The organism is Nocardia tenerifensis NBRC 101015, from assembly GCF_000308715.1.
GTDB lineage: Bacteria > Actinomycetota > Actinomycetes > Mycobacteriales > Mycobacteriaceae > Nocardia > Nocardia tenerifensis.
The window spans coordinates 1-55,586 of record NZ_BAGH01000282.1 but is presented as its reverse complement, the minus strand read 5'-3'; the positions used below and the strand labels follow the sequence as shown (position 1 = coordinate 55,586).

The window sequence follows — 55,586 nt, the reverse complement described above, 5'->3', positions numbered from 1 at the left end:
CTGCGCACCAGCACCCTCGGTGCGGCCGTGGTCGGCTTCCTGCCCGCGATCTGGCTCTCGCTGGCCTTCGACTGGGGCATCGCGGGCATCTGGTCCGGGCTGGTGGCCTTCATGGTGCTGCGTCTGGTCGCCGTGTCCTGGCGCGCCTGGTCCGGGCGCTGGGCTCAGGTCGGCGTCGAGGTCCCGAAACAGCTTGGATAAGCGCCCGAACCTCGAGGTCTGCCGAGGATCCGACGGCGCTTTGGTGCACAGGCGCTGATGTTTGCCCGGTTACCAGCGAAACCCCGGGCAGCGCCCGGGGTTTCGCGCTCACGGTCAGCTGTTGGTCAGAAAACACTGATCGTTCGGCAACGCCTCGACCGTGCCGACGGGCATGGTCACCTTGGCGCAGGCCAGCGTCGGGTACGAGCTCGGCGTGTCGGAGTCGGCCGGGAAGTCGGCGCAGTAGGTCAGGGCCAGGTGCTCGCCCGCGGCCAGCGGGCGGGCCAGGGTGAAGTTCGCGGGCGCGGGTTCCCTCGCGGAGAGCGTGTTCTGCCGTGGGTCGCCGTCGACGAACAGCGTGCACTGCACGGTGCCGCCCGGCAGGTCCGTGCTGATCCCGCTCAGAGTTGCGGTGACGGTATCGCCCACGACCTGCAAGGTCGCGCTGCTGGGTGGCACGATGGTCGCCCCGGCGAGCCCAGGTGCGGCGACGATGGCTGCCGCGGCCGATGATGCCACGGCAAACTTCCGAAATGTGTTGCGTGCGATCATGTCAGCCCAACCTACCGGTTCATCGATTTCGACTTGCCCGCTTCGGCGTCACTGTGGCGACGCCCTCGGCCAAGACCTCCGCCATACGGAGTGGTCGGCCCGCGTGCCGGAGAGCGGTATTCCCACTCGCGGCGAAATCACGCGGCGGGGTGACGGGCGAACACGGGTGCACCTGTGCCAAGGTAGGTGTGGTGATACCCAAGTTGATGGCGGTGAGCGACATTCACGTCGGGCACCAGGGGAATCGTCCGGTGGTCGAGCAGATTCGCGCCGACTCGCCCGAGGACTGGCTGATCGTGGCCGGTGACGTGGGGGAGAAGACCGACGACTTCCGATGGGCGCTCGAGCTGCTACGCGCCCGGTTCGCCAAGGTTATCTGGGTGCCGGGCAACCATGAACTGTGGACGACGGCGAAGGACCCGGTGCAGATGACCGGCGTCGCCCGCTACGACTACCTCGTGTCGATCTGCCGGGATCTGGACGTGCTGACCCCCGAGGATCCGTTCCCGGTGTGGGAGGGCGCGGGCGCGGAGAAGCACGGCGGCTCGGTGACGCTGGCGCCGCTGTTCCTGCTGTACGACTACTCGTTCCTGCCCGAGGGCGCGACCACCAAGGCCGAGGGGCTGGCCATCGCGCGCGACCGCAACGTGGTCGCCACCGACGAGTACCTGCTCTCCTCGGACCCCTACCTCACCAGGGACGCGTGGTGCCACGCCCGCGTGCAGGTGACCAAGCGCAAGCTGGACGCGCTGCCCGAGGGCACGCCGCTGGTCATGATCAACCACTTCCCGATGGTCCGCCAGCCGACGGACGTGATGTTCTACCCCGAGTTCGCACTGTGGTGCGGCACGGTGCTCACCGCCGACTGGCACACCCGCTACAACGTGGTCTGCTCGGTGTACGGCCACCTGCACATCCCGCGCACCTCGTACTACGACGGCGTCCGCTTCGAGGAGGTGTCCCTCGGCTATCCGCGCGAGTGGCAGCGTCGCGGCCTGCCCGACCCGCTGCTGCGCCAGATCCTGCCCGCCCCGGAATACCCGCCGGGCTCGCTGAACTCGTGGGGCGGTCACTTCAAGGTCACCCCGGAGATGGAGGCGGCCGCCGCGGAGATGCGCGCCAAGGCCGAGCGTCGGCGCGGCGTGTGAGCGCGAGCGTCGGCGGGATGGTCGTGCCGGGCCGGCCTCGCCTCGTCTAGGCTCGTCGCTGATGATCGAGACAATATTGCCCGCGGGTGTCGCGTCGGCCGAGCTGCTGGAGTACCCGGAGGACCTGAAGGCGCACCCGGCCGAGGAGCATCTCATCGCGAAGGCGGTGGAGAAGCGGCGCCGGGACTTCATCGGCGCCAGGCACTGCGCTCGGCTGGCGCTGGCCGAGCTCGGCGAGGCGCCGGTGGCGATCGGCAAGGGCGAACGGGGCGCGCCGATCTGGCCGCGCGGGATCGTCGGCAGCATGACGCACTGCGACGGTTATCGCGCCGCCGCGCTGGGGCACAAGCTGCGTTTCCGCTCGATCGGGGTCGACGCCGAGCCGCACGCGGCGCTGCCCGAGGGTGTGCTGGACTCGGTGAGCCTGGCGCCGGAGCGGGAGTGGCTGAACACGACCTACACCGGCCTGCACCTGGATCGGTTGCTGTTCTGCGCCAAGGAGGCGACCTACAAGGCGTGGTTCCCGCTGACCGCGCGCTGGCTCGGCTTCGAGGACGCGCACATCACCTTCGAGATCCAGGACAGCACCGAGGATTCCGGCCGAGGCACCTTCCACAGCGAGCTGCTGATCCCGGGGCAGATTACCGACGGTGGGACGCCGCTGATCTCGTTCGACGGGCGGTGGCTGATCGCCGACGGGTTCATTCTCACCGCGATCGTGCACGCCTGATGGACGGTCTCGGCGGGCTGCTGATCGTCGACAAGGACGGTGGGCTGACCAGTCACGACGTCGTCGCCAAGTGCCGGAAGCTGTTGCGCACCAAGAAGATCGGTCACGCGGGCACGCTCGATCCGATGGCGACCGGCGTGCTCGTGCTCGGCGTGGAGCGGGCCACCAAGCTGCTCGGCCTGCTCACGCTGACCACCAAGGCCTACAACTCGACCATCCGGCTCGGGCAGGCCACCACCACCGACGACGCCGAGGGCGAGGCGCTCTCGACCACCCCGGCCGGGCATCTCGCCGACGACGAGATCGCCGCGCGCACAGCCGCTCTCACGGGCGATATCGAGCAGGTGCCCGCGACCGTGAGCGCGATCAAGGTGAACGGCGAACGCGCCTACGCCCGGCACCGCGCGGGCGAGGAGGTGCGGTTGGCCGCGCGCCCGGTCACGGTGTCGCGCTTCGACATTCGCGCACGCCGCGATGTCGGGGAGTTCGTCGACCTGGACGTGGTCGTCGAATGCTCCTCCGGCACCTACGTGCGCGCGCTGGCCCGCGACCTCGGCGCCGCGCTCGGCGTCGGCGGTCACCTGACGGCGTTGCGCCGCACCAGGGTCGGCCCGTTCACCCTCGAACACGCCCGCACCCTGGACGAATTGGCGTCGGCGGCCGAGGCGGGCGCCGCGCCGCTGAGCCTCGACATGGACGAGGCCGTGCGAACCGCCTTCCCGCACCGCGAGATCGATGAAAGTCAGGTCAACGACCTGCGCAACGGTCGCTGGCTCGAACCCGTCGGCCTGGCCGGCGTGTACGCCGCGCTCGCGCCGGACGGCCGGGCCATCGCGCTGCTGCGGGAGAGCGGCAAGCGCGCGGCGTCGGTGATGGTCGTGCGCCCGTCCAATCTTTAGGTCGTGTGCCCTAGTCCATCCGAAGCGCTTCCGGTGTCCTCGTCTCTGAGTTGCGGAGCGAGGTGGGTCAGCCGGTCGCGCTGCGGCAGGGCCGGGCGGTGGTCGACCGCCGCGGCCAGAGCGATCGTGCTCACCCCTGGTGGCTGGCTGCATCCGGCCGGGCCAGGCCCTACTCGGAATTCGGTGCCGGTGGGATCTCGGATCCGAGGATCGGCTGTAGCGCCCCCATCAGTGCGCCGAGGCTGATGTCGAGCAGCTCCGCGCGCGAATAGTGCTTGTTCTCCAGCCATTCCACCGTCAGCACCCGCACGAAGGTGAGCCAGCCCAGCAGCACCGAGGACACGCGGAGGCGCTGGGTCCCCTCGAGACCGAGGGCGTCGAGGACCCGTCGGCGCAGCTCGCCGAGTTCGCCCTCGATGATCGCCTGGATGGTCGGGTCGCCCGCGAGCACGCGATTGGCCGCCAGCACGCTGTGCGCGTTGGCCTCGAAATAGTCGAAGTGGGTCCGCAGCCCGGCGGCGAGCTGTTCGAGGGGCGGCTTGCCGTCGTCGAAGGGCGTGGCGCCCAGTAATTGATCCGTCGCCTGCTCGTAGACGCCGGCGAAGAGGTCGCGCTTGCTCGGGAAGTGGCGGTAGAGCAGGGCGCGCGAGACGCCAGCGGCCGCGGCGACGTCCTCCATCAGCACGGCGTCGTAGGCGCGCTCGGCGAACAGGCGCGCGCCTGCTTCCAGCAGGACGCGTCGGCGTTCGTCGGGGGAGAGGCGGCGTCGAGGGGTCACCCGCGAAACTCTAGTTGACGTCTGTCTACTAAGCGTCGTAATGTCTCTTAGTAGACAGACGTCAACTTGTGTGCGGGCGGTGGTCCCCGGCTGGGAAAACCGTTGCCCGACGGTGGAATTCGATGAAACCCGCGGAGGAACAGCATGGCAACCGCACTGAAATGGCTCTCCCTGGCGATGGGCGTGGCCTGCGTCGCGATCGGCATCTTCCACATGGCCCTCGGCATCAACAGCGTGCCCGACATGGGCGACTCCGGCGTCACGTCCGACAGTCAGAGCCGCTTCTTCGGCGCGATCTTCCTCGGCTACGGCGTCGCCTGGCTCTGGGCCGCCCGTCAGGCCCCGATCTCGGCCACCGCCGTCCGCTGGCTCGCGGGGATCTTCCTGCTCGGCGCGGTCGGCCGCGTCATCTCCCTCGCCGTCTACGGGTGGCCGCACTGGTTCCAGATCGTCCTCACCGTCATCGAGATCGTCCTGCCCCCGATCTTCTTCTGGCTCGCCAGTGCGGACGAAAAGCGCTCCGCTCCAACGCAGGCCGCTCCCAGCTACGTCTGACGCGCTGCACTGGTCGCGCCCGACCCGAGGTAACCAATGGGTAGGCCACGGCGATAGGCCGAGTATCCGCTCGCTCGATTGGGGAGGTGGGAGCGATGAACGGTCTCGGGGCGCTCCGAGTTGGGATTCTGCTGGCCGCAGTGGTCGTGGCCGGATCCGCATGCGGGGCAGGTGATTCGGGCGCGCCGTCGCGGGAAGGGCCGGCGGCCAGTTCATCGCGGGTGGGGGCGACGGCCAGTTCCTCTGTCCCGTCGACGCAGGCCACAACCGTTGTGCCGCAGGGTAATCCGTCATCAAGTCCCGCGACGGAGGTGCTCGGCACCGCCGTCATCCGCACCCGGACCCTCTCCGGCACGCCGGTGCCGAACGTGCCGGTCCGTCTGTCCCAGGTACAACCGTGTGACGCGGCGTCCCGGGACATCTCGCCCGATGCCAAGGAAGTCCTGCACCGCGAAGCGACCACCGACGGCTCCGGCGTCGCGCGCTTCTCGGTGCCGCTCGGCTGCTACTACTTCGGCCTGGGCACCCCGCCGCCCGGCGCCACACCGGTCCCCGAGGGAATGCACAGCCTGTTCCTGGTCCGCGCGGGCGAGCCGGTCTCGGGCGAACTGCGCTTCCAGGAACCACTCTCGCCGCACTGCGCCGCCGCGACGATCGTGCACGACCTCGACGATATCGGTGAATTGACCAGCTACAACGCCAAGGTCAGCGAGTGCGACGGCGCTTGGGCCGTCATAGTGTGGGACATCCACGGCGACAGCCAACGCATCGTCCGCCACGCCGCGGACGGCTGGGCCACCTACGTCGTCTTCCCGCATGACATCTGCTGGTCGAAGGCCGCCGCCGACGGTGTCCCCGCCCGGCTGCGGCCGTACTTCAGCTGCTGAGAGTCAACCAGATCGCCTCGGCGGCGGGGCTCCCCAGATCGATGGGCGTCTCGGCGGCCCCGATGCGAATCGCGATGGTACCGGCGAAGTCTCGGCGCTCCACCACGGTGATGGCGGTGTCCAGCGCGATGCCGACCGAGTCGAAGTAGCGGAGCATGTCGGGGTCCGAGTCGGAGATGCGGGCCACCCGCCCGGACTCGCCCGCGCCGAAGTCGCTGAGCTGACGGGCGGGCGGGGTCGGCACCGCGCCGTCGACCGAGGGGATGGGGTCGCCGTGCGGATCACGGTCGGGGTAGCCGAGTTTGGCGTCGATGCGCGCCATCAGCAGCTCGGAGACCGCGTGCTCGAGCACCTCGGCCTCGTCGTGCACCTCGTCCCAGCCGTAGCCGAGTTCGTTGACCAGGAACGTCTCGATCAGCCGGTGCCTGCGCACCATCGCGATCGCGGCCCGGCGCCCGCCCTCGGTGAGGGTGATCGAGCCGTAGCGCGCGTGCTCGACGAGCCCTTGGTCGGCGAGCTTGCGCACGGCCTCGGAGACGGTGGACGCGGACACCCCGATGCGCTCGGCGAGCAGCTTGGTCGACACCTTCTCCTGCGACCACTCCTGCGCGGTCCAGATCACCTTGAGGTAGTCCTGGGCGACCGAGGAGAGCACCGGCGCGATCGTCACGGTGCCGCCGTCAGCCCGGGTCGGCGCGGCGGCGTCGGCTAGCTCACGACGGGTGGTGATGTCTCGTTTACCGGGCACATACTCGAGCTTAGGCACATGCCCGGCGAATGACACAGCTCGCCGCACGGTGGGGACGGGGATTCACCGTGCGTACACGACACCGGAAGCGTTGTGTGACATCGCGGACTTCGGTCGAACCCCGTTCAGCCGCGCGATATAAGCTGCCGACTGTGCAGAGATGGCGAGGGCTGGACGACGTTCCCGCGGACTGGGGCCGATGTGTGCTCACGATCGGTGTGTTCGACGGTGTGCACCGCGGTCACGCGCAGCTGATCAGCAGAGCGGTGAAATCGGCCGCCGCGCGCGGTGTTCCCGCGGTGCTCATGACGTTCGATCCGCACCCGATGGAGGTGGTGCGCCCCGGCTCCCACCCGGCCCAGCTGACCACGCTGACCCGCCGGGCGGAGCTGGCCGAGGAGCTGGGCATCGACGTGTTCTGCGTCATGCCGTTCACTCAGGCCTTCATGAAACTGACCCCCGCGCGCTACGTGCACGACCTGCTCGTCGAGCGCCTGCACGTGGTCGAGGTCGTGGTCGGCGACAATTTCACTTTCGGCAAGAAGGCCGCGGGCACCATCGAGACCATGCGCGAGCTCGGCGGGCGCTGGGGCTTCGAGGTCGACGGGGTGAAGCTGCTCGGCGAGCACGCGGTCACCTTCTCCTCCACCTACATTCGCGCCTGCGTCGACGCGGGCGACATGGCGGCCGCCGCCGAGGCGCTCGGCCGGCCGCATCGGGTCGAGGGCGTGGTGGTGCACGGCGACGGCCGCGGCCGTCAGCTCGGCTTCCCGACCGCGAACGTCGCGCCGCCGATGCACGCCGCGATCCCGGCCGACGGCGTGTACGCGGGTTGGTTCACCGTGCTGGGCCCCGGCCCGACCATCGGCACCGTGACGCCGGGGCAGCGGGCGATGGCGGCCATCTCGGTCGGCACCAACCCGACCTTCTCCGGCCGGGCCCGCACCGTCGAGGCCTATGTGCTCGACGGCGAGGCCGACCTCTACGGCCAGCACGTCGCGGTGGACTTCGTCGACCATGTCCGCGGTCAGCGCAAGTTCGACTCCGTCGACGAGCTGATCGAGACGATGGGCCGCGACGTGGAGAACGCCCGCAAGATCCTCGCCGCGATCAACGACAAGTAGTCCGCGACGCCCCTGTTCATCCCTTGATGAACTCCAGCAGATCGGCGTTGAGCTGCGTCGCGTGCGTGATGTAGAGCCCGTGCCCCGCGGTCGGATACTCCTTGAACACATTGTTCGGCACCAGCGCCGCCGTCTCCCTGCTGCTCACGTCGATCGGAATGGACTGATCGGCCAGGCCGTGCACGATCAGCGTCGGCACGGTGATCCCCGCCGTGTCGGCGCGGTGATCGGCGTGGAACGACTGCTCCTGCACCGCGATCGTGGCGAACGGCGCGGCGGAGAGGCAGCGCTGCATCTCGTGGTCGATGATCGCCGGCGACACGTCGTTGCCGAGGTGGGTGGCGAAGTAGCCCTGCGCGCGGTCGGCGAACCATTTGGGCCGATCGGTGCGCAGCTGATGCATCGTCGCGTCCCAGGCTTCCTGCGGAACGCCGATCGGATTGTCGTCGGTGCGGCGCATCATCGGCACCGCGGCCGCGAGCAACGCGAGCCGATCGACCCGCTCCGAGCCGTGCCTGGCCAGGTAGCGGACCACCTCGCCGCCGCCCGCGGAGTGTGCGACCAGGGTGATCCCGGTCAGATCCAGGTGCGTGAGCAAGGCGGCGAGGTCGTCGGCGCGGGTGTCGACGTCGTACCCGGTCGCGGGCCGATCGGAGCGCCCGTGGCCCCGGCGATCGAGCATGACGCAGCGGTAGCCGCGCTCGACGAAGAACGGGACCTGGTACTCCCACATGTCGGCGTGCAGCGACCAGCCCGCCACGAAGACGATCGGCGCGCCGGTCCCGTAGACCTCGTAGGCCAGGGTCGTTCCGTCGGTGGTCTGGAAGTTCGGCATCGGGTTCTCCTCGTATTCGTCGGTGCGCGAACAAGATTCACACGGGTCTCGGCGCGCGTCGATTACCGGAGAGGTAAAGGCGGCGCTTCCCCGCAGGAGGCGATTCGGCCGGCCGGGTCCGGTCCGGTAAGGTGGATCCTCGGGTTTGCTGCGGTCCGCGGTGGCACCCGAACCGGGTAACCGGACATTCGAGCGCGGGACTGAAATAGGGAGTGGATGCCTCATGGCTCTGACCACCGAGCAGAAGTCGGCGATTCTCAAGGAATACGGCCTGCACGAGAAGGACACCGGCTCGCCGGAGGCCCAGATCGCGCTGCTGTCCAAGCGTATCTCCGACCTCACCGAGCACCTGAAGGTGCACAAGCACGACCACCACACCCGGCACGGCCTGCTCGCGCTGATCGGTCGTCGTCGCCGGCTGTCGAAGTACCTGGCCGCCAACGACATCCAGCGCTACCGTTCGCTGATCGAGCGTCTCGGCCTGCGCCGCTGACAGCTCCACACGCCGGCTGCCCGAGGTAGCCGCAGACCCGGCCAACGGGGAGACGTACAATCTCCCCGTTGGCTATTCGTGTATGCGGGCCGCATATAGATTCGGCGGGCCCGGAAACACGACGACATTGCACAGCCGTAAGCACCCGCCGCGTGGCGTCGGTCTTCGGTAGTGGCCTCCCGGCAGGGGATAGACCGCCGGCGGGCTTCGATCGATGACCGCCTCCGCGTCGCTGTGATCCAAGGGGATTCGGCCGGGTGCGCGCGCCGCAGCCAGGAGGGTTGCCGCGCGTCCGTACCAGGTACGGCTGACGAAGAGCCGGATCGCGCCACACGGCGCTCGATCCGGCGAAGACGAGAGGTTGAGAGAAGAGAATGTCCGAAACAACTGAACGCAAGTCCTCGGCCGTGGAGGTCGAGCCCGGTGTGTTCGAGTCCGTCGCCCTGATCGACAACGGCAGCTACGGCACCCGCACCGTCCGCTTCGAGACCGGCAGGCTGGCCCGTCAGGCCGCCGGTTCGGTCGTGGCCTACCTGGACGACGAGACCATGCTGCTGTCGGCCACCAGCGCCGGCAAGCACCCCAAAGACCAGTTCGACTTCTTCCCGCTGACGGTCGACGTCGAGGAGCGCATGTACGCCGCGGGCCGCATCCCCGGCTCGTTCTTCCGTCGCGAGGGCCGCCCGTCCACCGACGCGATCCTCACCTGCCGCCTGATCGACCGCCCGCTGCGCCCGTCGTTCGTCGACGGCCTGCGCAACGAGATCCAGGTCGTCGTCACGGTGATGAGCCTGGACCCCAACGACCTCTACGACGTCGTCGCGATCAACGCCGCGTCCGCGTCCACCCAGATCGCGGGCCTGCCGTTCTCCGGCCCGGTCGGCGGCGTGCGAGTCGCCCTCATCGAGGGTCAGTGGGTCGCGTTCCCGACCGTCGAGCAGCTCGAGGGCGCGGTCTTCGACATGGTCGTCGCGGGTCGCGTGGTCGAGTCCGGTGACGTCGCGATCATGATGGTCGAGGCCGAGGCCACCGACAAGGTCATCGAGCTGGTCGAGGGCGGCGCGCAGGCGCCCACGGAGACCGTCGTGGCCGAGGGCCTCGAGGCCGCCAAGCCGTTCATCGCCCGCCTCTGCCGCGCGCAGGCCGACCTGGCCGAGCTGGCCGCCAAGCCGACCGGCGAGTTCCCGCTGTTCCCGCCCTACGAGGCCGACGTCTACGAGGCCGTGGAGGGCACCGCCAAGCGTGAGCTCGGCGAGGCGCTCTCGATCGCGGACAAGCAGGAGCGCGAGGCGAAGATCGACGAGATCAAGCTCGAGGTCCTGTCCCGTCTGGGCGACGACTACGTCGGCCGCGAGAAGGAGCTGGGCGCCGCGTTCCGCTCGGTCACCAAGAAGCTGGTGCGCCAGCGCATCCTGACCGACGGCTTCCGCATCGACGGCCGCGGTCTCGCCGACATCCGCGCGCTGTCCGCCGAGGTCGCCGTCGTGCCCCGCGCGCACGGCTCGGCGCTGTTCGAGCGTGGCGAGACGCAGATCCTCGGCGTCACCACCCTCGACATGGTGAAGATGGCCCAGCAGGTCGACTCGCTCGGCCCGGAGACCAGCAAGCGCTACATGCACCACTACAACTTCCCGCCGTACTCGACCGGTGAGACCGGCCGCGTCGGCTCGCCCAAGCGCCGCGAGATCGGCCACGGCGCGCTGGCCGAGCGGGCCCTGATGCCCGTGCTGCCCAGTCAGGAAGAGTTCCCGTACGCCATCCGTCAGGTGTCGGAGGCGTTGTCCTCCAACGGTTCCACCTCGATGGGCTCGGTCTGCGCCTCGACCCTGTCGCTGCTGAACGCCGGTGTGCCGCTGAAGGCGCCGGTCGCCGGCATCGCGATGGGCCTGGTGTCCGACACGATCAAGAACGACAAGGGCGAGGACGAGGTGCGCTATGTCGCGCTGACCGACATCCTCGGCGCCGAGGACGCCTTCGGCGACATGGACTTCAAGGTCGCGGGCACCCGTGACTTCGTCACCGCGCTGCAGCTCGACACCAAGCTCGACGGCATCCCCTCGCAGGTGCTGGCCGGCGCGCTGAGCCAGGCGCACGACGCGCGCACCGCCATCCTGGAGGTCATGGCCGAGGCCATCGACACCCCGGACGAGATGAGCCAGTACGCGCCGCGCGTCACCGCGATCAAGATCCCGGTCGACAAGATCGGCGAGGTGATCGGGCCCAAGGGCAAGGTGATCAACCAGATCACCGAGGAGACCGGCGCCAACATCTCCATTGAGGACGACGGCACGGTCTACGTCGGCGCGACCAACGGCCCCGCGGCACAGGCGGCGATCGACCAGATCAACGCCATCGCGAACCCGCAGCTGCCGAAGGTCGGCGAGCGCTTCCTCGGCACGGTCGTCAAGACCACCGCCTTCGGCGCGTTCGTCTCGCTGCTGCCCGGCCGCGACGGTCTGGTGCACATCTCGAAGCTCGGCAACGGCAAGCGCGTCGCCAAGGTCGAGGACGTGGTGAACGTCGGCGACAAGCTGCGCGTCGAGATCGCCGACATCGACAACCGAGGCAAGATCTCGCTGGTCCCGGTCGAGGACGACAACGCCGAAGCGGCGGGTTCGCCCGCCGATGCCGAGACCGTTGATGCGGGCGCGGCGGCAACCGAGTAGTACTTGTCTTTGTGACGACGAAGAAGACGACAACCCCTCTGCTCCGGCGCGAGCAGGGGGGTTCGTCACTGGAGCTGCGAGCCAACATGATCGATCCCGGCGTACAGCGCACCGTCCTACCCGGCGGACTACGCGTGGTGACCGAGCATGTGCCCGGCGTGCGCTCGGCCTCGATCGGCGTCTGGGTGGGCGTCGGCTCGCGCGACGAGGGCCCCACCGTCGCCGGCGCGGCGCACTTCCTGGAACACCTGCTGTTCAAGGCGACGCCGACCCGCACGGCGCTCGACATCGCGCAGGCGATGGACGCCGTCGGCGGCGAGTTGAACGCGTTCACCGCGAAGGAGCAGACCTGCTACTACGCGCACGTGCTCGACGAGGATCTGCCGCTGGCCGTGGACATGGTCTCCGACGTCGTGCTCAACGGCCTGTGCCGGGCCGAGGACGTCGACGTGGAGCGGCAGGTGGTGCTCGAGGAGATCGCCATGCGCGACGACGACCCGGAGGACCTGGTCGGCGACGCGTTCCTGTCCGCCCTCTTCGGCGACCATCCGATCGGGCGGCCGGTGATCGGCTCCATCGAGTCCATCGAGGCGATGCACGCCGGGCAGCTGCGCGGCTTCCATCTGCGCCGCTACCGGCCGGACCGGATGGTCGTGGCGGTCGCGGGCAATGTCGAGCACGATCACACGGTGGAGCTGGTGCACCGCGCGTTCGAGAATCGGCTCGATCCGGCGGCGACGCCCGCCAAGCGCCGCGAGGGCCGGTTCCGGCCCGCCGGCGATCCCGAGCTGCACTGGAGCCACCGCGACAGCGAGCAGGCGCACCTGGCGTTCGGCGTGCGCGCGTTCGGGCGGCACGAGGGGGAGCGGCGCTGGCCGCTGTCGGTGCTCAACACCGTGGTCGGCGGCGGGTTGAGTTCGCGGCTGTTCCAACGGATTCGGGAGGAACGCGGGCTGGCGTACTCGGTGTACTCCAGCGTTGATACCTTCGCCGACACCGGCGCGTTCTCGGTGTACATCGGCTGCCAGCCCGAAAACCTCGGCAAGGTGGCCACTTTGGCGCGCGGAGTGCTCGAAGAGGTCGCGGCCAACGGCATCACCGACGCCGAGTGCGCCCGGGCCAAGGGCTCGCTGCGCGGCGGCCTGGTGCTCGGGCTGGAGGACTCCGCCTCGCGGATGAATCGCATCGGGCGCAGCGAACTGAGCTACGGCAACCATCGCAGTGTGTCGGAGACGCTGGCTCGCATCGACGCGGTCACCACCGAGGAGGTGTCGGCCATCGCGAACACGCTGCTGTCGCGTCCGTTCGCGGCGTCGGTGGCCGGTCCGTACAAGCGGACTCGTGAACTGCCCGCCGCGGTACGCCGTTTGGTCGAGGGCTGATCCAGGACGGTCCTAGCGCTCGACCGTTCGATTGCCGGCACTCGCGCGATTGGCGGCCTCGACGACCGCCGAGACCACGCCGGGTAGGGCTTCCTCGAGGTCTCGCGCGCGCAGGCGCTGCCAGATCTGACCGTCCACGATCACCCGCTCGATGACGCCCGCCTCGCGCAGGATCTTGAAGTGGTGGGTCGCGGTCGACTTGTTGATGACCTCGTAGAGCTCGTTGCAGCGGACCTCGGTCCCGGCGTTGCTCAGGCGGCGCACCATCTCCAGTCGGATGGGGTCCTGGATCGCGCCGAGCACCGTGGACAACGACGCCACCGGCGGGGCGTCCGCCTCCTTAGCTTCGGTCATGATCTACCTCACTCGGGGGTTTGATGATCGTCAAACGGGCGGTACTGTCGTACGCGGTTCGATCATTATCAAACCTACCTGATCGGAGTTTCGATGGCAGCGACGATTGCGACGCCCGCCGCTGACGAGCGGACATCACAACGCTGGGCCTACGGCCTGGTGCTGGCCGCGGGCGGGGTGGCGCTCGGTGTTTCCGGGGTACCCGCCCCGCTGTACGGCATGTACCAGCGCGAGTGGCACTTCTCCCCGCTCACCACGACCTTCGTGTTCGCGGTGTACGCGTTCGCGGCGCTGGGCGCGGTACTGGTGTCGGGCAAGATCTCCGATGTGGTCGGGCGCAAGCCGGTGCTGCTCGGCGCGTTCGTGACGATGATCGCGGGGCTCGCGGTGTTCCTGCTCGCCGACAACGTCGTGATGCTGTTGATCGCGCGCGCGTTGCACGGGTTCGCGGTCGGCGCGACCGTGGTCGCCGGTGCGGCGGCGCTGCTGGATCTGCGGCCCAAGCACGGCGCGCGCTCGGGCCAGCTCACCGGCGTCGCGTTCAATGTCGGTATGGCCGTGGCGATTCTGGGCTCGGCGCTGCTCGCGCAGTATGCGCCGCATCCGCTGCGCACGCCCTACGTCGTCATCACCGTCGTGTGCCTGCTCATCGGCATCGGCGTCATCGCGCTGGAGGAGCCGCACACCGGTCGCATCGCCGGACGCATCCGGATCGCGAAACCCGCTGTGCCGTCGGAGATTCGGGGCGACTTCTGGTTCTCCGCGCTCGGTGTGATGGCGGCCTGGTCGGTGCTCGGCGTGCTGCTGTCGCTGTACCCGTCGCTCGCCGCGGCCGAAACCGGCATCCACAACCTGGTTTTCGGCGGCGCGGTGGTCGCGTCCACCGCGCTGGCCGGCGCGACCTCGCAGCTGTTCGCGACGAAGATCCCGGCGCGTCGCGCGGCCATCGGCGGTGACACGGGCATGGCTATCGCGCTGCTGCTCACCGTGCCCGCGCTGCACACCGGCAACTGGGTCGTCGTGCTGCTCGCCGGCGTGCTGCTCGGCGCCACCTTCGGGCTCGGCTTCGGCGGATCGCTGCGCCACCTGTCCGAGGTTGTGCCGCAACACAAGCGGGGCGAGACCATGTCGGCGTACTACCTGCTCGCCTACACCGCCATGGCGTTGCCGACGATCCTCGCCGGCTGGGCCGCCACCACCTGGAGCCTCAGCGCGGTGTTCCCGTGGTTCGTCGTGGTCGTCGCGCTGGCCTGCCTGAGCGCCGCCGGGCTCGGCCTGCGGCGCACCCGCGCGGCCGCCTGATCGCCGATTGGCATTTTCCGCCGACGATAGGCTAGAGTTTCTACTCGCATCCGGAACACTCCAGATGCGAATGCGGATGTAGCGCAGTGGTAGCGCATCACCTTGCCAAGGTGAGGGTCGCGGGTTCAAATCCCGTCATCCGCTCTTCCGAGTCCCGGCCCGCGATAGGGGCCGGTTGACGAATTCCCTTACGCAGCCAAGCCTTTCAGAGCTTGTGCTCGAAATCGGGGGCAGAGATCCGTTGCGTATTGGCGACGAGGATATCCGTGGTCCGCTGGATCCAGTCATTGATCGCCCGTAGCTCCGCGGGGGAGTATTTCGCGGACAGCTCGGCCATGTCGCTGCCGAACGGGACGAAGACCGCGGCCAAGAGCGCGTCGACCCGGTCGTTCGGGATCAACTCCACCACGACCCTGCGCCTGTCCTTCGGATCACGGGTGCGCTTCGCGTAACCCGCCTTCTCCAAGCGGTCCACCAGACCGGTCACCGCGCCGGTGGTCAGGCCGGTGTGCTCGGCGATGGTGCCCGCCGGCACCGGGCCGAGCGTGCGCAGCGTATCCATGCACTTGCGCTCCACGGCGCTGAGGCCGAGGAGCCTGCCCGTCGCGGTGTGGAAATTCACCATGGCCGTCGCGAACTCGCGACCGAGCAGGGTCGGGTCCGCCGCGGGCACCTCTTGCGTCATGCCCCGAATATACCTTAGCCTCTGGCTATCTTAGTTGCTAAGAGAATTAGCACCTGAAATATTCGGAGAACGGGGTGAGCCGACATGCACGGCACGATCGACAAGCGGAAATGGGTGGCCGTGCTGGTCGCGAACACGGCCATCGACCTGCTGCTTCCGACGGTGGTCTTCGCGCTGCTCGCGCCGACCGGACTGCCCGCGGCGATCCGGTTGTCCCTCGGCGGGACGCTGCTGGCCGCCAAGGCCGTCGCCGGTGGGTTGCACACCAGTGTCTTCCGGTGGCGGCTGGCCGCTCTCATGGCGGTTATGCCGACCGCGGCACTCATCGGGTGCTACCTGAGTGGGCTGGGAGACACGGCGAGCATGGTGGTGGGGGCGGTCGTCGCGGCGCTGATCGTCATCGGGGATCAGTTGCGGGACAGGGCCACCCGCTCGATCGACCGATTCGCGGTGCTGGTACTCGCCGAGGTCGTGGCCGGTGTCGTGCTGACCTCGATCAGCGGCGACGCGCGTTTCGTGCTGGCGCGCAGCTCGTTCTACATCGGCGTCGCCGGTCTCGTCGTGCTCGCCAGTACCTGGACGGAGCATCCGTTCATGCGCGACGCGCTCAAACCCGTTGCGGCGAAAGGCGATCCGTTACGAGCGGAGGGATTCGATCGGGTCTGGCGTGCCTCGGCGCGGTTCCGGGCCGTCTATCGGTTCGTCACCGCGACGCTGGGCGCGGTGCTGCTGGCGGACGCGGTGCTGCGGGTCGTGGTGATCTACAGCTACCCGCCGGAGCGGGCGGGTGAGTCGTCCCTGGTGTCCGGTCTCCCGCTGATCGTGCTGGTCGGCCTGTGGTTGTTCGTCAACCGGACCTTCGTCGTGCCCCGCGCCGAGCGGCTGCTCGACCTGGAAATGGCTCAGCCGCAGTCTGTTTCGAAGGACGATCACACCGTCGGTGCCGGATGACCCGGCACGCTCAGTCGGCGAGCATCCCCGCGACCTCGCGGGCGCTGCCCCACGAGAGGCTGACGCCGAGCCCGTCGTGGCCGTAGTTGTGCACGACCCGGGACTCGCCGATGCGCTCCTCCTCGAGCCGAGCCTCGGTGCGGCCGGGACGCAGCCCGACCTCGTGACCGACCACCTCGGCGTCGGCGAGTTTCGGCTCGACCGCGATGCAGCGACGCAGGATCTGCTCGGCCACCTCGGGGTCGGGGTCCAGGCTCCACTGCCCGTGCTGCCGGACGCCGCCGAGGATGAGGCGGTCGCCGTGCGGGAAGTAGCCCGCCCATTCGTGCTCGCCGCCCAGCTCGACGTAGAAGTCGGAGAGGCCGGGATTGCGGACGATCACGTGCTGCCCGCGCACCGGCCGCACGTCCTCGTCGGCGGCGAGCTTGCCCGCCGCCACGCCGGTGCAGTTCACCACGACGGGCGCGGCGGCCGTGGCCTCGGCCAGGTCGCGCACCGTGCGCTCCTCGATCTCGACGCCGTGCGCGGCCAGGCGGTCGGTCAGATAGCGCAGGTAGCGCGGGAGATCGATGAGCGGGGCCGTGCACCAGAAGCCGATCAGCATGCCCTCGGGCAACTCGTCGGGCGCGCACATCTCCACGTCGACGAAATCGTGCACCCACCACGGCGGTTCGGACCAGACGCGGGAAACCTGAAGTCCGCGTTCGAAATGCAGGCCGGACGCCGGATCGTCGGCGAGCGCGGAGAACTCGCCGAAGGTCACCTTGCTCCACGCCGAATCCCGCGGCGTGGTGCCGGGCCCCCACAACCCGCTCGCCACCGCCGACGTCGTGCGCGCGGGCGGGCGCTCCGCCCACACCCGCACCCGGTGACCCTCCTCGGCCAAACAGACCGCGGTGGTCAAGCCGATCACGCCCGCCCCCAGTACCAACACATCTTTAGCCATAGTCGCGACGGTACTCACGAATCTCGTTCTCCGGCTTGGAAACAACGATTGGCCGGGGGCGGTCGGCTACCCGGTGATCACGAGTCGGCGGGGGCGACCGCCGTCTCGTGCAGGACGCGCCAGCTGTAGCGCAGTGGGTTGCCGCTGGTGGTCAGCACCGCGGTCGTCCAACGGTCGGCGTGCTTGCCGCCGACGTGGTGGCGCTCCATGAAACGCACCACGGTCACGTTGCCCTCGGTGAGCAGCACCTCCGTCTCGGAGATCTCGATATCGAGGCCGGGCTGGGAGTTGCGGGCGCGGCGCAGGCTCGACAGCAGCTCTGAGCGGCTCACCCTGGCGCCGGAGGTGGTCACCATGGAGAACGTGTCGTGCTGCGTCGCGGCGAAACGTTCCAGGACCTCCGGGCCTGCGTCGGTCCCCAACCAGGTGGACAGGAGCGCGTGCACGGCCTCGACCTCGACCGCCGGGTCGAGCGCATCGGAAGCAGACATGTCCGCAGCGTACTCGAGCGCGCGCCCGCCGCGGCCCAGCGACGCGGCCAACACGCCGGTGCTGACAAGAGGACAATCGAAAGAGTTTGGGGCACAGCGATAGCCGATCATGTCCGTAGTCGCCGGGCGGCAATCCGGATACCATGCGCTAATGCGATGGGGGAGGTTGGGCGACCGACTGCACCGCGCGGCGTTGCTGCTCGCGGTCCTGGCGGCGGTCGTGTGCGGCCTCGGCATCGCGGCGCTCACCTGGTGGCTGCTGTGGCTGGCGCTCGGCGCGAAGGCCGAGACGCCGAACCAGCTGGACCTGACCAAGATCGCGCTGGCGGTGGCCGCCGGCGTCGGCGGCGCGGTCGCGCTGGTGGTGGCCTACCGGCGGCAACGGGACCTCGAGCGCGGGCGCTTCGCCGAGTTGTTCGGGGCCGCCTCGCGACAGCTGGGCGACGCCGACGTGGCGGTGCGCATCGCCGGGGTCTACGCGATGACCGGGATCGCCGACGAGTTCCGCTCGCCGAGCCGGCGCCAGCAGTGCGTCGACGTGCTCTGCGCCTACCTGCGCCTGCCCTACGATCCGGTCGCCGGCGCGAACCACCTTGTGTCGCAGGCGGAGACGGTCGACGAGTCCGGCTTGAAGGTCGAGCGCGTCTACCAGTTCCGGCAGAACGATCGGGAGGTGCGCCGCACGATCGTGCAGGTGATCGCCGACCACCTCCAGCCGTCGGCCGACACCTCGTGGTCGGACTGCGAGTTCTCCTTCACCAACGCGGTCATCGAACGCGCCGACTTCGGGCACGCGGTGTTCACCGGGCGCCGGATCTCCTTCGCCCGCGCGCTGTTCATCGGCCGTACCTGCTTCGAGCACGCGGTCTTCGCCGGACCGCACGTCACCTTCCGCGACGCCGTCTTCGAGGACGGCCCCGCGCTGTTCGACCACGCGCGCTTCGGCTCGACCCGGCCCGAGAAGGCCCGGCGCGCCGGTGACGGCACCACCTTCGACGGCGCCGCGTTCGACGGCTCGGTGTCGTTCGAGAACGCGACCTTCGTCGGCCCGCGCACGAGTTTCGCCGGCATCCGGACCGCTGGCCCGCGAACCTCGTTCCAGGACACCAAGTTTCACGCCGAGCTCACCTCGTTCGAGCGCGCGACCCTGGACGGCCAGCATCTAGCGTTCACCGGCGCGGAGGTCTCCAGCCCGCGAATCACCTTCGAGGGCGCGCAGTTCGAGGCGGGCACCGTCGCGTTCGACGACTCCCGCATCGGCGCGCCCGCGCGCATGCGCAACCGCGGCACCCGTGAAACGGATTTCAGCCGAGCCGAATTCCACGGCACGACCACGTTCGCGCGCACCACGTTCGCGGGACGTTTCGTCGATTTCACCGACGGCGACTTCTTCGGCGACATCTCCTTCGTCGATACCCGATTCAACGCGGGCGAGGTGAATTTCGACCGGCCGCGAGCCTGGGTCGGCACCCATTTCGACTGGGACGACATCCCGACGCGCAAGCCGGCCAATATCAAGCCGAATCCGTGGCCGCCGGAGCAATACGACGAATGAAAAGGGGCGGCGATGGACGCCGCCCCGATCTTTCAGCTCGGCCAGCCGCCGTAGGGGACGGTGATCAATTCCATGAAGTGGCCGTTGGGATCCAGGAAATAGACGCCGCGGCCGCCGTCGTTGTGATTGATCTGGTTGACGCCCTGCTGGCGGGGGTCGGCCCAGTGTTCCAGTTTGTAGCGCTGGATCTTGGCGTAGGCCTCGTCGAATTCCTCTTCGGAGATCAGGAAGGCGTAGTGCTGAGGCTGGATCTCGGTGATGTGCGGAGGCACGTTCGCGAAATCGAAGGTTACTTTGTTGTCCAGGGGAAGCGGGATGAACGGCCCCCAGGCCGCTCCGAGTTCCGAACCGAGGATGTCTGCCCAGAATTCTGCGGTCACACGATTATCGTGGCAGCCGACAATGGTGTGATTGAACTGTACTGACAGGGGATTTCTCCTTGTGTCGTGACGGTCCCGACCCTGGGCTCGGTACAAGGCGGCCGACAGGAGCACCGTCACGGTCGACGAGGCTAGCAAACATCTCTCGGGTTTCGCCAGTATCCCGTGACGCACACCATCTTTCGGTCAGCGCGGCAGGCGCAGCGCCACGCGGTAGCCGCCCTCGGCGGTGGGACCGGATTCGAAGGAGCCGCCGAGTAATTCGGCTCGTTCGGCGAGACCGACCAGGCCGTGTCTGGAGCTGGGCAGCGTCATGGCGGGCCGGGTCGGCGCCGTGTTCGTCACGGTGACGCCGAGTTCGTCGCCGTCGTGCCACAGCCGCACGGTGGCGGTCGCGCCGGGCGCGTGTTTGCGGACGTTGGTGAGGGCTTCCTGAACCGTGCGGTATATCGTGCGCTGCCCGGGTGCCGCGAGTTCCTCGGACAGTTCGCCGTGCAACTCGACCTCGATGCCGCTGGAATCGAGCAACTTTCGCAGATCGGCCAGCGTCGGCTGGGGTGTCAGCTCGGTGCCCTGGCCGCCCGCGGCGCGCAGCAGCGTGACCATGTGGCGCAGCTCCTCCAGGGTGTCCACGCTGAGTCTGCGGATGGTGCGCGCGGCCTCGGCCGCCTCGGGGTCGGTGGCCGCGACCTGAAGCGCGCCCGCCCGCACGGCGATCAGGCTCACCTGGTGCGCGACGACGTCGTGCATCTCGCGGCCGATCTGCGCGCGTTCGCGGGCGAGCACGGCTTGGGCGTGCAGTTGGCGTTCGTGGTCGCGCGCCTGCTCGATCTCGACCAGCCGGGCCGACAGGTCACGCCGGGTGCGAACCAGTTGGCCCAGCAGCACCGGTGCGCCCGCCCAGGCCGCCGAGTACGCGAAGGTGACGATGATGCCGCGCTGGTCGATGGGGTGCCCGGGCGGCCAGGGGGTGGCCGCGACGATCGCGGTGGCGAGCACGGAACCCCACAGCACCGCGCGGTTGCTCGTGCGTTCGGCCAGCGAGTACAGGGCGATCGCGGGGGCGGCGAGATTGGCGAGCATCCAGCTCGCGGGCAGCGTCAGCGCGAACGTCACGAGCGGAAAACGGCGGCGCAGCAGCACGGCGGCGCACGCGACGCACGCGGCCGCGAACTCGACGCGGGAGGTGTACTCCTCGTCGAGGAGCACGTCGGCCATCGCCACGGCGACGAGCGCCAGATCGATCAGCCACGGCCGCAGGCGGCTCACGGCAGCAACCCGGCCCGCTGCGCGAGCAACGCCGCCTGCACCCGGCTCGACACCCGCAGTTTGGTGAGAATGGCGCTGACATGGTCCTTGACCGTGCCGACGCTCAGGTGGATCCGCTGGCCGATCTCCGCGTTCGACAGGCCGCCCGCGATCAGCACGAGCACCGCGCGTTCCCGCTCGGTGAGCCGTTCGACGCGCTCGACGTCCGCGTCGAAGGTGGCGGCGGGCTCGGCGTGGCGCAACAGGGCCGCCGAGACCTTCGGCGACAGCACGACACCGCCCGCGGCGAGGGTGCGCGTCAGCTGTGCGAGCTGCTCCGGTTCGGTGTCCTTGAGCACGAAACCCGCTGCGCCCGAACGCAATGCGGACAGGATGTAGTCGTCGGTGTCGAAGGTCGTCAGCATGGCGACCACCGGCGGGTCGGGCAGGGCGCGCAGCTGTCGCAGCACCGCCAGGCCGTCGACGTCGGGCATCCGGATGTCGAGCAGGACGACGTCCGGCCGCGTCTGCTCGATCGCCGCCAGCGCGCCCGCCCCCGTCGCCGTCGCGACCACCTCGATGTCCCTCGCCGCGTTCAATATCAGCTCGAAACCCGATCGCACCAGCGCCTCGTCATCGACGACGACCACCCGAATCACCCGCCACACCTCCTCACGGTCCCCGCCCGTGAGCCTAGATCCGCCCGGACCGCGGGCTGGTCACCGAGCCCGCGCGACGGTCGACCGGCGGGGATATTCCAGCCGATCGGCGGATGGCGGTCGCCGAAGGACGGTGGGTTTTCGGACGTGTGCCGGGTACCGGAAGTGCCAGGCATTGCTGAGGCTGGGACTCGGGTCGGTGCGGACGTGAGATCGGGGAGGACGGAGCGAATGGCGACGTCCGGCGGACCGGCACCGCGAAGGCGGCAGATGATGCGAGATGGATTGGTGACGCGGAGCGGCGGGTTGGCTTGCCCATCGCAAGGCGATGAGGTGTTGACGAGTGAGGTGGTGCGGCCCGATATGGCTGGGCAGCTGAACAATTCGGGGCGAGCAGGCGCCGGCTTTCAGGCAGGCGACGGCGCGCAAGGTGGCGAAGACGCGCAAGGTGGCGAAGACGCGAGTTCGGGTGATGCGAGCCCGGCTGGCGAAACCGTCCGGGTCGGAACTCGGTTGGTGGGTGTGGATTTGGCGCGGGGGCTTGCGGTGCTGGGGATGTATGCCGCGCATGTTGGGCCCGAGCCGGGGGAGGGCGGGTTCCTCGGGTTCGTCATGGAGGTGACGCACGGGCGGTCGTCGGCCTTGTTCGCGTTTCTCGCGGGGTTCTCGATTCTGCTGATCACCGGTCGGCGCGTGCCGAAGACGGGGCGGGCGGGGCGGCAGGCGCGGGTGAAGGTGCTGATTCGGGCGGGCATTCTGCTGGTGATCGGGACCGCGCTGACCGCGTCGGGGACCAAGGTCGAGGTGATCCTGGCCTACTACGGGCTGTACTTCCTGCTGGCGTTGCCGCTGGCTCGGCTGCGGGCGACGACGCTGGCCGTGCTCGCCGCGGTGGGCGCGCTGGTGTCGCCGCCGATCGTGTTCGCGGTGACCAGGGACCTCGACTGGACCGAGAAGGTCAACCGATTCGATCCGATCGCGTGGGCGAGTGGTCGCGGCGATCCGCTCGCGAGCGCGGACGGGATCGCCGGGCTGCTGCTCACCGGCGGCTATCCCGCGCTGACCTGGCTGCCGTTCGTCGTCGCGGGCATGGCGGTCGCTCGACTCGACCTGTCCGCCACCGTGATTCGCGTTCGCCTGGCGGCCGCGGGCGTCGGTCTCGCGGTGCTCGGTTACGGCGGCTCCGCGCTGGCCCTGCGGATCGTTCCCGGCGGGCCGGACCCGGCCGATGTGATGGCCGCGCCGTGGTGGTCCGATCTGGCCGAGGACCCCGCGGGATGGCGGAGTCAGCTGGGCGCGATGCCGCACAGCGAAACCACGCTGTCGATCGTCGGGAACACCGGTGTCGCGCTCACAGTGCTCATCGCCTGCCTCGCCGCGTGCGAGGGGTCTCGGCGGTTCGTGCGGCCGGCCACGCCCTTGATCGCGGTCGGCAGCATGTCGTTGACCGCCTACGTCTTCCACGTGGTCGCCATCGCGGTGCTCGGCTTCGACGTGCTGCCCGCGGGCACGCTGCCGGTGCTGCTCTGGCTCAGCGCGATCATCATGATGTTCGCCTACTGCTGGACCCGGTTCTTCCGGCGCGGGCCACTGGAGTGGTTGCTGCACCGCGCGACCTCGGTGGCCGAGCGTGTGCGTTAGTCCCCCTGTGCCCGCGACGGCGGGGACGGTAGCGTCGGCGGAATGAAGATTCGTGGGGCGGTCCTGGAGCGGATCGCGGCGCCCGTGCCCTTCGCCGAGTCGGCGCCGATCAGCGTCGGTGAGTTGGAGCTCGGCGAACCGGCGGCCGGCGAGCTGCTGGTCCGCATCGAGGCGGCCGGGTTGTGTCATTCGGACCTGTCGGTGGTGGACGGCAATCGGGTGCGGCCGGTGCCGATGCTGCTCGGTCACGAGGCGGCCGGGCGCATCGAGGCGATCGGCCCCGGCGGCAGCGACCTCGCGGTCGGTCAGCGCGTCGTCATGACCTTCCTGCCGCGCTGCGGCGAATGCGCGGGCTGCGCGACCGACGGGCGCACACCGTGCGTGCCCGGCAGCGTCGCCAACAACGCGGGCGAATTGCTCGGCGGCGGAAGGCGTTTGAGCCGCGACGGCGCCGAGGTGCACCACCATCTCGGGGTGTCCGCCTTCGCCACGCACGCGGTGGTGGACCGCCGGTCGGTGGTCCCCGTCGACGACGACGTGCCGCCCGAGGTCGCGGCCGTGCTCGGCTGCGCCGTGCTGACCGGCGGTGGCGCGCTGCTGAATTCGGCGAAGCCGGGGCCCGGTGACCGGATCATGGTGGTCGGCCTCGGTGGTGTCGGCATGGCGGCCGTGCTGGTCGCCGTCTCGCTGGCCGCCGACGGCCACGATGTCATCGCCGTCGACACCGTGCCCGAAAAGCTCGCGCTGGCAAAGGAATTGGGAGCCACTGCGGCCTACACCCCCGCGCAGGTCGCCGAATCCGGTGTGCAGGCGGAGATAGTGGTGGAGGCCGCAGGCAACATCCGCGCCTTCGAAACAGCGGTGGCCGCAACAGCTCCCGGCGGAACAACGGTAACCGTCGGCCTCCCCGCCCCCGACGCCCGCGCCACCATCTCCCCCCTCGCCCTAGTCGCCCAAGGCCGCTCGATCATCGGCAGCTACCTCGGCTCCGCCGTCCCCTCCCGCGACATCCCCACCTACGTCCACATGTGGCGCGAAGGCCGCCTCCCCGTAGAACGCCTCGTCTCCGCCCACATAGGCCTGGACCAAATCAACCAGGCCATGGACCAACTAGCCGCCGGCCACGCCCTACGCCAGGTGATCGTGTTCGACTGAATCGCGCCGGCCTGGCACCGCCCGTGTGTCGATCCACCATCGTCCATGGCCGCCGATCACAGGTGCCGAAACCATAAGGAGCCGTTCGTGTCAGGGCTAGCTCGCCGATGGTCGACACCGCTACTGCTCACCCTCGCCTGTGCCACCCTGGCGGCGGGGTGCACGAGCCCACCGAATCCACCTGCGGACCGGTCGGACGTGGTCAGTCTCGACACCGGTGCCGTGCGCGGGCGCGTCGATCCGGCCGGCTACCGCGAATACGCGGGCATTCCGTATGCCGCCGCGCCGGTGGGTGCGCTGCGCTGGCACGCTCCTACCGCCGCGGCGAGCTGGGATGGAGTGCGCGAGGCCACCACACCGGGTGCGATGTGCCCGCAGGGCGCAAGCCTGGCGGCACCGCAGGCGATGACCGAGGACTGTTTGAACCTCAACGTCTGGACCCCCGCCGGTTCCCACACCGATCTGCCCGTGCTGGTGTGGATCCACGGCGGCTCCCTGATCAGCGGCGCCGGCAGCGACTACGGCCCGCAGAAATTCCTGACCGGCACCGAAGGCCCGATAGTGGTGGTCACGATCAACTACCGCCTGGGCACGCTGGGGTTCCTGGCCGACAAATCCCTGGAAGACACCGATGGCGATGTCGGCAACTACGGCTTCCAGGATCAGCAGTTCGCCCTGAAATGGGTGCAACGCAACATCGCCGCGTTCGGCGGCGACCCCGCCAAGGTCACCATCGCCGGAGAATCCTCGGGCTCGAATTCGGTGTGCACCCACCTGGCCGCACCCGGCTCGGCCGGATTGTTCCGCGCCGCGATCATGCAGTCGGGAGCCTGTCTGCCGTGGCAGACCCGACACGGCGCCGAAACAGCCGCCGCCACCACCGCGACCGGGCTCGGCTGTGCAGATCCGGCCACCACCGCGACCTGCCTGCGTGGGCTGCCCGTCTCGGCCATCCTCGCCGCGCAAGCCCAGCAGACCAACGGCATTACCGGCATCCCCTTCCTCGGCACCGTCGGCACTCCCTTCATGCCACGCAGCCCCGAACAAGGCCTCAAAGACGGTGCGCTGGCCCACGTCCCAGTGATAACCGGGACCAACCACGACGAATCCGCCCTGTTCGCATGGCTGATCTACGGCACTCCCGGCGCACCCACCCTGACCGCCGACCGATACCCGCAGGCACTGACCGAGATATCGCAGGCCCATGACTTCCCCCTGCGCGACAACCACACCGCCGCGGTCACCGCCGAATACCCCCTCGACCGATATCCCCAGCCGGTCATCGCCGCGACCCGCGCCCTCAGCGACCAAGCCACCTGCGCCATCGGCTACCAAGCCCCCCAACTCGCCGCCCACGCCCCCACCTACAGCTACGAATTCGCCGACCCCGCCCCGCCCGCGCCCCCGAGCACGTTCCCGCTGGGCGCCTACCACGCCAGCGAACTGTCCTACCTGTGGCAGATGAGTCCCGCGCTCGGCGATCCCGCCACGATGACCCCCGCTCAGCGCCGCCTGAGCGACGAGTTGGTCCGATACTGGACTCGATTCGTGCTCACCGGAACTCCAGACCCGGCAGGACTGCCCGCGATGCCCGCCCACACCGGCACCAACCCGAATCTGATGTCGTTCAAGCCCGACACCACCGGACCCATCTCCGCAAGCGCGTTCGACACCGACCACCACTGCGGATTCTGGAGAACGGTTACCGCACAACCCTGACAACACGATCAGTACCGGGCGACTCACCCACAGGATCGGGGCGGGGGCGCGAGGAGCCTATTCGTCGCTGATACCGAGTCTGCATGCGTTGGTCAGATGTCAGTGGGGGTCGGGGGTGTCCATGGCGTCTACGAAACGGGTTAGGAGACGGGCGAATTGGGTGCGTTCGGTGGAGGTCCAGGTGGACATGGCGGTTGCCATGGCGGTGCGGCGGGCGGTTCGAGCTTGCGTCAGGGCCTGGTGGGCGGTGGGGGTGAGGCGGAGGACGGCGCGGCGGCCGTCGTGTTGGTCGGCTACTCGTTCCAGTAGGCCGTGCGAGACCGCTTGGGCGACAAGGCGACTGGCTCGCGGCTGGTCTATGCCCAGGGCGGGGGCGAGGGTGGTGACGGTGGGGGATTCGGTGGCGGCGACCGCGTCCAGGAGGCGGTGCAGGGGTAGGGAGATCGGGGAGTCACCGGCCAAGGCGCCGCGGGTCTGCCTGCGACGGATTCGGATCATCGCCGCTTCGACAGCCTGGGTGATCTCGTCGTGCTCGCTCATCGGTCCCTAGTCTTCCATCCGTAGAAGATGCATGCCATAGTACATGTAGTTGTTGAAACGCATGTATTGGAGAAATCATGGCTGTACCACGTCGCATCGGCTACTGGCTGGTCGAGCTCGACCGGCTCATCACCGAACGCTTCGACGAGGATCTCGCCGCCGGCGGGCTCGGCCGCAGGCAGTGGCAGATCCTGCACTCGCTCTCGGACGGTCCGCAGCGATCGAGCGAGCTGTACGCCGCGATCGACGCGTTCCTGGCCGACTCCGCGGAGTGGGACACCGAGCTGGCGGCGGTCGTCGCCGGAGGTCTCGTCCTCGAGGACGCGGGCACGCTCTCGCTGACCGAGCGGGGCCGGGACGTGCACGACAAGGCGTGGGTTCGCATCGGTGCGCGCCGCCGGCAGATGACCGAGGGCATCACCGACGAGCAGTTCGCCGAGACCATGCGTGTGCTGGAAAAGATGGTCGCGAATATGTCTGGCGCCGAGGCCGCCCACTAGGTAGCCTGAATTGACCAGAGTAGTCAAAGTGGTCGAAACGGGTGAGCCAATGGCACGAAAGCGGTCGGAGCGACCCGATGTCGCATGGCCTCTAGCCGACGCGAAGGCCAGGTTGTCCGAGTTGATCGAGACGGTGGAACGGGAGGGACCGCAGGTGATCAGCAAGCACGGGCGCGAGGTCGCCGTAGTCGTGGCCATCGATGAATGGCGTCGCCGGAACGCGCGGCAGGGCAGCCTGGCCGAGTTCTTCGCCGACTCGCCGCTACGCGACTCCGGTCTGGTCGTGGAACGGGAGCGAACGGACTCGCACCACCGCGATGTGACCCTGTGATGGCCCTCGAGCTCGAATCCACCGGCTACCTGCTGGACACCGACGCCGTCGCGGAGTGGATCAAACCGCGACCGGACCCGGGCCTCATCGCCTGGCTGCACGCGGCCGACGAGGAGCGAATGTTCCTGAGCGTCATCACGATCGGGGAGATCCGCCGAGGCGTCGACCGAATGTCCGACGAACGACGCAGGACCCGGCTGACCACTTGGCTGTCCGACCAGGTCGCCGACCGATTCGACGACCGACTACTGCCCGTGGACTTCGGCGTCGCCCAGGCCTGGGGCCGGGTCCGCGCCCGAGCCGACCGCGCCGGACACGGGATAGACGCGGTGGACGCGCTCATCGCGGCGACGGCCGAAGCCCACGGACTCACCCTTGTCACGCGCAACGACAAGGACTTTCACGGTACAGGCGTGCAGGTGCTGTGTCCGTGGGGCGAATGACTATGTGCGGGAGAGGGTTTCGGTGACCAGCTCGACGTAGTCGGCGGTTCGGCTGATCAACAGCGAATGGCCGCCCGAAGGGAAGGTGCGGAAATCGCAACCGGGGTGCAGATCGCGCAGGCGGCCGGTGTGCGCGCCGGTGATGAGCGGATCGTCGTCGGCGCGGAAGATCAGCGTCGGTCCGTCCCAGGCCGGGCCGCGCATGAGTTCATCGACACCCTCGGCGAGTTCGAGCAGCAGACGATACGAATTGGCCGAACCCTCGCTGCCGCCGGAGTCGGTGGCGGAGAGGACCTGCTCGATCCAGAACTCCGCGTCGTCGGAGTCCTGCCAGGTGCTGCGCAACGCCGTGCGGATCGCCTCCTGCGTCTCCGGCCACGGCGTCGCCAGGGTGGTCTCGACCCGCATCCGCAGCCGGTCGACATCCTCCGGCCCGTACAACCCCGTGCTCGACAAGATCAGCGACCGGACCCGGTCCGGCGCCCGACGTGAAAGGAGTTCCGCGAACATGCCCCCCGCCGACTGGCCGACCACGTGCGCCTGCTCGATCCCCTCCGCGTCCAATATCGCGACCAGACCGTCGACCAGTTCCGCACAGGAACCGACACTCGGCGGATAGTCGGGCGCGATCGTGCGGAACCGCGACGCCAGCGCCGGCGCCAGATCGAGCCAGCCGATACCGATCCCCGCCCCGCCGGACAGCAATAGCACCGGATCGCCCGCGCCGCCCGCGTAGTACCGCCAATCATGCTGTCCCACAGCGAGTTCCTTGCGGTCGTGCTGCTCCAGGAAGATCGCTGCCCGTTCTCGAATCGAAGTCACCCCCGCGACGGTAGGTGAGGTAGTCCTAATAAGCAAACATGCGCATGTAGCAATGTGAATCACGGAGGTCAGCGGACCGTCGCCCCGACACGGTCGATAGGCTGACACCGACGACAGCGGAATGAGGAGGAGCGGGTGACCATACGGGTCGGAGTGCTCGGAGCGCGCGGCAAAGTCGGCCAGGCGATCTGCGCGGCGGTGGAGTCGGCGGCCGACCTGGAACTGGTCGCCGCCGTCGACAAGGACGATTCGCTCGACGCGTTCACCGAGGCGAACACGCAGGTCGTCGTGGACTTCACCCACCCGGACGTGGTGATGGGCAACCTGAAGTTCCTGGTGCAGAACGGCATTCACGCCGTCGTCGGCACCACCGGCTTCGACGCCGCCCGCCTCGACGAGGTGCGCGGCTGGCTGGCCGACCGCCCGGAGACCGGCGTGCTGATCGCGCCGAACTTCGCCATCGGCGCCGTGCTGTCCATGCGATTCGCCGAGCAGGCCGCCCGATTCTTCGAATCGGTCGAGGTCATCGAGCTGCACCACCCGAACAAGGCCGATGCGCCCTCCGGCACCGCGTACCGCACCGCCGGGTTGATCGCCGCCGCCCGCGAACAGGCGGGCGTCGGCCGCAGCCCCGACGCGACCAGCACCGAACTGGACGGCGCCCGCGGCGCCGACGTCGACGGTGTCCGGGTGCACTCGGTGCGCCTGGCCGGCCTGGTCGCGCACCAGGAGGTGCTGTTCGGCACGCAGGGCGAGACCCTCACCATCCGGCACGACTCCATCGACCGCTCCTCCTTCGCCCCCGGCGTGCTGCTCGGCGTGCGGGAAATCGCGAACCGCCCCGGCCTCACCGTCGGGCTCGACCCGTTCCTCGACCTGTGAACGAGCGTCAGCGGGTGCGCGCGTGAACGCCGAGGCGGACGAGGGCAAGCAGAACCGCGACGTCGTCAAGGTCGTCGCTTTCGTCGCGGTGCTGGTGCTCGTGCTCGCCTTCTACTTCCTGCTGCTCGGCCGAATCTCGTTCAGCCTCATCGGCAATGGCGGCGTCGCCCCCATCCTCATCGGCGTCGGCGTGCTGATCCTGCCGCTCGTCGGCGTCTGGGTCGTCGTGGCCACCCTCCGCGCCGCCCTCGCCCACCAGCGCCTGGCCCGCCGCATGCACGAGGAGGGCCGCGAACTCGACACCTCCCACCTACCCCGCCGCCCCTCCGGCCGCATCGAACGCGCCGCCGCCGACGAACTGTTCGCCCAGGTCAAAGCCGAATGGGAGGCAGACCCCGACAACTGGCGCGTCTCCTACCGCCTGGCCCGCGCCTACGACTACGCCGGCGACCGAACCCGCGCCCGCGAAACCATGCGCCGCGCCGTCGAACTGGAGAGACTCGAGCGCGAGCAAGCGCGGTAGGCCGCCGCGCCTCGGCGACCACTAGGCTCGAGACGTGACGCGACTGCTGATCATCCACCACACCCCCTCCCCGCACATGCAGGCCATGTTCGAGGCGGTGCTCTCCGGCGCGACGGACCCGGAGATCGTCGGGGTGGAGGTGGTGCGGCGGGCGGCGCTCGCGGTGACGGCGTCGGACGTGTTGGCAGCCGACGGATATCTGCTCGGCAGCCCTGCCAACCTCGGCTACATGTCGGGCGCGCTCAAACACGCCTTCGACACGTTCTATTATCCGTGCCTGGATTCCACCACGGGCCGGCCATTCGGTTTCTATCTGCACGGCAACGAGGGCACCGAAGGCGCTGAACGTGGTGTGGAACGGGTCACCACGGGGCTCGGCTGGCAACCGGCGGCCGCACCCGTCATCGTGTCGGGTCCGCCGACGAAGGACGACATCCACAAGTGCTGGGAACTCGGGGCGACCATTGCCGCGCAACTGATGAGCGACTGACAGTTTTTGTCCCCGAAATAGCTGGCAGTGACAGTCCATACCGTACGCGAATAAGAGGCGGCCCCGATTTCTAGTGTCTGACCATTCGGTGCTTCGGCCCGGCATACTGACAGAACGTTGTCGCGGCGGGGATGTGACGAGTTTGCTCGGGAATGGAGATTTCAGGTGACGTTGGCCGAAGGGGGCAATAACGCACCGCGCCGGATCGGAGTGGTCGAAGACCACGAATCGGTAGCGATCGGACTGGCCGCCATGCTCGCGCCGGAACCCGATCTCGACCTGGTGGCGACCGCGGGCACGGTGCCGGAGTTATTGGCCGCCACTCAGGATCTGCCGCAACTGGATCTGGTCGTGCTCGATCTGCGCTTGGCCGATGGGTCGACGCCCGAGGACAACGTGCGCGCCCTGCGGGACCGCGGCATCGAAGTCCTGATCTTCACCGGCGCGGACAACGCGTTCCTCGTGCGGTCCGCCGCGCGGGCCGGTGTGCTCGGGGTGGTGCGCAAGTCCGAGGACGTGCAGACCGTCGTCGCGGCCGTGCGCCGCGCGGCCTCCGGCGAGCAGGTGGTGACCACCGACTGGGCGGCCGCCATCGATGGCGACCCGCAGCTGTCCGACGTGGGCCTCAGCCCGCGCCAGGAAGAGGTGCTCACGCTGTACGCGTCCGGCGAGAAGGCGTCCCGGGTGGCGCGATTGACCGGCCTGTCCGAACAGACGGTCAACGACTACCTCGGCCGCATCCGCCAGAAGTACGCCGACGCGGGACGCCCGGCGCCGACCAAGACCGACCTGTACAAGCGGGCAGTGGAGGACGGATGGCTTCCGGTGCCCGAGCGGCATCCACGCGGATGATCGCGTCCAGCATGCTGGACACCCCGACTACCCCCGTGTCGCTCGATCGCATGGCGCCGAGCCGATGGCGCCGGGGAGCCGCATCGGTGTCCAGACGCAGCGGGTACGAGGGCGCGTCCGATCGGATTCTGCGGCGTTTCGGGCTGGCGATCGGGATCGCCGGGGTCATCGTCGCGGTGGTGGAGCTGCCGGAGATCGCCGAGCAGAGCCGGTTCGTCACGGCCGGCTGGACGATCCTCACGGTGACGCTGGCCTTCGGATTGTTCCCGGTGCTCGCCGTGGTCTCGATCGCGTCGAGCAGGCAGCTGATCCAGTTGGTGTCCGGCGCGGCGGCGGTGAGTTTCCTCGCGGCGATGGCCGTGATCCCCTTCGCGTACCCGAATCCGGCGCCCGAGGCGTCGTCGGTGTGGCTGTATCGCGTGCTCGCGCTCGGCGTGCTCGCGGCCGTGCTGGCGTGGCGACCACTGTTCGCCGTCGTCTATCTCGTTGCGGGCGCGGCACTCTCGGCGTTCGCCAACGCGGTGGTGGTCGCGGACTCCACGCCCGTGGTGTGGGCAGGCGACTTCGTGCGCGCGGCCGGACTGTGCGCGCTGTTCCTGTGGTGCGCCATCTACGCCAAGGCGGCCGCGGACCGGGTGGACCGGGAGTCCGCGATCGAGAGCAGGCGCGCGGCGGCGGTGGCCGGCGCGGCGGCCCGCGATCGTGAACGCGCGCGCTTCGCCGCGCTGATCCACGACGCGGTGCTCTCCACCCTGCTCGACGCGTCCCGCGCGGGCACCGACTCGCCGGTGCTGCGCAGGCAGGCCGAGCGGACGCTCGAACAGCTCGACGAATGCCGTGTCGGCGACGTGGAGCCGAACCGGCTGGACGCGCAGTCCGCCTCCGGCTTCCTGCGCTCGGCCGTGCACGAGGTCAACCCCGGCATCCGCTTCATCGCGCGGCGATGGTCCGGCTTCGACGATCTCCGGTTGCCGGTGGACGCCGCGGGCACCATCGCCGCCGCGCTCACCGAGGCGGTGCGCAACAGCCTGCGCCACGCCACCGTGCCGGGTCGCGAGGTGCAGCGGACCGTGACGGTGACCATCAGCGCGGGCGGCATCCGGGTCGTATTCCGTGATGACGGAGCGGGTTTCGACATGGGTCAGGTGCCTGCCGACCGCCTCGGCATCTCGGTGAGCATTCTCGGCCGGATGCGGCAGCTGGCGGGCGGCGCGGGCTTCGTGGAGTCGCAGCCGGGCGAGGGCACCACGGTGACGCTGGTGTGGGGCAGCGATGGCTGACGCCGATACCGAGTTCGGGCTCCGCGATCTACTGGGCCTGCGGGATCCGGCGGCCGGGCTGTTCCTGCTGATCCTGCAGGCGACCATCGTGCTGTACATGGTGCGCAACTTCGGCGACTCGCCGTTGATCGCCGCGGTCGCCGCGCTGGTGCTGCTGGCCGCGGCCGGCGTGCTGGTGCTGGTGATCCCGGTCGATCCGCTGCCGTTGCCCGCGACGATCTTCGTGGCCGCCTCCGGCCCGCTGGCCACGGCGCTCACCTCGTTCGACGCCGAGCACGGCTGGTCCAAGCAGGTGTGGACCGCGTTCGCCTCGTCGTACGTGCTGGCGGTGCTCGTGCTGCGCGGCCGGCTAGGCGCCGCGTGGCTCGGGGTCGGCGGCGTCGCGGTCGTGATCGCGACCGTCGGCGTGGTGAACGGGCTGCGCGGCGGAGTGGTCGCCGGATCTATCGTGCCGATCTCCACCGTGGCGGGCGTCTCGCTGTTCGCGGTGATCATGCGGCCGACCCAGCGCTCGCTGCGGCTGCTGCGGGAGGAGTCGACGATGCGCGCCGCCGCCGAGGCCACCATGGCCGCGGAGAACGGCGAGCGCGATCGTCAGCTGGCCCGCCTCGACAAGGTGGCCAGGCCCATCCTCGAGCGCATCGCCGACGGCGTCGAACTCACCGCCGCCGAGCGCGAGCAGTGCCGGCTGCTGGAGGCCGAGCTGCGCGACGGGCTGCGCGCCCCGCAACTGGTCACCGACGAACTCAGCAGCGCCGCCCGCGGCGCCCGCTCCCGCGGCGTCGAGGTGGTACTGCTCGACGACGGCGGCTTCGCCGGGGTGCCGCGCTGGGTCCGGCAACAGGTGATCGAGGCCGCCACAAAGGAATTGGACGCCGCCAACGCGGGCTCGGTCACCGTCCGGGTGCTGCCGATGGGCCGGCGCATCCTCGCCACCGTCCTGGCCAACGCGCCGGAGCAAGACCGTCGCACCGAGATCGACGCGGCGGGCAGCATCAAGGTCTCGACCTGAGCCCGACTCGGTCGATCGCCGACCGGCCGCACGCCCCGGAAGTTTGTCGGACCCGCGTGGCATTGTTCGGATATGCGGAAGATTAGTGTGGCGATGGCGCGGCGGATCGCGCTGGCGGCGCAGGGGTTCACGGCGCGCAAACCGGCGCGGGCCACGCGTCGGTCGGTGCTCGGGGTGGTCGAGAAAACCCAACTGCTGCAACTGGATTCGGTATCGGCGGTGGTGCGGGCGCACTACGCGCCGGTGTTCAGCCGGATCGGCGCCTACGATCGGACGCTGCTCGATTCGGCGGCCTGGAGCCACAACGCGCGGCGGCCGCGGCGGCTGGTGGAGTACTGGGCGCACGAGGCCGCGCTCATCCCGGTCGAGGACTGGCCGCTGATGCGCTGGCGGATGGCGCAATTCGAGCACGGCCGGTGGTCGGGCATGCGCAAGGTGGTGCAGCGCAATCCCACGCTGGGCAGGGACATCTTGGACGTGATCACCGAGGTCGGCGCGTGCACCGCGGGCGAGGTGGAGCGGCATCTCGAGCTGGACAAGCCGCGCCCCAAGGGTTCTTGGTGGAACCTCAGCGACACCAAAATGATCTGCGAGCAACTGTTCGCCGCGGGCGCGCTGTCGGTCGACAAGCGCGTCGGCTTCGCCCGCCACTACGATCTCGCCGAGCGCGTGATTCCGCCGGAAGTCTTGGCGCGCACCGTCTCCGAGGAGGACGCGGTGCGCGAACTGGTGCTGCGCGCGGCCACCGCGCACGGCGTCGGCACCGAGACCGACCTGCGCGACTATTACCGGCTGCACCGCAGGCAGACCGAGCCGGCCATCGCCGACCTGGTCGACTCGGGCGACCTGATCGAGGTGCAGGTCGAAGGCTGGGACAAACCCGCCTACCTACGCGAGGGCGCCCCGATCCCGCGCCGGGTCGAGGGCGCGGCCCTGCTGTGCCCGTTCGATCCGCTGATCTTCTTCCGCGCCCGCACCGAACGCCTTTTCGACTTCCACTACCGCATCGAGATCTACACCCCGGAACCCAAACGGGTACACGGCTATTACGTCTTCCCGTTCCTGCTAGACGGCGAACTGGTCGGCCGGGTGGATTTGCGCGCAGAACGCGCGGCGGGCCGGCTCTCCGTACCCGCCGCGTTCGCCGAGCCCGGCCACGACACCCCCGCCACCGCACAGGCCCTCACCGAGGCTCTACGCGACATGGCCGACTGGCTCGAGCTGGACAAGGTAGCGCTCGGCTCGCGCGGCAACCTCGCGCCGCTCCTGTAAGAAAGGGCCGCGTCAGTCGCGCTTGGGCCCGTAACCGCGCATCTGATCGCGCAGGGCGCCCGAAACCGCCCCGGACAACCAGGAATTCAGCGACTGATTGCTCTGCGCGGCCGCCTCCTCGGCCTTGGACTTCAACGTCTCGACCAGCCGCAGCGTGACCCGGCTGATGTCGCCGGTCATCTCCTCGAAGCTCGGGTGGTCGTCGGCGGCGGACTGCTTGCGCAGGTCGACCTTGGCCTCGGTGCCGTCGAAGGAGACGTGCACGGTGCGGTCGCCGAGTTCGGTGCTGAGCTCGGTCGCCATCTCCGAGAGCGCGGCAAGTAGCACCAGCCGGGCCGAACTCTCGGTCGCCGCGGCCAACGCCGCCGCGGTGGCCTGGGTTTTCTCGTCGCCGAGGGCGGCGGCCGCGATCAGGTCCTCGCGCAGGCGGGCGGTGTACTTGTTCAGATCCATGACATCAGTGTGACGCCATACTTGATGTCATGCAAGGCGCGGTGTGACATCATCCCCGAGTCGTGTGACACCGCACAGCCGACCGCCCGGTCCGTTGAGTGGCGACGGTGTCGAGGGCGTTCCCCAGACCGGGTAGCCTTTCTGACCATGACGAACGGTGAATCGACGCCAACACGCGGTGGGAGCGTCCGGCCCGAAGGCGGCAGCGTGCCTAACCCCGGAGGCGCGGCGAACACCGCCGATCAGACCCGGCTTCGCGCGTCCGGCACGGTGGGTGTCGCGATGGTGACCCCCTTCAGCGCCGACGGCAAGCTCGACATCGATGCCGGCGTCGCGCTCGCCGCCCGCCTCGTCGATCGCGGCGTCGATCTGCTCGCCATCTCCGGCACCACCGGCGAGTCGCCGACCACCACCGAGCAGGAGAAGGCCGACCTGCTGCGCGCCGTCGTCGAGGCCGTCGGCGACCGGGCCACCGTGATCGCGGGCGCGGGCACCTACGACACCGCGCACTCGATCGAGTTGGCGCGCAACGCCCAGCGCGCCGGCGCGCACGGCCTGCTCGTGGTGACGCCGTACTACTCGCGCCCCTCGCAGGAGGGTCTGCTCGCGCACTTCACCGCCGTCGCCGACGCCACCGACCTGCCGGTCACCCTCTACGACATTCCGCCGCGCTCGGTGGTGCCCATCGCCAGCGACACCATCCGTCGGCTGGCCGAGCATCCGCGCATCGTCGCGGTCAAGGACGCCAAGGGCGACCTGAACGCGGGCGCCGACCTCATCGCCAACACCGACCTCGCCTTCTACTCCGGCGACGACACGCTGAACCTGCCGTGGCTGTCGGTCGGCGCGACCGGATTCATCAGCGTCATCGGCCATCTCGTGCCCGAGCGACTGCGCGAGCTGCTCACCGCGTACACCGCGGGTGAGGTGGTCCGGGCCCGCGAGATCAACGCGAAACTGGCGCCGTTGAACTCGGCGATGTTCCGGCTGGGCGGTGTCGCCATGAGCAAGGGCGGCCTGCGCCTGCTCGGGATCGACGCCGGCGAACCGCGGTTGCCGCAATTGATGCCCAACCCTGAACAACTCGAGTTCCTGGCCGCCGATCTACGGGCGGCGGGGGTGCTCGAATGAGAGAGCGGAGCGAGCGAATCACCACACAGCAGAGCGAGCCGATCGCCCGGTGCGCGTCGCGCACAGCGGCGTTGAGCATTGTCGAGGTGCGGTCATGACCGAACCTGGCGCACGTCGTCCCCGTAGGACCGCGACCCGCAGCGCCGGCCCGCCGCCGCCTGCCCCGGTCGCACCCCCTGCCCCCGTCGAGCCACCGCCCCGCTCGAGCCACCCGCCCCGGTCGAGCGGCCGCGCGCCGAGGAGCCCGCGGAGATCACGGTGGCGACCGAGGTCGTCGAGGTGCGGACCGAGCAGTCCGCGCCCGCCGAGCAGCCTGCGGCGAAGCAGCAGCGGCAGAGCGCGGCGAAGAAGTCCGCGCCCGCCAAGCAGTCCGCCCCGGCCAAGCAGTCGGCGCCGCGCGCCGAGGCGCCGCAGAACGGTCAGCAGAGCCGCAGATCCGGGCGCGGCCGTCAGCAGTCCGGCCGTGGCCGCGCCGAACAGTCCGCGCCGCAACAGGATTCGCGCGCGACGACCCCCACGCACGATCGGCTCGGCGCGCCGCCCAAGCTGGCCAAGAACGGCCTGCGCGTCTTCGCGCTCGGCGGCATCGGCGAGATCGGCCGCAACATGACCGTCTTCGAGTACGGCGGCAAACTGCTCATCGTCGACTGCGGCGTGCTGTTCCCCGAGGATCAGCAGCCCGGCGTCGACCTGATCCTGCCCGACTTCCGGCCCATCGAACACCGGATCAACGACGTCGTCGCCGTCGTGCTCACCCACGGCCACGAGGACCACATCGGCGCGGTGCCGTTCCTGCTGCGCCTGCGCTCCGATATCCCGGTCGTCGGTTCGAAGTTCACCCTCGCGCTGGTCGCGGCGAAGTGCCGGGAGCACCGCCAGCAGCCGAAGCTGATCGAGGTGGTCGAGGGCCAGCACACCGTCCACGGCCCGTTCGACTGCGAGTTCTTCGCCGTCAACCACTCCATCCCCGACGCGCTGGCCGTCGCCATCCGCACCCCGGCGGGCGTCGCGCTGCACACCGGCGACATCAAGCTCGACCAGCTGCCCCTGGACGGCCGCCTCACCGACCTGGCCGGCTTCTCCCGGCTCGGCGACGAGGGCGTCGACCTGTTCCTGGTGGACTCCACCAACGCCGAGGTGCCCGGCTTCGTCACGCCCGAACGCGAGATCGGCGGCGTGCTCGACACGGTGATCGGCAAGGCGCGCAACCGCGTGATCGTCGCCTCCTTCGCCAGCCACGTGCACCGCATCCAGCAGGTCGTCGACGTGGCCCAGAAGTACGGCAGGCGAGTCTGTTTCGTCGGCCGCTCGATGGTCCGCAACATGCAGATCGCGCAGGACCTGGGCTATTTGACCGTGCCGGAGAGCGTGGTCGTCGACCTCGACCAGGCCGCGACGCTGCCGGGCGATCGCCTCGTCCTCATCTCGACCGGTTCGCAGGGTGAGCCGCTGTCGGCGCTGTCCAGGATGGCCCGCGGCGATCACCGCCAGATCAATATCCGCCAGGACGACCTCGTCGTGCTCGCGTCCTCGCTCATCCCCGGCAACGAGAACTCGGTGTTCGCGGTGGTGAACGGCCTGGCCCGGCTCGGCGCCACGGTGATCACCCAGCAGAACGCCAAGGTGCACGTCTCCGGGCACGCGTCCGCGGGCGAGCTGCTGTACCTCTACAACGCCGTGCGGCCCACCAATGCCATGCCGGTGCACGGTGAATGGCGGCACCTGCGCGCCAACGCCGCGCTCGCCGTCGCGACCGGCGTGCCGGAGGACCGGGTCATGCTCGCCGAGGACGGCGTCGTGGTCGACCTGGTCGACGGCATCGCCTCGATCGTCGGGCGGGTGCCGGTCGGACACGTGTACGTCGACGGCCTCTCCGTCGGCGACGTCGGCGAGTCCACCCTGTCGGACCGGCTGGTGCTCGGCGAGGGCGGCTTCATCTCGATCACCGTCGCGATCGACGAGACCACCGGCAAGGCCGTGAGTGCGCCGGAGGTCAGCGGGCGCGGCTTCTCCGACGATCCGACGGCGCTCACCGACGCGGCCGAACTGGTCGAGGCGGAGCTGCTGCGGCTGGCGACGGAGGGCGTCACCGACATCCACCGGATCGCGCAGAGCGTGCGGCGCGTGGTCGGCCGCTGGGTGGCCGACACCTACCGGCGCCGCCCGATGATCGTGCCGACGGTGATCGGCGTCTGATCCGAGATACCGAAAAGCGCCGGAAGCCCTTGGCCTCCGGCGCTTTTCGTTTGTCCTAGCTCACTCCTGGCAGGCCGCGGACTCGATCTTCGCGCTCTTGACGATATTGCACGCGAAGGTGTGGTCGACCTTCCACTCGCCGCCCTCGGAGACGAAGGAGACGAACGCGTCGTCGACCGGGGTGCCGTTGATCGTGACCTTGGCGTCGGCCTTCAGCTTGCCGTCCTTGGGGTCGCCCACATTGGTGATCTCGACCTTGACGCCCTGCTTCTTCGCGGCGTCGACCAGGTTGGCGACCAGGTAGGGATCCTGCTCGGCGGCCTGGATCCAGCTGATCTTCTCCTTGTTCGGCACGCTCGGATCGAACGCCTTGTTCAGGCGGTCGTTGAGCTGCTGCGTCGAGGGCTTGGCCAGCACCGGCGAGGACGGAGTGGTCGGCGCGGAGCCGGTCTCCTTGTCGCCCTTGTCGCTTCCGCCCTGGAGTTCACCGGGCTTGTTGTCGGCGTTGGCGCTGGTGCTCGGCGACGAGGACTCCTTGTCCTTGTCGCCGGAGGCGCAGGCGGTGAGCGTGCACGCGGCGGCGGCGAGCACGACGGCCACGGCGGTCCGGAAAGTGCGGTGTTTCACGATGTTTCCCCTGAATCGATTCGCGGACGTCAGCCGTGGTTGGACGTGCAGTTCCAATGCACGATGTAGGCATCGGAGTAGTTGTTGGCCCGCGCCTTGCTCTGCGCGCCGCCGCGGGAGGCGGCGTAGGCCCAGCTGTACGCGCCGGTGCTGTTCGAGTAGGCCACCGCCCCACAGCCATTCGCGAACCAGACCACCGTCTCGCAGTCGCCCGCCCCACAGCTGCGGACCGCGCGCGCCTGCGCGGACCCGGAATCCGGGTAATCGTAGGAGTAGCCGATCAGTCCGGTGGAGGTGGACAATGCGATCGCGCCGTAGTTGTACGCCTTCGCTTGAGCGGTGGGCGCGCTGATAGCCAGTGCGCAACCCGCCGCCGCGACAATGGCCGCACCAGTAGAAAACTTCTTCACAGGGAATTTGCCCTTCTTGTTCATGAGGCCCACGACCCGATGGACCGAGTGACAAGGTACATAGCGAACCTTCATTGCGCTACCCAGGAATTCGGGGGCTCGTTTCCCCGGGGGGTCGCGTCGGAACGTGCCGCATTCTCTGCTATGCGGAACACTTTTCGGCAAATCGGCGGGTGCGCGGGTCGGCGCGCGCGGCGTGGGTATGTTCTGGGGGTGAGCATCGCGCAGCGGGAACGTCAGCAGCTCGTCGAGACGATGGCGGCCGCCGGGCCGGAGGCGCCGACGCTGTGTGGCACCTGGACGGTGCGCGACCTGGCCGCGCACCTCGTCGTTCGCGAACGACGGCTCGACGCCGCGCCCGGCATCATGCTGGCGCCGCTGGCCGGATATCTCGAACGCGTGCAGGCGAAGACGGCTCGCACACCGTTTCCTGAGCTGCTCGAGCAGGTTCGCACCGGGCCGCCGTGGTGGTCGCCGCTGCGCCCGCTCGACGCGCTGGTGAATCTCACCGAGATGTTCGTCCACCACGAGGACGTGCGCCGCGGCAGTCCCGGCTGGAAGCCGCGCGAGATCGCGCAGGCCGACGAGGACAGGTACTGGTCGCTGGTCGGCAAGATGGGTCGGCGGTCCTACCGGAAGTCGCCGGTGACGGTCGTGTTGGCGACGCTCGAGGGCAAACGCGCGGTCGTGCGTTCGACGTCCGGCACGGAGGTGACGTTGACGGGCATGCCGTCGGAGCTGCTGCTGCACGCGTTCGGTCGTGATGAGGTCCGCATCGAGACCACCGGCGAGCCGGAAGCCGTTCAGGCTGTTCTCGCTCTCGATCGCTCCGTCTGAGCCTGAGGTGCGGTTCGACTCCGTATACCCGCGCGATGATTGACTTCCTGAGCACAGGGGCGACACCGACGAGCTTGCTGGCACCGACACAATCGGTCGCCGACGCTACTGGTCAGGCACACGAGTCTGGCCTGAGTTGCCCTAGAGGCGGGACAGTTGAGGCGCGCGAGCTCGGCCTGAACACCTGGAGACGCGGGACTGGTCAAGCACGCGACTCCAGCTTGAATTCCGGCCCATAGGCGCGACTGCGACCTGGGCGTCTGCACAGTTCGACACCGCTGAGGCTGCCGATACCAGTGTTGCGGATGGTCTGGGAGGGGCGTTTGCGGCTAGCCTGGGTCCATGGCAGGTAAGTCCCGCAGCACCACGACTACTCGGGCGCGGGCGGGATCGGCCCGGGGGAGGACCAGTACGGCTCGGTCCCGTACGGCTACGCCCCGCACCACGCCGACCCCGCGCGGGCGCCGCCCACCGGCGCGCAGGCCGGTCCGCCGCGCCTCGAACACCGCGCCGCTGGCCGTGGTGAGCCGGGGCGTCAGCAGCGGCTGGAACATGCTCGCGCGCGGCCTCGGCGCGACGACGCGCACCCTCAGCAAGGCCGGCGAGATCGAGCACGGCCATCGCCGCGACGGCATCGCCCTCGCCCTCATCGCGCTCAGCGCGGTCATCGCGGCCGCGGTGTGGCTCTCGGCGGGCGGGCCCGTGGGGCACTGGATCGGTGAAGCCATCCGCGCGGTCGGCGGATCGGCCACGGCCGCACTGCCGTTCGTGGGCACGGCGATCGCGATCGTGCTGATGCGCACCGAGCCGCATCCGGAGATCCGGCCGCGCCTGGTGCTCGGCGGGCTGCTCGTCGGACTCCCGCTGCTCGGCCTGTGGCACGTGCTCGCGGGCGCGCCGACCGACCCGCACGGTCGTTCGCGCGCAGCGGGTTTCGTAGGCTTCGTGGTCGGCGGGCCGCTCACCAACGGACTCACCGCGTGGCTCTCGGTGCCGATTCTGTTGCTGGCCATCGTCTTCGGCGTGCTGCTACTGACCGGCACGACGGTGCGCGAGGTGCCCGCCAGGCTGCGCGAGTACTTCGGCACCGGCAGCGGCGGCGACGAATACGGTTCCTACGAAGGCGAATACGACCCGGCCCACTACGACGCAGACGGCTTCCCGCTGCACACCGCCAAGACGAAGCGGCGCGGCCGCACGCCCGCGGAGAACTACCCGCCCGACGAGTTCGGCGATCCCGACGCGGTGACCGAGGTGCTCGGCGAGCCGCCGCTGCAGGACGCGAAGCCGATCGCGACCGAGCCGCCCGCCGCCAAGCCGAAGCCGAAGAAGCAGCGCGCGCCGAAGGTCGAGGACCAGACCCCGCCGCCACCGCAGCAACTCGAGTTCGTCGCCGACCGCGAGGTCGAGGGCGACTACGTGCTGCCGCCGATGTCGCTGCTGACCGACGGCGAACCGCCCAAGAAGCGCAGTGCCGCCAACGAATCGATGATCGAGGCGATCACCGAGGTGCTGGTGCAGTTCAAGATCGACGCGGCGGTCACCGGTTTCGTGCGCGGCCCGACGGTCACCCGCTACGAGGTGGAGCTCGGCCCCGGCGTGAAGGTGGAGAAGATCACCGCGCTGGCCCGCAATATCGCCTACGCCGTTGCCACGGAGAACGTTCGGCTGCTCGCCCCGATCCCCGGCAAGTCGGCCGTCGGCATCGAGGTGCCCAACTCCGACCGCGAACTGGTCCGCCTCGCCGACGTGCTCAAGGCCCCGTCGACCCGAAACGACCACCACCCCTTGGTGATCGGGCTCGGCAAGAACATCGAGGGCGACTACCTCGCGGCCAACCTGGCCAAGATGCCGCACCTGTTGGTCGCCGGCTCCACCGGCTCCGGCAAGTCGAGTTTCGTGAACTCGATGCTCGTCTCGCTGCTGCACCGGGCCACACCGGACGAGGTCAGGATGATCCTGATCGACCCGAAAATGGTGGAACTCACGCCCTACGAAGGCATTCCGCACCTGATCACGCCCATCATCACCCAGCCGAAGAAGGCGGCCGCGGCGCTGTCGTGGCTGGTGGAGGAGATGGAGCAGCGCTATCAGGATATGCAGGCCAACAAGGTTCGCCACATCGACGACTTCAACAAGAAGGTCAAGTCCGGCGCGATCACCACGCCGCTGGGCAGCGAGCGGGTGTACCGGCCCTATCCGTACATCCTCGCCATCGTCGACGAGCTCGCCGACCTGATGATGACCGCGCCGCGTGACGTCGAGGACGCGATCGTGCGGATCACGCAAAAGGCCCGCGCCGCAGGCATTCACCTGGTGCTCGCCACCCAGCGGCCCTCGGTGGACGTGGTCACCGGCCTCATCAAGACCAACGTTCCGTCGCGGCTGGCCTTTGCCACCTCGTCGCTCACCGACTCGCGGGTCATCCTCGATCAGCCGGGCGCGGAGAAGCTGATCGGCATGGGCGACGGGCTATTCCTGCCGATGGGCGCGAACAAGCCGACCCGCCTGCAGGGCGCGTTCATCAGCGACGAAGAGATCCACGCCGTCGTCGACTTCACCAAGAACCAGGCCGAGCCCGAGTACCAGGAGGGCGTCACCTCCGCCAAGCAGGGCGAGAAGAAGGACGTCGATCCGGACATCGGCGACGACCTCGACGTGTTCCTGCAGGCCGTGGAGCTGGTCGTCACCTCGCAGTTCGGCTCCACCTCGATGCTGCAACGCAAGCTGCGCGTCGGGTTCGCCAAGGCGGGCCGCCTGATGGACCTGATGGAGACCCGCGGCGTCGTCGGCCCCAGCGAGGGCTCCAAGGCCCGCGACGTGCTTATCAAACCCGACGAGCTCGAGGGCCTGCTGTGGACCATTCGCGGCGGGGAGGAGCCGCCGCCGGAGGGCGGCGAGTAGTCCGGAACTCCTGACATGCTGATCGAGAAGCAGCGGTGGGCGGGCATTCAGGACGGGTCGATCACCGTGCTTTTCCGGCGGTGGCGGCACCGGCATGCAACGGCCGGGAAGGTGTACCGCACGGGCGCGGGCCGAATCGTGGTGGAGCAGGCCGAGATCGTCGCACCGAGCCGGATCAGGGCCAAGGACGCGCACGCCGCCGGGTACGGTTCCGCGGCGCAGGTGCTCGCGGATCTGCGTGGGGCCGAGGGTGATCCGATCTACCTGTTGCGTATTCGATTGGCGGACGGCCCCGATCCGCGCGCGGAGCTGGCGAGCGACGATCAGCTCTCCGACGAGGACATCGCCTCGCTCACGGCGCGGCTCGCCCGAATGGACACGTCGAGTTCCTTCGGGCCGTGGACCATTCGCACCCTGCGGCTCATCGAGGAGCTGCCCGCGACCCGCGCCCCCGACCTCGCGGCCCGCCTCGGTCGCGAGCCGGACCGTTTCAAGGTCGACGTGCGCAAGCTCAAAGCGCTGGGGCTGACTTCGAGCCTCGAGGTCGGGTATGAGCTGTCTCCGCGCGGACGCGCCTATCTCGCCGGTCACTAGACCGTTTCGACTCCGGATACGAAACTCGTTCTGGCCGAGATGTGTTCAGCTGTTCGAGAGGTGGTGCGCTCGACTGACACGAGTCTCCGACCAGCGGTGAGGACGTATATGGTGACCGTCCTTCCGTGCCTGCCACGACGGGTTCCCTCGAGGTGATTCTGTTGTGGCCGTTGGTCTCCGGCGCGTCGCCGGGACATGGCTGAGGTAGCGATGGAACCCTCGGCGCTGAGGACCACGCCGCGCGTGCCCGTGCTCACCCACCGGGTGCTGGTACGCAACCTGCTCGAGAACCCGGCCTGGTACACCGGGTACCAGCCGGAGATCAGCCAGGGCAGGCTGGATGCGCTGCTGAGCTTCCACGGGAATCGACCCGCCTGGCGATCCAGCCGCGCGAGGCGCTTCTCCAGCACCGCGCGCAAGCGGTAGCCGCCTGATCCAGTTCAGGTCTGCGCGGCAATGGGTTCGGCGAGGCGGGCACCGATCCACCGGCCCTCCTGGCGAAACGTGCCCGGTCGCAGAGGTTGTCGCTCTTGCCGGTGCCCGGGTCGATGGCGTGCGGCGGGGCGGACATGCCCGGTTGCAGCCTATCTTCGCGAGCCCGTGCAGGCTCACTCGCAAGAGCGAAGGCGGTCGGCGATCGACACATAATTGCTGTTCTGGTGTGAGACAGCGCAATTCTGCGCATCGACCGGGTCTGTCGTCCTGTCTTAGCGTCAGGGACGTGACTGAGTCGGACACCGCAGTGACATCGTCCGTGCTCCGGTTGGACGTGCTGGGACCGGTCGAGGTACGGCTGGCCGAGCGGCGCTTGTCCATCTCGGCGCCGCAGACCCTGGCGGTGCTGGCGATCCTCGCGGCCGAGTCCGGGCGCACCCTGTCGACGCCACACTTGGCCGCTCGCCTGTGGTCGGATCGACGGCCGACGTCGGCGTTCAGCGTCCTGCGCAATCATGTGCACGAGTTGCGCAGGCATTTCGGGGCCCACGGCCACGCCGGCGCCGGAACGGAGTGGCTCACCTCGACCGTCGGCGGTTACCGCCTCGCCCTACCGGTGCAGTGCGATGCCGTCACGGTTCAGGAGTTGCTCGCGGCCGCCGAGTCCGACCGGGCCTCCGGCGCGGCCGACCTCGCCCACGAGAAACTCGCTGCGGCGAAACGGCTTTGGCGTGGTGATCCGCTGGTCGGCGTGCCAGGGCCGTGGGCGGACAAGGAGCGGGCCCGCCTCGGCGGCCTGCGCTCGGCCTTGGCGGAGGCGGCGATAGCCGTCACCCTGGACCTCGGCCGTTACTCCGCCGCCGTCGCGGAGCTGGAGGCGCTCGTCGCGGCCGAACCGCAGGTCGAGCGGTGGCACGAACTGATGATGGTCGCGCTGTATCGGGCCGGGCGGCGGATCGAGGCGCTCGAGGTGTACCGGAACGCACACAGGATGCTCGCCGACGAACTCGGCCTGGAGCCCGGTCCACGGATGTCCCGGCTGCATCAGGAGATCCTGTCGGCGACGCCTCCGCCGACCGGCACAGCGGAAACGCCCTCTCCCGAAAAGGAATTGCACTCCCGTCGCATCCCGGCGTGGCTCCCGACGGACATCACCGATTTCGTCGGCCGAGACGAACTCGTGTCAGAGCTGACCACGGTACTCGGCGGGGACGGCGACCGTCGCCCCGTGGTCGCGATCACCGGGATGGGCGGCGTCGGAAAAACCGCTCTCGCGGTGCATCTCGCGCACCAGGTGCGCCGGCACTACCCGGACGGCGTCCTGTATCTGGATCTCGGCGGCCTGGACGAGCGGCCACGGTCCACCGACCTGCTGATGGGGACCGCGCTGCGCGCTTTCGGTTTCGAGCCGAGCGAGCTGCCGCTGGACTCCGACGAGCGAAAGCAATTGTGGCGCAACGCTGTCGCGAACAAACGCGCACTGCTGTTGCTAGACAACGCGCCCGACGTGGCCCACCTCGCCCCGTTGCTGCCCGGGCCGGGCCCGGCGGCGGTGCTGGTGACGAGTCGTTCGAGCCTGGCGGAACTGTTCGGCGCGCGCCTGGTCCCGCTGGATGTCCTCGCCCCCGACGCGGCGTGGAAGTTGTTGGCGCACAGAGCATCTGCGCGCCGGCTGGCCGGGGACCCCACTGCGGCACGCGAGATCCTGCGCGGCTGCGGTCATCTGCCGCTGGCGCTGTGCGTCGTCGGCGCGCGGCTGGCGAGCCGGCCCACCTGGCCGCTCGCCGGGTTCGCCGAGCGGCTGGCCGACGAGCACGGCCGCTTGGCCGAGCTCACGGTCGGCGGCACCAGCGTCGAGCACGCCTTTCTAGCCGGTTTCCGCAGACTCGACCCCGAACTGTCGCGCGCGTTCGTGCTCATCGCGAACGCCGACGCGCCCGAACTACCCGTCGCCGCCGTCGCCGCGCTGCTCGACCGCGATCCGGTCGAGGCCGAGCGGCTCTGCGAAACCCTGGTCGATGCCGGCCTGTTGCAAACGCCGGAACTCGGCCGCTACCGATACCACGACCTGTTGCGCTTGTTCGGCCGCAAGGTGGCCGAGCCCGAGCAGCGGCGAGAATGGCCCCGGGCCATGCACCGGCTGATCGACTTCTATCTGGCCAGCGTGAAAAACGTGATGGCGCTGCGTGATCCGAACATGTCCACCGAGCATTACGCCGCCACCGGCGCGGCCGGGCAGCAATTCACCACGCAGCGGCGGTGCACCGCATGGATAACGACCGAACGAGCCGCGATCGCGGCATTGCATCGACAGGTAGCCGACGCCGGCGACGCCCGAACCCGCACGCTCGCAGCCGATCTCGCGTTGGCACTGGCGGTAGGCGGGGATATCGGTGAGCACCGGCCGCTCGAAATGCTCAGCCGCGCGGCCGAAGCCGACGGCGATCGCCGAACCATGGCCAGAGCCAGACTGGCCGCGGTCATGACCCGCCTGATCGGCACGGGAGACCTGACCACCGCCCGCACGCTGCGTGAAGTGAGCGCAACCCTGCTGGAGCTGGGTGACCACTCCGGCGCCACCATCGCCGAAGTCATGCTCGGCACAGGCATGACCTATCGAGGCAAGACCGATGCGGCGATGGAGCACTACCTGCGCGCCATCGACCTGGCCGACCAGGAACAGGCCGCGAGCCCCGGGCTGATGTGGGCGGCGATCGCAGGCGTCCACTGCACCGCCCGGCGATGGCCAGACGCCGTCCAAGCCGCCGAACAGGCCCTGTCCTTCGCCGGCCGAGCCGGCAGCCTGCGCGTCGAGTCGATGGCCCTACAAGAGTTGGCCTTGGCGACACTGCACAGCGGCGACCCCGAAACCGCCCGCGCCCTGTGCGAGGAGTCCCTCGACGCCGCCCGCCGAGACGGCCGCCGAGACCAGGAGGGCCGCGCCTTGGCCCGCCGAGCCGAAATCATGCTGGCCACCGACGACGCCGCCGCAGCAGCACCGGTCGCCGAGGCAGCCGTACAGGCCTTGACCGAAGTCCCGTCCGCCATACCCCGTCTACGAGCAATGCAGGTGCACGCCCGCACCCTCCTCGCAATCGGCCGCCCCCACGAGGCCATCCCAATCCTGGAAGAGGTCGCAGCGACGAGCCAACGCATCGGCGTCCCGATTCTGGACGCCGCGACAGCCGACCTCAACACCCGAACTCGCCCGCGCGCGGGCTGACGGTCACCATTTCTATTGGGCCGCAGGACTTTCTGACGGAGTATGTGCCGGGAGATCGGACGATGATCAACCGAACAATGTGTGCGGGCGTTCCTGGAGTTCGCCGTCGAGGTAGATATCGACCCTCTCGTTGTAAAACGAGACCAACCCGGCGATCTTCTGGCTCTCCGGTAGTGGGTTGCGGTAGCACCAGGCGATCTCCCGGTGCTCCTCGTCGCCCACGCGAACGGACCAGTAGTCGGCGGTGCCCTTGTACGGGCTCGAGCTGTGCGCGGCGGTGGGAGTGAGCACGTCCATCCGGACGTCGGTGAGCGGTAGGTAGTACCGCACGGGACGCTTGGTTTCGAAAAGGATGTGCGGGGTGTGCGAATCGGCGACGGTAACCCCGTCGATTCCTACCCGAACGTGCCGGGAGCTGGCGAGGATATCGACGCGAATGTAAGGGTCACGCGGGTGACCGTAGATCGGCTCGTTCTCCTCTAGCCATTCGTCCATCAGGTCGAATCGGAGTCGGACGAGGTCGTTCAGTACGGTCAGCTGTGAGTCGAGATAACGCGCCGCCGCACCCGCCACGACCGTACCGTCCTCCAGCACGACGTCGTACAGGGTCGCTTCGCCACGGCTGAGGCAGTATGTGGTTTCGCCGTTCGGTTCCAGTTTCGCGCGCAGGTCGGCGACCGGCAGATAGTAGATCGGGCGGTGCGGGGTCTGCCAAACCAGCACTGGCCGGGTCGAATCGGCCACCAGCTGCCCGCCGAGGTAGACCCTTACCCGCTTCTGACTCATCTCGACTCTGACGCGTCCCGGTTTCGGCTCGGTCACACCATCCGAGGGTACGCCGCGCCCGTTTGTTCATGCCTCACGTCATGATTCGGACGGTACGTACGCGGTTACCGGCCTGGCACAATCTGCGAGCGGCAACTGTCAATCCTGGTCAACCGGTAGCCTCTTCTCCATCGAGACCACGATCGCGTTGAGGTGTCCGTGCGGGCCAGCGAAAATGTGCGACACCGCCTTGTGGACCGGAATTCATGCAGCTGCCGAAGTATCGCGGTGCCGCGCCGCCTGACGGCGCCGTTTTCATTGGACCGCAGAGCTTTTCGATGGAGTAGGCACCGTGGGCCGGGCCACGGTGCCAACCGATACGAAACACGCTCAGGCCGAAGCGTTTTCGGCTACGTCGACCACCTGTGCGCCCGGAAGGATTCGAACCTCCAACCCCCTGGTCCGTAACCAGGTGCTCTATCCGTTGAGCCACGAACGCGTTGCCCGCGGGACGCGGGCAATGTTCCCTCGGCGAGATTCGAACTCGCACCTCCCGGAATCTAGGTCCGGCGCCTCTACCGATTGGGCTACGAGGGATCGGGTTTCGTATCCGTGGGTGGGGTCGAACCACCGGCCTGCGCCTTCGGAGGGCGCCGCTCTTCCGCTGAGCTACACGGACAGGAAACACCAATGGCAGCAGGAGGATTCGAACCTCCGGTGGTGAATACACCTGATTTACAGTCAGGCCCCTTCGGCCGCTCGGGCATGCTGCCTGGTCGTCGTCACTATGGAGTTGTGTGGCACGGACGGCGGGACTCGAACCCACAACCGGCGGTTTTGGAGACCGCTGCTCTCCCATTTGAGCTACGTCCGTAGGCACGAAAAAGGGGTCACCCCTTGGCGTTTGCCGCGGAGTGACCCCTTTCCCGGGTCTGAGGAAAGACACGAGTCAGGGGCCGCTCCGGACGGTCAGCCGTCGATAGCCGACCGTCGATAGCACTGTGTTGGCACGCGAGCGCCAGGCACCGCCGCGCGACCACTGTCGCCGCTGGGTCCCGGTCATCGTCGTGCCTCTCTGAGTGGGTGCTTTCTCTGATACCGACGTTAACATCCGAATTTCGGCTTGGGAACCGATTTTCCATTCAGAAGGTTCGGTTGCCTTCTCGCGCGATCTTGAACCCGGCGCCGGTGGTGTCGTTCGTGCAGGTCACTCCGCTCTCGGCCGAGTCGCAGGTGAACGGCCCGACGGTGAGCATCCCCCCGTACGGCAGCACCCGGCCGCCGCCGCGGCTTCCGCCGTCGATCGGCGCGCCGACGAACACGCCCTGGTTCAGGCACAGCGCCTTCGAGTGGGCGCCGACGGTGAGCGCGCTGCCCTGCGGATTCCTGGTCCAGCAGTCCCGGAACTCCGCCGGCGCGGGCGAGGTCGGCCCCTGACAACCGACCTGTGCGTTGTCATCGATCGGCTGGTCGAGGATCGCGCAGAGGTATGTCCCGCTGGGCGATTGGAAGTAGTACCCCATCTGCTGCCGGTACTGCGCGGGGTCGACCGGCCCGGAGACCGGCCCCCGGGCCGTCGTCGGCGCCGCCGAGGAGGCGGCCGCGCTCGTCGAGACGGGCGCGGTCGTCGGTAGGGCCGGGGGAGCGGCCACCGGCGAACTCGGCGCCGCCGAGCGAAGATTCGCCGAACTGGGCGCCGCCGCGCCCGAGTCCTTGTCGTCATTGCCACACCCGGCCAGCAACGCCAGCGCGACGGCGCACGGCACCACAGCGATACGAGCTCCTCGGATTTGCATGACGGCATTCTGTACCGCGACGACGGCCTTTCGGCCGGGACGCGCCGAGCCGCGCGGGCCGTCATCAGCCCAGGTGGCGCGCCCCGATCAGTCCTTGCGTGCCTGCAAGGTGAAGCTGAGCGGCAACCGCTCCGGATGCTCGGTGAGGTGCCATTCGCCGCCGGTCCCCGAGGTCATCTGCCCCGGCAAGGCCTCCCACGGCACGCTGCGGTGCTCGGTCAGCCCGGTGAGCGACAGCCCGGCGTCGAGCAGCGCGGTGAGGATCTCGCCGAATCCGTGATTCCACTCGTGGGTCGTCGTCTGGACGAACTCGGCGTCGTTGTCGACGTAGGTGCCGCCGTCGGAGAACACCATCGGCTCAGGTGTTTCGAAGTACGGGTACCCGACAACCAGTCTGTCGGTGTGGTTTTCGTCGATCGTGCCGAGCATCGGGTGCATCTCCCGGATGAACAGCCGCCCGCCGGGACGCAACAGGTCGCTGACGGTTCGCGCCCAGCGTTCGATGCTCGGAAGCCAGCACAGTGCACCGATTCCCGTGTACACCAGATCGAATCGCGCACCGCCGAGGGCGGATACCGCGTCGTAGACATCGGATTCGACGAAATTGACGGCAGCACCGGTCTTTTCGGCGAGCAGTCGCGCCTGCTCCAGCGCCGCGGGGGAGAAGTCGAGTCCGGTCATCGTGGCGCCGAGCCGGGCCAGCGAGAGCGTATCGGTGCCGATGTGGCATTGCAGGTGCACGCCGCGCAGCCCGCGGACGTCGCCGAGCAGCGATTGATCGAACCGCACCACCCCGCTGAGAAAGTCCGGCTCCGCGAGAAACCGCTCGACGGCGTAGTCACGCGACGCGGCGTGCACGGGTGCGCGCTCATCCCAATTGGCCTTGTTGAGGCGAAGGTAGTCGTCGGTCACGGTCGTCACTCTGGCATGGTGGCCGGGTCGAGCGCATGTGAAATTATGGTCAGCAACCACCCCGCAAGCCGACTAGAACGGACAAATCGGGCATTATGGACGACATGACCTTCACGATCGATCGACACACCGCATGCAGGTAACCGCGCTCGAGTGGGGCATCACCGTCGTGGTGATCCTCGGCCTGTTCGTCTTCGACTTCTTCGCCCATGTGCGCACCCCGCACGAACCGACCTTCCGCGAGTCCGGCTTCTGGTCCGCGGTCTATATCGGAATCGCCCTGCTCTTCGGCGGTTTCGTCGCCTGGCGGTGGGGCTCGACGTTCGCGGGGGAGTACTACGCGGGCTTCATCACCGAGAAGGCGCTCTCGGTGGACAACCTGTTCGTCTTCCTGATCATCATGTCGACCTTCGCGGTGCCGCGGATGTATCAGCAGAAAGCGCTGCTGATCGGCATCGTGATCGCGCTGGTGATGCGCGGGGCGTTCATCGCCGTCGGCGCGGCCGCGATCAGCGCGTTCAGCTGGGTGTTCTATCTGTTCGGGTTCTTCCTGATCTACACCGCGGCCAAGCTGATCACCGAGAGCGGCCACGAGGCCGAGCACGAGGAGAAGCGCGACAGCCGGATCGTCGCGCTGGCCAAGCGGCTGCTGCCGACCACCGACAGCTACGACGGCGACCGGCTGATCACCCGCGTCGACGGACGGCGCGCGCTGACCCCGCTGCTGCTCGCGTTGCTGGCGATCGGCTTCGCCGACCTGCTGTTCGCCCTGGACTCCATCCCGGCGATCTACGGTCTGACGAGCGAGCCGTACCTGGTATTCACCGCGAACGCCTTCGCACTCATGGGTTTGCGGCAGTTGTTCTTCTTGATCGGCGGACTCCTCGATCGGCTGGTCTACCTGTCCTACGGTCTCTCCGCGATCCTGGCGTTCATCGGCGTGAAGCTGGTGCTGCACGCGCTGCACGAGAACACGCTGCCGTTCATCAACGGCGGCGAGCATGTCAGCGTGCCGGAGATCTCCACCGGGGTGTCGCTCGGCGTGATCCTCGGCATCCTGGTTCTCGCGACGGTCGCCAGCCTGCTGCGCACCCGCTCGGAGCAGGCCAAGCGCTGACGCTCAAAACAACCGATTGCTGTCCGGCGCGATCTCGAACCCGTGCCCGTCCTCGTCGTTGCTGCACAGCACGCTGAAAGTGTCTGCCCGACAGGTGAATCCGAGCGCGTGCAGGGTGGATCCGGCGGGGAGGACGGTGCCGGGCTCGGCCTGTGGCCCGGTGTAGAACCCCTGGTTCACACAGAGATATCCGGCGTCCTCGCCGACCGCGACCGCGGCGGCCTTCGGGTCCGAGCTCCAGCATTTCTCCATGTGCGACGGTGCGGGTCCGGTCGCGCCCTGACAACCGGCGGCGCGGCGCGGTTGTCCGGTGGGTTCGTCGCGGATGCCACAGGTGATCTGCCGATCGGCGGTCTGGAAGTAGTAGCCGTCGGCGTCGCGGAACAGCACCGGGTCGACAACGCCGGGCTGGGTCAACGGACGGGCCGAGGAAGAGGTTGCTGGGTCCGAATTGTCCGGCTCACCCAGGTACGCGTACAACAGGCCGGCGGTGGCCGCCGTCGACGCGAAAATCGCTAGGTATGTGCGCATGGCGCGAGTCTGCCGTGTGCGGTCGGTGGTATGTCCGTATCGCGCACGGTGTGTCGCCGGAAGTTAGCGGACTTCGGCGCAGACGTCGGGATTCCCCGCCCGTTCGCCGGGCGGGGAATCAGGTTTTTCAAGACGTGAAAGCGCCCAGCACCGGAAGCCATTCGACGACGCGAACCTCATCGATCAGCCCCTCGCGCGCGAACGGGTCCCGCGCGAGCAAGGCGCGCAGCGCGTCGGCGTCCTCGGCGCGGAACAGGATCAGCGCGCCGGACCCGTCCGGGTACGGCCCGCTGGTCAGCAGCGCGCCCGCCGCGAGCTGGTCGGCGAGCCAGGCCCGGTGCTCGGGGCGGTGGGTGTCCCGGCCCGGCACCGTGGCCGCGGAGTAGGTGTAGTGAACGGCGAAGATCGGCACTGACGAATCGCTTCCTGTACGTGAGTCAGAGGGTGAGCAGCATCCGAGTATTGCCGAGGGTGTTGGGCTTGACGTAGCTCAGGTCGAGGAACTCCGCGACGCCGGTGTCGTAGGACCGGCACATCTCCGCGTAGACCTCGGCGGTCACCGGCGTCCCGTCGATCTCCGCGAACCCGTGCCGGGCGAAGAACTCCACCTCGAAGGTGAGCACGAACAGCCGCCGCAGCTCCAGCTCGCGAGCCACCGCGATCAGCCGCTCGACCACGAGCCGCCCGACGCCGCCGCCCTTGACATCCGGGTGCACTGCGACCGTGCGCACCTCGCCGAGATCGGCCCACAGCACGTGCAGCGCGCCGCAGCCGACCACCCGGCCGTCGAGCTCGGCGACCCAGAATTCCTGGACCGATTCGTACAGCGTGACCAGGTTCTTCTCCAGCAGTATCCGGCCGGCGTAGACATCGACGAGGCGTTTGATCTCGGGCACATCGGAGGTTCGCGCGCGTCGGACTACCGGTGCGGAGCTACGCGCGCCTAGAGGCACGCCCGGATGTGCGTCGCTGGTCGAACCACCTAGTGGTCCCCGAGAGTTCATGGGGTGCAGAGTAGTCGGGTGGGTTACCGATAGGCTGAACGTGTGCCACACATCCAGTCGTCCCGCTCACCGCATCACGCCGGGGTCCGGCATGAGGCGAGCCGGGTCGGCGCCGGCCTTCGTGCCGCGCGCATGCTGGAGTGTTTATGAGCGCGCAGCCGGAGGAGATCGACCGGCGCTGGTCGGCGGCCAGCCCGATGCGCTCCGGCCTCGTCGCGCCGCACGCCGAGCCCGTCGTGCCGCTGATGAACATCGCGAACATCCTGACCATGCTGCGGATCGCGCTGGTCCCGCTGTTCGTGCTCGCGTTGTTCGTCGACGGCGGGCACGACCCGGTCTGGCGGATCGTCGCCGCCGCCCTGTTCGGCATCGCCGCGATCACCGACCGTTTCGACGGGCAGCTGGCGCGAAAGTACGGACTGGTCACCGATTTCGGCAAGCTCGCCGACCCCATCGCGGACAAGGCGCTGATCGGCTCCGCGGTCATCGGGCTGTCGGTGCTCGGCGATCTGGCGTGGTGGATCACCCTGGTCATCTGCGGTCGTGAGGTCGGCGTGACCCTCTTACGCCTGGTCGTGGTGCGCCGCGGCGTGATCCCCGCCGGACGTGGCGGCAAGCTGAAAACCCTTGTGCAGTCCCTCTCGATCGCGGTCCTGTTGCTGCCGCTGGGCGGATGGTTCTTGGACGCGGGCATGGTGCTGATGTACGTGGCCGTCGCGCTCACCGTGCTCACCGGGCTCGACTATGTCGGCCAGGCGATCCGGGTGTGGTTCGCGGGCGGGCCGGGCAGAGCGCGCGGCGCATGACGGCGTCGTCCTCGACCGATCCGCTGCTCGCGGACGTGCCCGCGGTCGACCTGGTGCGCACGCTGACCGCGGCGGGCCAGACCGTGGCCACCGCCGAGTCGCTCACGGCCGGGCTGTTGTCCGCGACCATCGCCGGAGTGCCCGGTGCCAGCGCTGTCCTGCGCGGCGGGCTCGTGGTGTACGCCACAGACCTCAAGCACAGCCTCGGCGGCGTCAGCGACGAGATCCTGACGAGCGAGGGCCCGGTTGCGGCCAGCACCGCCGAGCAGCTCGCGGTGGGCGCCCGCACCCGATGCGGGGCAGACTGGGGAGTGGCGCTGACCGGGGTCGCCGGGCCGGACTCGCAGGACGGCCACGCGGTCGGCACGGTCTTCCTGGGACTGGCCGGTCCGGGGCACACCGAGGTCATGCGGTTGAAACTCCACGGAGACCGGTGGACGATCAGGATCGGCGCCGCGCACACCGCGATACGTGAACTGCTGCGATGTGTACGACAACGGGGCCGGGATCCGATAGGGATGGGTGAGTGATTTGCGCCGGGCGGGAACCTTCCAGGACGTGTCCGACGTTGTGCCAGAAAGAACGGCGTGCGTGGCACTCGTGAGTGTCATGCGGGTCCCCTGACAGGGAGCGAAGGAGAACGAGATGACGCTGCTGCGAGAGGCCATCGGGGACAGTCTGCGGCGTGCTCGTCTCGCCCAGAACCGGACCCTGCGCGAGGTGTCGACCTCGGCGCGCGTGAGTCTGGGCTATCTCTCCGAGGTCGAGCGGGGCCGTAAAGAAGCCTCCAGTGAGTTGCTGGCCGCCATCTGCG

The 55,586-nt window shown here is 68.9% G+C and carries 57 protein-coding genes, 6 tRNA genes and 2 pseudogenes (1 of these 65 running past the window's edge); 38 read left to right on the top strand and 27 right to left on the bottom strand.

Features of this window, described 5'->3' with window-relative positions:
• Positions 1–201: pseudogene (locus ON39_RS21800) on the top strand (MATE family efflux transporter); its annotated part reaches 151 nt to the left of the window's first position; the annotation flags it as partial.
• 114 nt (positions 202–315) lie between these two features.
• On the opposite strand, the gene ON39_RS21795 reads toward ON39_RS21800, so the two are convergent.
• Complete coding sequence (locus tag ON39_RS21795; protein WP_146251133.1) at positions 316–720, bottom strand: hypothetical protein; 405 nt, start codon at positions 718–720, stop codon at positions 316–318.
• A 224-nt stretch (positions 721–944) separates the two neighbouring features.
• Here ON39_RS21795 and ON39_RS21790 point away from each other — a divergent pair, with 224 nt between their 5' ends.
• From ON39_RS21790 to truB, 3 genes are all read left to right on the top strand, one after another.
• On the top strand, positions 945–1,901 hold the full coding sequence (locus ON39_RS21790) for a metallophosphoesterase family protein (protein ID WP_085998243.1): 957 nt from the start codon (positions 945–947) through the stop codon (positions 1,899–1,901).
• Positions 1,902–1,962: 61 nt separating this feature from the next.
• Complete coding sequence (gene npt, locus ON39_RS21785; RefSeq protein WP_040737111.1) at positions 1,963–2,631, top strand: 4'-phosphopantetheinyl transferase Npt; 669 nt, start codon at positions 1,963–1,965, stop codon at positions 2,629–2,631.
• A complete protein-coding gene (gene truB / locus ON39_RS21780) occupies positions 2,631–3,530 on the top strand; it encodes a tRNA pseudouridine(55) synthase TruB (protein ID WP_040737110.1) in 900 nt (299 codons plus the stop codon). Before npt ends, truB begins: the two co-directional genes overlap by 1 nt.
• A 169-nt stretch (positions 3,531–3,699) precedes the next feature.
• Here truB and ON39_RS21775 read toward each other — a convergent pair whose 3' ends face one another.
• Positions 3,700–4,308, bottom strand: a complete 609-nt coding sequence (locus tag ON39_RS21775) for a TetR/AcrR family transcriptional regulator (protein ID WP_040737109.1) — start codon at positions 4,306–4,308, stop codon at positions 3,700–3,702.
• A gap of 144 nt (positions 4,309–4,452) precedes the next feature.
• Between ON39_RS21775 and ON39_RS21770 the strand changes: the two genes are divergently transcribed.
• Positions 4,453–4,863 (top strand): DUF4345 domain-containing protein, encoded by a 411-nt coding sequence (locus ON39_RS21770; RefSeq protein WP_040737108.1) that lies wholly within the window; start codon positions 4,453–4,455, stop codon positions 4,861–4,863.
• A 95-nt stretch (positions 4,864–4,958) separates the two neighbouring features.
• Positions 4,959–5,750: a hypothetical protein gene (locus ON39_RS21765; protein WP_040737107.1), complete on the top strand. Its 792-nt coding sequence runs from the start codon at positions 4,959–4,961 to the stop codon at positions 5,748–5,750.
• Here ON39_RS21765 and ON39_RS21760 read toward each other — a convergent pair.
• On the bottom strand, positions 5,740–6,420 hold the full coding sequence (locus ON39_RS21760; RefSeq protein ID WP_051186902.1) for a metal-dependent transcriptional regulator: 681 nt from the start codon (positions 6,418–6,420) through the stop codon (positions 5,740–5,742). The genes ON39_RS21765 and ON39_RS21760 overlap by 11 nt on opposite strands.
• Positions 6,421–6,650: 230 nt before the next feature.
• Here ON39_RS21760 and ON39_RS21755 point away from each other — a divergent pair, with 230 nt between their 5' ends.
• A complete protein-coding gene (locus ON39_RS21755) occupies positions 6,651–7,622 on the top strand; it encodes a bifunctional riboflavin kinase/FAD synthetase (protein WP_083894606.1) in 972 nt (323 codons plus the stop codon).
• Between the two features lie 16 nt (positions 7,623–7,638).
• Here ON39_RS21755 and ON39_RS21750 read toward each other — a convergent pair whose 3' ends face one another.
• The gene (locus tag ON39_RS21750) at positions 7,639–8,457 is read right to left on the bottom strand and encodes an alpha/beta fold hydrolase (RefSeq protein ID WP_040737103.1); all 819 of its coding nucleotides are present in this window, start codon (positions 8,455–8,457) and stop codon (positions 7,639–7,641) included.
• 223 nt (positions 8,458–8,680) lie between these two features.
• Here ON39_RS21750 and rpsO point away from each other — a divergent pair, with 223 nt between their 5' ends.
• The 3 genes from rpsO to ON39_RS21735 all read left to right on the top strand — a co-directional run bounded on the left by rpsO (position 8,681) and on the right by ON39_RS21735 (position 12,998).
• Positions 8,681–8,950 (top strand): 30S ribosomal protein S15, encoded by a 270-nt coding sequence (gene rpsO, locus ON39_RS21745; protein WP_014986888.1) that lies wholly within the window; start codon positions 8,681–8,683, stop codon positions 8,948–8,950.
• 374 nt (positions 8,951–9,324) lie between these two features.
• Entirely contained in the window at positions 9,325–11,616 is a 2,292-nt protein-coding gene (locus tag ON39_RS21740; RefSeq protein WP_040737098.1) for a polyribonucleotide nucleotidyltransferase, read from the top strand.
• An 86-nt stretch (positions 11,617–11,702) separates the two neighbouring features.
• Complete coding sequence (locus ON39_RS21735) at positions 11,703–12,998, top strand: M16 family metallopeptidase (protein ID WP_051186898.1); 1,296 nt, start codon at positions 11,703–11,705, stop codon at positions 12,996–12,998.
• Positions 12,999–13,010: 12 nt separating this feature from the next.
• On the opposite strand, the gene ON39_RS21730 is transcribed toward ON39_RS21735, so the two are convergent.
• On the bottom strand, positions 13,011–13,352 hold the full coding sequence (locus ON39_RS21730) for an ArsR/SmtB family transcription factor (RefSeq protein ID WP_040737097.1): 342 nt from the start codon (positions 13,350–13,352) through the stop codon (positions 13,011–13,013).
• A gap of 93 nt (positions 13,353–13,445) precedes the next feature.
• On the opposite strand from ON39_RS21730, the gene ON39_RS21725 reads away from it, so the two are divergent.
• Both ON39_RS21725 and ON39_RS21720 read left to right on the top strand, forming a co-directional pair.
• A complete protein-coding gene (locus ON39_RS21725; protein WP_051186897.1) occupies positions 13,446–14,654 on the top strand; it encodes an MFS transporter in 1,209 nt (402 codons plus the stop codon).
• Between the two features lie 72 nt (positions 14,655–14,726).
• Positions 14,727–14,798 (top strand) — tRNA-Gly (locus tag ON39_RS21720).
• A gap of 61 nt (positions 14,799–14,859) precedes the next feature.
• Here the strand turns inward: ON39_RS21720 and ON39_RS21715 are convergent.
• Entirely contained in the window at positions 14,860–15,339 is a 480-nt protein-coding gene (locus ON39_RS21715) for a MarR family winged helix-turn-helix transcriptional regulator (RefSeq protein ID WP_051186896.1), read from the bottom strand.
• Positions 15,340–15,423: 84 nt separating this feature from the next.
• Here ON39_RS21715 and ON39_RS21710 point away from each other — a divergent pair, with 84 nt between their 5' ends.
• Positions 15,424–16,290, top strand: coding sequence for a VC0807 family protein (locus ON39_RS21710; RefSeq protein ID WP_040737096.1), 867 nt, complete (start codon positions 15,424–15,426; stop codon positions 16,288–16,290).
• A gap of 10 nt (positions 16,291–16,300) precedes the next feature.
• Here the strand turns inward: ON39_RS21710 and ON39_RS21705 are convergent, their stop codons facing one another.
• The gene (locus ON39_RS21705) at positions 16,301–17,236 is read right to left on the bottom strand and encodes an FAD-dependent oxidoreductase (protein ID WP_040737095.1); all 936 of its coding nucleotides are present in this window, start codon (positions 17,234–17,236) and stop codon (positions 16,301–16,303) included.
• A gap of 77 nt (positions 17,237–17,313) precedes the next feature.
• A complete protein-coding gene (locus ON39_RS21700) occupies positions 17,314–17,727 on the bottom strand; it encodes a DUF4440 domain-containing protein (protein WP_040737138.1) in 414 nt (137 codons plus the stop codon).
• 151 nt (positions 17,728–17,878) lie between these two features.
• On the opposite strand from ON39_RS21700, the gene ON39_RS21695 reads away from it, so the two are divergent.
• Positions 17,879–19,282, top strand: coding sequence for a pentapeptide repeat-containing protein (locus ON39_RS21695; RefSeq protein ID WP_246002924.1), 1,404 nt, complete (start codon positions 17,879–17,881; stop codon positions 19,280–19,282).
• Between the two features lie 32 nt (positions 19,283–19,314).
• Here ON39_RS21695 and ON39_RS21690 read toward each other — a convergent pair whose 3' ends face one another.
• The 3 genes from ON39_RS21690 to ON39_RS21680 all read right to left on the bottom strand — a co-directional run bounded on the left by ON39_RS21690 (position 19,315) and on the right by ON39_RS21680 (position 21,569).
• Positions 19,315–19,710 (bottom strand): VOC family protein, encoded by a 396-nt coding sequence (locus ON39_RS21690; RefSeq protein WP_040737136.1) that lies wholly within the window; start codon positions 19,708–19,710, stop codon positions 19,315–19,317.
• 138 nt (positions 19,711–19,848) lie between these two features.
• Positions 19,849–20,931: a sensor histidine kinase gene (locus ON39_RS21685; RefSeq protein WP_040737093.1), complete on the bottom strand. Its 1,083-nt coding sequence runs from the start codon at positions 20,929–20,931 to the stop codon at positions 19,849–19,851.
• Positions 20,928–21,569, bottom strand: coding sequence for a response regulator (locus ON39_RS21680; RefSeq protein WP_174412551.1), 642 nt, complete (start codon positions 21,567–21,569; stop codon positions 20,928–20,930). Before ON39_RS21680 ends, ON39_RS21685 begins: the two co-directional genes overlap by 4 nt.
• Positions 21,570–22,085: 516 nt before the next feature.
• Between ON39_RS21680 and ON39_RS21675 the strand changes: the two genes are divergently transcribed.
• The 3 genes from ON39_RS21675 to ON39_RS21665 all read left to right on the top strand — a co-directional run bounded on the left by ON39_RS21675 (position 22,086) and on the right by ON39_RS21665 (position 26,084).
• Entirely contained in the window at positions 22,086–23,210 is a 1,125-nt protein-coding gene (locus ON39_RS21675) for a DUF418 domain-containing protein (RefSeq protein ID WP_246002923.1), read from the top strand.
• 42 nt (positions 23,211–23,252) lie between these two features.
• Positions 23,253–24,365, top strand: a complete 1,113-nt coding sequence (locus ON39_RS21670) for an alcohol dehydrogenase catalytic domain-containing protein (protein ID WP_040737090.1) — start codon at positions 23,253–23,255, stop codon at positions 24,363–24,365.
• Positions 24,366–24,452: 87 nt separating this feature from the next.
• Positions 24,453–26,084, top strand: coding sequence for a carboxylesterase/lipase family protein (locus tag ON39_RS21665; protein WP_040737134.1), 1,632 nt, complete (start codon positions 24,453–24,455; stop codon positions 26,082–26,084).
• 99 nt (positions 26,085–26,183) lie between these two features.
• On the opposite strand, the gene ON39_RS51185 is transcribed toward ON39_RS21665, so the two are convergent.
• Complete coding sequence (locus ON39_RS51185) at positions 26,184–26,624, bottom strand: MarR family winged helix-turn-helix transcriptional regulator (protein WP_085998241.1); 441 nt, start codon at positions 26,622–26,624, stop codon at positions 26,184–26,186.
• A 77-nt stretch (positions 26,625–26,701) separates the two neighbouring features.
• Here ON39_RS51185 and ON39_RS21655 point away from each other — a divergent pair, with 77 nt between their 5' ends.
• From ON39_RS21655 to ON39_RS21645, 3 genes are read left to right on the top strand one after another with little or no spacing between them, the layout of a single operon-like run.
• The gene (locus ON39_RS21655; RefSeq protein WP_040737089.1) at positions 26,702–27,124 is read left to right on the top strand and encodes a MarR family winged helix-turn-helix transcriptional regulator; all 423 of its coding nucleotides are present in this window, start codon (positions 26,702–26,704) and stop codon (positions 27,122–27,124) included.
• Between the two features lie 49 nt (positions 27,125–27,173).
• On the top strand, positions 27,174–27,455 hold the full coding sequence (locus tag ON39_RS21650; protein WP_040737088.1) for a type II toxin-antitoxin system Phd/YefM family antitoxin: 282 nt from the start codon (positions 27,174–27,176) through the stop codon (positions 27,453–27,455).
• Positions 27,455–27,898 carry a type II toxin-antitoxin system VapC family toxin gene (locus ON39_RS21645; RefSeq protein ID WP_040737086.1) on the top strand — a complete coding sequence of 148 codons (444 nt, stop codon included), beginning with the start codon at positions 27,455–27,457 and terminating at the stop codon, positions 27,896–27,898. The genes ON39_RS21650 and ON39_RS21645 overlap by 1 nt, the downstream gene beginning before the upstream one ends.
• On the opposite strand, the gene ON39_RS46035 is transcribed toward ON39_RS21645, so the two are convergent.
• Entirely contained in the window at positions 27,899–28,720 is an 822-nt protein-coding gene (locus ON39_RS46035) for an alpha/beta fold hydrolase (RefSeq protein ID WP_051186893.1), read from the bottom strand.
• Between the two features lie 135 nt (positions 28,721–28,855).
• Here ON39_RS46035 and dapB point away from each other — a divergent pair, with 135 nt between their 5' ends.
• From dapB to ON39_RS21605, 7 genes are all read left to right on the top strand, one after another.
• Entirely contained in the window at positions 28,856–29,602 is a 747-nt protein-coding gene (gene dapB, locus ON39_RS21635) for a 4-hydroxy-tetrahydrodipicolinate reductase (protein WP_040737084.1), read from the top strand.
• Between the two features lie 22 nt (positions 29,603–29,624).
• Complete coding sequence (locus tag ON39_RS21630; RefSeq protein WP_040737082.1) at positions 29,625–30,125, top strand: hypothetical protein; 501 nt, start codon at positions 29,625–29,627, stop codon at positions 30,123–30,125.
• A 34-nt stretch (positions 30,126–30,159) separates the two neighbouring features.
• Positions 30,160–30,615 carry a flavodoxin family protein gene (locus tag ON39_RS21625; RefSeq protein ID WP_040737080.1) on the top strand — a complete coding sequence of 152 codons (456 nt, stop codon included), beginning with the start codon at positions 30,160–30,162 and terminating at the stop codon, positions 30,613–30,615.
• Positions 30,616–30,780: 165 nt separating this feature from the next.
• The gene (locus ON39_RS21620) at positions 30,781–31,467 is read left to right on the top strand and encodes a response regulator transcription factor (protein ID WP_085998240.1); all 687 of its coding nucleotides are present in this window, start codon (positions 30,781–30,783) and stop codon (positions 31,465–31,467) included.
• Positions 31,468–31,553: 86 nt separating this feature from the next.
• Entirely contained in the window at positions 31,554–32,747 is a 1,194-nt protein-coding gene (locus ON39_RS21615; RefSeq protein WP_246002922.1) for a sensor histidine kinase, read from the top strand.
• Positions 32,740–33,759: a DUF8320 family protein gene (locus ON39_RS21610; protein ID WP_040737076.1), complete on the top strand. Its 1,020-nt coding sequence runs from the start codon at positions 32,740–32,742 to the stop codon at positions 33,757–33,759. The genes ON39_RS21615 and ON39_RS21610 overlap by 8 nt, the downstream gene beginning before the upstream one ends.
• A gap of 72 nt (positions 33,760–33,831) precedes the next feature.
• Complete coding sequence (locus tag ON39_RS21605) at positions 33,832–35,031, top strand: winged helix-turn-helix domain-containing protein (protein ID WP_040737074.1); 1,200 nt, start codon at positions 33,832–33,834, stop codon at positions 35,029–35,031.
• 12 nt (positions 35,032–35,043) lie between these two features.
• On the opposite strand, the gene ON39_RS21600 is transcribed toward ON39_RS21605, so the two are convergent.
• Entirely contained in the window at positions 35,044–35,484 is a 441-nt protein-coding gene (locus ON39_RS21600; RefSeq protein WP_040737072.1) for a hypothetical protein, read from the bottom strand.
• A gap of 282 nt (positions 35,485–35,766) precedes the next feature.
• On the opposite strand from ON39_RS21600, the gene dapA reads away from it, so the two are divergent.
• Both dapA and ON39_RS21590 read left to right on the top strand, forming a co-directional pair.
• Positions 35,767–36,615, top strand: coding sequence for a 4-hydroxy-tetrahydrodipicolinate synthase (gene dapA, locus ON39_RS21595; protein ID WP_051186900.1), 849 nt, complete (start codon positions 35,767–35,769; stop codon positions 36,613–36,615).
• Positions 36,616–36,873: 258 nt separating this feature from the next.
• Entirely contained in the window at positions 36,874–38,811 is a 1,938-nt protein-coding gene (locus ON39_RS21590) for a ribonuclease J (protein ID WP_303621525.1), read from the top strand.
• A gap of 60 nt (positions 38,812–38,871) precedes the next feature.
• Here ON39_RS21590 and ON39_RS21585 read toward each other — a convergent pair whose 3' ends face one another.
• Both ON39_RS21585 and ON39_RS21580 read right to left on the bottom strand, forming a co-directional pair.
• Complete coding sequence (locus tag ON39_RS21585) at positions 38,872–39,438, bottom strand: WKL family lipoprotein (protein WP_040737068.1); 567 nt, start codon at positions 39,436–39,438, stop codon at positions 38,872–38,874.
• Positions 39,439–39,467: 29 nt separating this feature from the next.
• Positions 39,468–39,872, bottom strand: coding sequence for a DUF4189 domain-containing protein (locus ON39_RS21580; protein ID WP_040737125.1), 405 nt, complete (start codon positions 39,870–39,872; stop codon positions 39,468–39,470).
• A gap of 189 nt (positions 39,873–40,061) precedes the next feature.
• Between ON39_RS21580 and ON39_RS21575 the strand changes: the two genes are divergently transcribed.
• The 5 genes and pseudogenes from ON39_RS21575 to ON39_RS21555 all read left to right on the top strand — a co-directional run bounded on the left by ON39_RS21575 (position 40,062) and on the right by ON39_RS21555 (position 47,841).
• Positions 40,062–40,685: a TIGR03085 family metal-binding protein gene (locus ON39_RS21575; protein WP_051186891.1), complete on the top strand. Its 624-nt coding sequence runs from the start codon at positions 40,062–40,064 to the stop codon at positions 40,683–40,685.
• A gap of 342 nt (positions 40,686–41,027) precedes the next feature.
• Positions 41,028–43,589: a DNA translocase FtsK gene (locus ON39_RS21570; protein ID WP_040737066.1), complete on the top strand. Its 2,562-nt coding sequence runs from the start codon at positions 41,028–41,030 to the stop codon at positions 43,587–43,589.
• Positions 43,590–43,604: 15 nt separating this feature from the next.
• A complete protein-coding gene (locus tag ON39_RS21565) occupies positions 43,605–44,183 on the top strand; it encodes a hypothetical protein (RefSeq protein WP_040737064.1) in 579 nt (192 codons plus the stop codon).
• A gap of 252 nt (positions 44,184–44,435) precedes the next feature.
• Positions 44,436–44,540, top strand: a pseudogene (locus ON39_RS51505) (hypothetical protein); the annotation flags it as partial.
• Between the two features lie 364 nt (positions 44,541–44,904).
• A complete protein-coding gene (locus ON39_RS21555; protein WP_051186890.1) occupies positions 44,905–47,841 on the top strand; it encodes an AfsR/SARP family transcriptional regulator in 2,937 nt (978 codons plus the stop codon).
• Positions 47,842–47,907: 66 nt separating this feature from the next.
• On the opposite strand, the gene ON39_RS21550 is transcribed toward ON39_RS21555, so the two are convergent.
• The 8 genes from ON39_RS21550 to ON39_RS21515 form a co-directional block, all read right to left on the bottom strand.
• Entirely contained in the window at positions 47,908–48,663 is a 756-nt protein-coding gene (locus tag ON39_RS21550) for a DUF427 domain-containing protein (protein WP_040737060.1), read from the bottom strand.
• Positions 48,664–49,032: 369 nt separating this feature from the next.
• A tRNA-Arg gene (locus ON39_RS21545) sits at positions 49,033–49,105 on the bottom strand.
• A 24-nt stretch (positions 49,106–49,129) separates the two neighbouring features.
• Positions 49,130–49,203, bottom strand: a tRNA-Leu gene (locus ON39_RS21540).
• Between the two features lie 10 nt (positions 49,204–49,213).
• Positions 49,214–49,285, bottom strand: a tRNA-Arg gene (locus ON39_RS21535).
• Between the two features lie 12 nt (positions 49,286–49,297).
• Positions 49,298–49,379: transfer RNA gene (locus ON39_RS21530), tRNA-Tyr, on the bottom strand.
• Positions 49,380–49,404: 25 nt separating this feature from the next.
• Positions 49,405–49,480 (bottom strand) — tRNA-Trp (locus ON39_RS21525).
• 268 nt (positions 49,481–49,748) lie between these two features.
• Complete coding sequence (locus ON39_RS21520; RefSeq protein WP_146251131.1) at positions 49,749–50,402, bottom strand: hypothetical protein; 654 nt, start codon at positions 50,400–50,402, stop codon at positions 49,749–49,751.
• Between the two features lie 87 nt (positions 50,403–50,489).
• Positions 50,490–51,314, bottom strand: a complete 825-nt coding sequence (locus tag ON39_RS21515) for a class I SAM-dependent methyltransferase (RefSeq protein ID WP_040737118.1) — start codon at positions 51,312–51,314, stop codon at positions 50,490–50,492.
• Positions 51,315–51,447: 133 nt separating this feature from the next.
• Between ON39_RS21515 and ON39_RS21510 the strand changes: the two genes are divergently transcribed.
• Positions 51,448–52,431 (top strand): TerC family protein, encoded by a 984-nt coding sequence (locus tag ON39_RS21510; protein ID WP_040737058.1) that lies wholly within the window; start codon positions 51,448–51,450, stop codon positions 52,429–52,431.
• A gap of 3 nt (positions 52,432–52,434) precedes the next feature.
• Here ON39_RS21510 and ON39_RS46030 read toward each other — a convergent pair whose 3' ends face one another.
• The 3 genes from ON39_RS46030 to ON39_RS21495 all read right to left on the bottom strand — a co-directional run bounded on the left by ON39_RS46030 (position 52,435) and on the right by ON39_RS21495 (position 53,966).
• Positions 52,435–52,962, bottom strand: a complete 528-nt coding sequence (locus ON39_RS46030) for a hypothetical protein (RefSeq protein WP_051186887.1) — start codon at positions 52,960–52,962, stop codon at positions 52,435–52,437.
• Positions 52,963–53,089: 127 nt separating this feature from the next.
• Positions 53,090–53,374 (bottom strand): YciI family protein, encoded by a 285-nt coding sequence (locus tag ON39_RS21500; RefSeq protein ID WP_040737056.1) that lies wholly within the window; start codon positions 53,372–53,374, stop codon positions 53,090–53,092.
• A 25-nt stretch (positions 53,375–53,399) separates the two neighbouring features.
• The gene (locus tag ON39_RS21495; RefSeq protein WP_083894601.1) at positions 53,400–53,966 is read right to left on the bottom strand and encodes an amino-acid N-acetyltransferase; all 567 of its coding nucleotides are present in this window, start codon (positions 53,964–53,966) and stop codon (positions 53,400–53,402) included.
• Positions 53,967–54,112: 146 nt separating this feature from the next.
• Here ON39_RS21495 and pgsA point away from each other — a divergent pair, with 146 nt between their 5' ends.
• From pgsA to ON39_RS21480, 3 genes are all read left to right on the top strand, one after another.
• Complete coding sequence (pgsA, locus tag ON39_RS21490) at positions 54,113–54,772, top strand: CDP-diacylglycerol--glycerol-3-phosphate 3-phosphatidyltransferase (RefSeq protein ID WP_040737051.1); 660 nt, start codon at positions 54,113–54,115, stop codon at positions 54,770–54,772.
• Positions 54,769–55,302 (top strand): CinA family protein, encoded by a 534-nt coding sequence (locus ON39_RS21485; protein ID WP_040737115.1) that lies wholly within the window; start codon positions 54,769–54,771, stop codon positions 55,300–55,302. The genes pgsA and ON39_RS21485 overlap by 4 nt, the downstream gene beginning before the upstream one ends.
• A 115-nt stretch (positions 55,303–55,417) precedes the next feature.
• Positions 55,418–55,586, top strand: a 169-nt coding sequence (locus tag ON39_RS21480) for a helix-turn-helix domain-containing protein (protein ID WP_040737049.1), incomplete at its 3' end; no start/stop codon positions are given.

Bases quoted from the DNA above. Each gene is read 5' to 3' on its own strand.
- ON39_RS21510 (WP_040737058.1), top strand. From the start codon at position 51,448: ATGCAGGTAACCGCGCTCGAGTGGGGCATCACCGTCGTGGTGATCCTC.
- ON39_RS21565 (WP_040737064.1), top strand. From the start codon at position 43,605: ATGCTGATCGAGAAGCAGCGGTGGGCGGGCATTCAGGACGGGTCGATC.
- ON39_RS21735 (WP_051186898.1), top strand. From the start codon at position 11,703: ATGATCGATCCCGGCGTACAGCGCACCGTCCTACCCGGCGGACTACGC.
- ON39_RS21750 (WP_040737103.1), bottom strand. From the start codon at position 8,457: ATGCCGAACTTCCAGACCACCGACGGAACGACCCTGGCCTACGAGGTC.
- ON39_RS21725 (WP_051186897.1), top strand. From the start codon at position 13,446: ATGGCAGCGACGATTGCGACGCCCGCCGCTGACGAGCGGACATCACAA.
- ON39_RS21650 (WP_040737088.1), top strand. From the start codon at position 27,174: ATGGCACGAAAGCGGTCGGAGCGACCCGATGTCGCATGGCCTCTAGCC.
- ON39_RS21655 (WP_040737089.1), top strand. From the start codon at position 26,702: ATGGCTGTACCACGTCGCATCGGCTACTGGCTGGTCGAGCTCGACCGG.
- ON39_RS21495 (WP_083894601.1), bottom strand. From the start codon at position 53,966: ATGAACTCTCGGGGACCACTAGGTGGTTCGACCAGCGACGCACATCCG.
- pgsA (WP_040737051.1), top strand. From the start codon at position 54,113: ATGAGCGCGCAGCCGGAGGAGATCGACCGGCGCTGGTCGGCGGCCAGC.
- ON39_RS21610 (WP_040737076.1), top strand. From the start codon at position 32,740: ATGGCTGACGCCGATACCGAGTTCGGGCTCCGCGATCTACTGGGCCTG.
- ON39_RS21740 (WP_040737098.1), top strand. From the start codon at position 9,325: ATGTCCGAAACAACTGAACGCAAGTCCTCGGCCGTGGAGGTCGAGCCC.
- ON39_RS21715 (WP_051186896.1), bottom strand. From the start codon at position 15,339: ATGACGCAAGAGGTGCCCGCGGCGGACCCGACCCTGCTCGGTCGCGAG.
- ON39_RS21705 (WP_040737095.1), bottom strand. From the start codon at position 17,236: ATGGCTAAAGATGTGTTGGTACTGGGGGCGGGCGTGATCGGCTTGACC.
- ON39_RS21520 (WP_146251131.1), bottom strand. From the start codon at position 50,402: ATGCAAATCCGAGGAGCTCGTATCGCTGTGGTGCCGTGCGCCGTCGCG.
- ON39_RS21570 (WP_040737066.1), top strand. From the start codon at position 41,028: ATGGCAGGTAAGTCCCGCAGCACCACGACTACTCGGGCGCGGGCGGGA.
- truB (WP_040737110.1), top strand. From the start codon at position 2,631: ATGGACGGTCTCGGCGGGCTGCTGATCGTCGACAAGGACGGTGGGCTG.
- ON39_RS21670 (WP_040737090.1), top strand. From the start codon at position 23,253: ATGAAGATTCGTGGGGCGGTCCTGGAGCGGATCGCGGCGCCCGTGCCC.
- ON39_RS21695 (WP_246002924.1), top strand. From the start codon at position 17,879: ATGCGATGGGGGAGGTTGGGCGACCGACTGCACCGCGCGGCGTTGCTG.
- rpsO (WP_014986888.1), top strand. From the start codon at position 8,681: ATGGCTCTGACCACCGAGCAGAAGTCGGCGATTCTCAAGGAATACGGC.
- ON39_RS21485 (WP_040737115.1), top strand. From the start codon at position 54,769: ATGACGGCGTCGTCCTCGACCGATCCGCTGCTCGCGGACGTGCCCGCG.
- ON39_RS21765 (WP_040737107.1), top strand. From the start codon at position 4,959: ATGAACGGTCTCGGGGCGCTCCGAGTTGGGATTCTGCTGGCCGCAGTG.
- ON39_RS21730 (WP_040737097.1), bottom strand. From the start codon at position 13,352: ATGACCGAAGCTAAGGAGGCGGACGCCCCGCCGGTGGCGTCGTTGTCC.
- ON39_RS21645 (WP_040737086.1), top strand. From the start codon at position 27,455: ATGGCCCTCGAGCTCGAATCCACCGGCTACCTGCTGGACACCGACGCC.
- ON39_RS51185 (WP_085998241.1), bottom strand. From the start codon at position 26,624: ATGAGCGAGCACGACGAGATCACCCAGGCTGTCGAAGCGGCGATGATC.
- ON39_RS21580 (WP_040737125.1), bottom strand. From the start codon at position 39,872: ATGAACAAGAAGGGCAAATTCCCTGTGAAGAAGTTTTCTACTGGTGCG.
- ON39_RS21710 (WP_040737096.1), top strand. From the start codon at position 15,424: ATGCACGGCACGATCGACAAGCGGAAATGGGTGGCCGTGCTGGTCGCG.
- ON39_RS21700 (WP_040737138.1), bottom strand. From the start codon at position 17,727: ATGTCTGCTTCCGATGCGCTCGACCCGGCGGTCGAGGTCGAGGCCGTG.
- dapA (WP_051186900.1), top strand. From the start codon at position 35,767: ATGGTGACCCCCTTCAGCGCCGACGGCAAGCTCGACATCGATGCCGGC.
- ON39_RS21605 (WP_040737074.1), top strand. From the start codon at position 33,832: ATGCGGAAGATTAGTGTGGCGATGGCGCGGCGGATCGCGCTGGCGGCG.
- npt (WP_040737111.1), top strand. From the start codon at position 1,963: ATGATCGAGACAATATTGCCCGCGGGTGTCGCGTCGGCCGAGCTGCTG.
- ON39_RS21770 (WP_040737108.1), top strand. From the start codon at position 4,453: ATGGCAACCGCACTGAAATGGCTCTCCCTGGCGATGGGCGTGGCCTGC.
- ON39_RS46030 (WP_051186887.1), bottom strand. From the start codon at position 52,962: ATGCGCACATACCTAGCGATTTTCGCGTCGACGGCGGCCACCGCCGGC.
- ON39_RS21600 (WP_040737072.1), bottom strand. From the start codon at position 35,484: ATGGATCTGAACAAGTACACCGCCCGCCTGCGCGAGGACCTGATCGCG.